We start from the raw sequence: 49,329 nt of genomic DNA, 5'->3' as shown, positions 1-49,329 counted from the left end.
TCAGCTTTGGCTTAGAAATATCAGCTTTGGCTTAGAAATATCAGCTTTGGCTTAGAAATATCAGCTTTGGCTTAGAAATCTCAGCTTTGGCTTAGAAATATCAGCTTTGGCTTAGAAATCTCAGCTTTGGCTTAGAAATCTCAGCTTTGGCTTAGAAATATCAGCTTTGGCTTAGAACAGCCCTGATAAATTCCTACTCTCAGCATTAGAAAAAGCAAGGAAGCGGCCGGATCATTCGGCTTCTTCCTTGCTTTTTAAGTTTTAGGCACTTTTACAGTTTGGGCATTTCCCATATATTTCAAATTTGTGATCTGCAACTTCATATTCTTGCAAATCCTCTGTCACAAAATTCATTGGGCATGCCTCGATCGCTTTCGTTCCCCCACAATCTAAGCAAATAAAATGATGATGATGATCATGTGAAGTACAAGTATAACGAAAATGCTTCTCACCGTCTAGATCTGTCGTCTCAAGAATACCAAGCTCATGAAACAATGATAAATTCCGATAAATCGTATCAAAGCTTAGTCCCGGAAACGAAGACTGCATAACCGTTAATACATCCTTGGCTGTTAAATAACGGTTATTTTCCGCAAACACTTCCAGCATTTGCTCCCTTTGGCCTGTCACCTTATAACCATTTTCCTTCACTGTTTGAATCGCTTCAGTAATATGCATTTTTTCACCTCAATTTACCGCGATTGAGCGATTGCTCCGAATTTTTTTATAAGTGATCACACCGATTAAGATGGCGATCGATAACATCACGATCGTTCCTCCAGGCGCAAGATCTAAATAATAAGCACTGATAAGCCCACCGATGACTGAGATTTCTCCAAAGAGAATCGAGAAGAAAATCGTTTGTTTAAATCCTTGCGCAATTCTCATGCTTGCTGCAACAGGAAGAGTCATCAAAGCTGATACTAATAAAATTCCTACAATTCTCATTGAAGCAGCAATGACCAAAGCAATCATTACCATGAATAGAAAATGAATGCTTTTTGCAGGGATGCCTGAAGCCTTTGCATGCTCCTCATCAAATGACAAAAGAAATAACTCTTTATAAAGAATCAAAACCGTGATAAAGACAAATAGACTAATCGCTAAAATGACATATAAATCTAATCTGCTAACCGCACTTACACTACCAAATAAATAATTTAATAAATCACTATTAAATCCATCCGCTAACGAAATAAAAATAACCCCTATTCCAATCCCTCCAGATAAAATGATTGGAATCGCCAGCTCTTGATAATGTTTATAAACAACCCTTAACCGCTCGATAAAAATCGAACCTAACACGGAGAACCCCATTCCAAAATATAGTGGATTCATCCCAGCGAATAAAAGTGTTTTTTTACTTAAAAATAAGCTTGCCGCAATGCCCGATAAAGTGACATGGCTTAATGCATCGGCAATGAGCGATAGCCTTCTCACAACGATAAATGTACCAAGCAATGGAGCAATAAACCCAATTAGAATACCGGTCATAAACGTATTGCGCAAAAATTCATATTGAAAGATAGCTGTGATCATAAAATTTATTTCCACCTTTAATGAGCATGTGACAATACATGAACATCATGATGATAGATCGATGATAATTGATCAGCATCAAGCTGCTCAAATTCATTTGTCTCACCATGAAAATGCAAATGCTTATTTAAACATGCAACATGTGTCACTTTATTTGTAATCGTCCCAATATCATGTGTAACTAAAAGCAATGTGATGCCAAGAGCCTTATTTAACACATCAAGCATATCATAAAATGCTTTTACATTTTTCGCATCGACACCAACGGTCGGTTCGTCAAGAATTAAAACATCTGGCTGAGAAACGATCGCCCGCGCGATAAATACGCGTTGTTGCTGACCGCCAGAAAGCTCGCCAATGTTTCGATTAATAAATGCTCCCATTCCAACCGAATCAATCGCGCTTAAAATTTCTTTTTTACGCGCCTTTCCAATAAAGCGAAACAGCCCTACTTTACCTGTTAACCCACTCGCAACAACTTCGTATACTGTTGCGGGAAAGCCACTATTAAACGAATTGGCCTTTTGCGAAACAAAACCAATTCGATTCCACTCTTTAAATTTCCCCTGTGGCTGACCAAATAAGGTTACTTCCCCTTCCTGGGGTTTTAACAAACCGAGAATTAATTTAAGCAACGTCGACTTTCCAGATCCATTCGGACCGACAAGCCCAAGAAAAGCCCCTTTTGGAACCGTTAGATTGATATGTTCAAGTACATTGTCACGATCATATCGAAAACTAACATCCCTCACTTCAATAATTGCATCATTCATAAAAAACATCCTTTGTTAAATACATTCAAAAGGTTCCAGTAAGATAACAACCAATTACTGGACTTTTTGAATATCCTTTATAATTAAGAATCATTACGATTTATAAAAATTATACAGTGACTGGGCAAATAAAACAAGTAAAAGTATTTGTCACATTTAAAGCTTTTCATACATACATTTTGTTGAGGAGTGATGCTACATGCAATTAATTAAAAACATGGTAAATTTAAAGGTAAATAGCATTACGGCAGAGGATTTATTAAAATATTCGGGGCAATTTAACATTAAAGTCACAAGGCCACAAGCGGAAAAAATCGCGGCGTACTTACGTGGAAAAAACTTCGATATTTTCGATGACAGAACTCGGTCACAAATCGTTAGAGAGGTCGCCAAAATCGCAGGACCGGAAACGGCAAAAGAAATCAATAAGCTCTTTTTACAATTTACTTCATAAGAACACCCATTTTTACCTGCTTTTGTTTTAAGAACATTGCACGACATTCCTAGGTTGCTGCGGCTTGGGAAATAATGAGAGCCATCTTTTCAATGGCTCTCACATTTATTTTTAATTCGTAACACCCTCAAGAATCTGATCTTTTAAGTTCTCATTGAACAATTTATTTCTAATCATTTCAATTTCATGCTTATATGGTGCTTTTTTATTTTTTTTATCCTCACCAACAAATGGTGTTTCAAGAATTTTTGGTACATCCATTAATTGAGGATGATGAACGATATAGCTTAAAGCGTCGAAGCCGATATGACCGTAGCCAATATTTTCATGGCGGTCTTTTCCAGCGCCGCGCTCGTTTTTACTATCGTTAATATGAAGCACTTTAAGGCGATCGATCCCGATGATACGATCAAATTGTTCAAGCACACCATCAAAATCTTCGACAATATTGTAGCCTGCATCATGTGTATGGCATGTATCAAAACAAATGGATAGCTTCTCATTATGTGTAACTCCGTCAATAATCGCTGCTAATTCTTCAAAGGAACGCCCACATTCCGAGCCCTTTCCAGCCATCGTTTCAAGCGCAATTTGAACATTTTGATCCGCCGTTAATACTTCATTTAATCCCTCAACAATTTTTTTAATTCCAGCCTCTGCCCCAGCACCAACATGTGCCCCTGGATGGAGGACAATTTGCTGTGAACCTAATGCTGCAGTTCTTTCAATCTCTGATTGTAAAAAATTCACACCCAATTCAAATGTAGCCGGATTTGTCGTGTTTCCTATATTAATAATATACGGTGCATGTACGATAAATTCAGCAATCCCATTTTCTTTCATATGGGCTAATCCGGCTTCAATGTTTAACTCCTCAATTGGCTTCCTACGCGTGTTTTGTGGAGCACCTGTGTATACCATAAAAGTGTTAGCTCCATATGAAAGAGCTTCTTCACTCGATGCTAAGAGCATTTTCTTTCCGCTCATTGAAACATGCGATCCAATTTTTAGCATGATCCATTCCCCTTTCGATCGTTATTTCTGTTGATTTGTTCGTTGATTAAGCCTGCGCTCACGTTTTTTGATTTGTTCAATTTGTTCCCGCATCTTCTTCTTATAGCCCGGCTTTACCCTCGTTGGCTTTTTCACATATGTTCTTGCGCGCATTTCAAGCTCATGATCTGTCTTGCGCCGTTTTTTACGACGGTTTCGATCGTTTGCTTCAACCCATTCTCCATTTTGTAAATCAAGGTTTGTAAATTCGATTCCGATTTTTTCTAAGCGAACGAGCGCATCTTCGTCTACCTGTTGATAAATCGTGACAGCAAGCCCTTTATTCCCAGCCCTTGCTGTTCGTCCTGTCCGATGAATATAAAAATCCAAATCCCGCGGCAATTCATAGTTGATTATATGACTAATGCCTTCGATATCAATCCCACGTGCAGCTAAATCAGTTGCGACAATGTATTGGTATTCTAAATCGCGAATTTGCTTCATTACACGTTTGCGCTCTCGCGGTGTTAAATCACCGTGAATTCTTGCAACCTTTAAACCTTTTTCAATCAAATCATCCGCGACTTGATCAGCCATTTGCTTCGTATTCACAAATACAATTGCTAAGTACGGATTATAGGTGACAAGCATTTCTTTTAAAAACGCTGTTTTCTCTCTGCCTCGCAGTGGAACGAGAATATGATCGATGTTTTCAGCCGTCATTTGCTGCGGCTGCACTTGTTCAAATAGCGGATTTTCCATATATTTCTTTAAAAACGGCTTTAGTTTTTCGGGAATGGTTGCTGAAAATACGAAGATTCGTAGTTCCTTCGGCATTTTCCCAGCAATTTGATCGACATCATGAAGAAAGCCCATATCAAGCATAAGATCCGCCTCATCGACAACGAGCATTGTTGCAGTATGAACAAAAAGGGCCTGTTCACGAATAAGATCATTAATTCTTCCTGGCGTACCAACGATAATATGTGGCTGCTGTCTTAATTTATCGATCGATTTTTGCTTATCTGTACCACCGATAAAACAACGCGCAGAAATAGTCTCCTGCTCCTCATGTTTAGTGATTTTCAATATTTCCTGATAGATTTGATTGGCAAGCTCTCTAGTAGGCGCAGTAATCACCGCTTGTACTTGTTGTACATCCGGGTTGATTGAATGCAAAATAGGAAGTAGAAAAGCATGCGTCTTCCCTGTCCCTGTTTGCGATTGTCCAATCGCACTTTCTCCCTTCAAAATTGCCGGGATCATCTTCTGTTGAATTTCAGTTGGTTCATGAAAACCTAGTTCTTCAATTGCTTTATTAATAAACGGCTTTAATTGAAAAGCTTGAAAAGTATGTTCAGCCATCACTTTCACTCCTTTAATAGGGAAACTCCCTCAGTCCTCTATTATAAACGATCTGGATTACATGTACAAACTTGCTTTCTTTTACCCCATACTTACGGCGTTTATCCTAAACTTTTCATTGGTCTTTTGCATATTGTAGCTATATAAAAGGTGAAAGGAGGAGATTGTATGCAAAGAAACCCTTTTGGGCCGAACCATGGGCGAATGATGAGGCCGCCACCAAGAATGTCAAGAGGCCCACAACTTTTTAGAAACGGGCCGCCACTTCAAAATGGGCAGGGCGGCGGACGGAATTTACTTTCTGCTTTGTTTCAACGCCAAGGTTCACAGGCAGGCAACATTGCTTCGGGATTTTCTCGAGCAACCGAGGGAACTTCCCTACTTCAAGGCTTAGCCAGCCCACAAAAAATCGGTTCTTTTCTAAACCAAACTCAGCAAGTAATTAAGACAGCCCAGCAGTTCGGGCCAATGGTTCAGCAATATGGTCCGCTAGTAAAAAACTTACCGGCAATGTGGAAAATTTATCGTGGCTTAAAAAATGTCGATACAGATCCTACTCCTGAAATTGATGATGTACAAAATGAACCGACACAGGATGCCGAAATCTCAAGTGAACAATCAGAAAACGAATCCGTTGCCAAACCTCGCCGAACAAGAAGCGGAGAGTCTGTTCCCAAACTATATATATCCTGACCGATTCCGTTCGAATTCTCGTATCTGTTTGGCTTTTCACTATAATTTATATATAATATAATTATGAGTTCAATAGATTGCAGGATTTTAAAGCCTTGCGTCAGGAGGATTTGAATGAAAATAATTAAGATTTCCCCTCGTGGCTATTGCTATGGAGTCGTTGATGCGATGGTTATAGCCCGAAATGCGGCACTAGATAAAACATTGCCTCGTCCCATTTATATTTTGGGAATGATTGTTCATAATAAACATGTTACAGATGCCTTTGCTGAAGATGGCATTATTACGTTAGATGGTCCAAACCGCAAAGAAATTCTCGAAAAGGTGAATTGCGGAACGGTCATTTTCACTGCTCATGGTGTTTCACCAGAAGTTCGGGAGCTCGCTAAGAAAAAAGGGCTAACGGCGATTGATGCAACATGTCCTGACGTTACGACGACGCATGATTTAATTCGTCAAAAAGAAAGAGAAGGATATGATGTAATCTATATTGGAAAAAAAGGACACCCGGAGCCTGAAGGGGCTGTTGGGGTTGCCCCACATATTGTTCATCTCATCGAAACGCTTGAAGATGTTGAGCTGCTTGATGTCAAGAATAATAAAATTATTGTCACGAATCAAACGACGATGAGCCAATGGGATGTCGAAACAATTATGAAGAAGGTACAGGAAAAGTATCCACAAGCTGAAAAGCATGAGGAAATATGCTTAGCCACTCAAGTTCGTCAAGAAGCAGTTGCAAATCAAGCAGGTGAGGCGGACGTACTTATCGTTGTTGGTGACCCAATGAGTAATAACTCCAATCGCTTAACCCAAGTATCAGAGGAAATTGCTCATACGACAGCATATCGTGTTGCCGACGTATCTGAAATTGATATTGAATGGATTAAAGGGGCCCAAACTGTTGCCGTCACGGCAGGTGCTTCAACACCAACACCGATTGTTCGTGAGGTAATCGCATTCCTTGAACAATTCGATCCACTTAACGAATCGACATGGGTACGCGAGAATAAAGTTCCGATGAGCAAAATATTACCGAAAGTAAGAAAACCAAAACTAGCGAAATAATAAAAAGGGGCTGTACAGAAAGCAGGTGAGAACTGGCTTTCTGTAATAGCCCTTTTTATGTATGGAGATATAAAGAAAGATATCATCAACAAAAAATTCGAACGATGTCACCGATCTGTTGCTTTCCGTTCCGGCGCGCGCTTTCCGCGGGCATGGCTTGAGTCTCCTCAGTCGCTGCGCGCCTTGCGGGGTCTCAAGGTTCATGTCATTCCCGCAGGAGTCGGCGGCTGCACTGCAAGCAACAACCAGCAAGCGGCTAGAGTGCTGGTATTCCCTTCAGGTCAAATTTAACTTTAATAAGCGACTTTTTCCCCTTAACTTATAAATAGATAAACGGATCTGTATTTGGTGCTGACGGGCTAATCGTAACATCGTAGCCTTTTTCCCCACATTTCGTTTGCAATATAGCACTTACGCCTTGCTTCATGATTTTTTCAACATGGTGGCCTGGGTCAACCATGTTCAATCCGGCATTAAGTGCATCGTGTGCAGTATGATAATAAATATCCCCTGTTACGTACACGTCTGCCCCTTTGAATTTTGCATGACCATAATATTTATTGCCATCCCCGCCGAGAACTGCGACTTTTTTCACTTTATCTTGCAAATTACCTATGACCCGGACCCCACCGGAATCTAAAGCCTCTTTGGCGAATAAAGCAAATGCTTCGAGCGTCATTTCTTGCTCTAATTCGCCGATTCTGCCGAGTCCGAGTTCTTCCCCCTTCATATCTAATGAATACAAATCATAAGCAGGCTCTTCATATGGGTGTGCCTTCAATATCGCCGCCACAACTTTTCTTTCCAAATGATCGGGATAAATCGTCTCTATTTTAACTTCACTTACTTCTTCCAGTTTACCCGCTTTACCAATATGAGGGTTTGTATTCTCACCAGGGAGAAAGCGTCCTACCCCATTTGTCGTAAACGAGCAATGGCTGTATTCGCCAATTGCACCTGCACCAGCCTCTCCTAACGCTTGTAGTATATCCTTTGCATTTGCTTCTGGGACATAGACAACTAGCTTCTTTAACTTTTCTTCATACGTCGGAACAAGAACAGATACATTGTTTAATTGTAAGGCATTTGCTAACATATCATTTACTCCGCCATTGGCGACATCCAAATTCGTATGGGCAGCATAGACGGCAATATCATGCTTAATAAGCATTTCAACGATTCTTCCCGCAAACTGATCTGTTGTAATCTTTTTTAACGGACGAAAAATAAGCGGATGATGGGCAATGATCAGATCGACATTTTTTTCTATTGCTTCGAGCACGACTTCCTCTGAAACATCTAAGGCGATTAATACATGTTCAACCGGTTTGTTCAATGTCCCAATTTGCAAGCCAATTGGATCACCGTCTAGTGCATATTTTTTAGGAGAAAACTCCTCAAACAATTGGATCACTTCGTATCCATTGATTTTCTTCATTTTAATGCCTCCCGAACAATAGAAATTTTTTCGATTAATTCTTTTTTTCGTTCTGCATTTTGGGGATTTTCTTCCGCCTTTTTTAAACTGTTCACAATGTTTTCCCACTGTGCTAGTTCACGACTCCATTTGTCGATGAACGCTTGATTTTTTTCTTTTAATAAAAAGGGCCCTAATAAAAGTTCTGTCATCATATTTGTATATGGCTTATGAGCATCCCCTTTATCAGCGACGACGATTTCATAATACTTACCGTCTTCTTTCAAGATTTCTTCTGCAACAAGTTGCCAATCATTGGCAAGCAGCCAGTTGCGAATTTGATGTGCAGCGATATTCGGCTGCAAAATAAGCCGTTTGACTCCGTAAAGCTTCTCTTTGCCAGCTTCTAATATATCTGTAATTAATGCGCCGCCCATGCCGGCAATGATGACACAATCGACTTCTCCAGGTTCAATTACAGCCAACCCATTCCCTTTACGAACGTCAATTTGTTTTGTTAATCCTGACAGCTCTACTTGCTTTTTCGCTGCCTGAAACGGTCCTTCCACAACTTCGCCAGCAATTGCAGAAGCAGCAATGCCCTGCTTCACGCTATTGCATGGCAAATACGCGTGATCTGAACCAATATCCGCAATACGCGATCCTTTCAGTATGTATGACACGACCGTTTCCAAGCGTTTTGATAATTTATCTACATTCACGTTTTTCACCTCATATACAAAGATAAAAAAGTTCTTTGCCAAATGCAAAGAACTTTTTATCTGGTTATTTCAGTTCAGCAATCCAAGCAGCCAATTCTTCTACATTATCTGCTGGAACTAAGTTTGGAGGCATTCCTCCGTCTGTACCATGGATCAGAATATCAGCGATTTCATCTGGGGAAAGACCTGTCCCATGAAGTGATGGTGCCGATCCACCTTCAAGATTTTCTCCGTGACACATCACACATGATTTGTTGGCAAATGCCTCCGGTTCAAATTCAACCATTTCTTCTTCAACGCCATCCCGTTCTTTAGCGAGCTGCTTTGAATCTCCAACTCCTTTGATCGACAGAAAAAAGATGAGACCAAGCCCTAAGACCATAATTAAAATATACGGAACGATTGGATTTCGGTTCATGACTTACCCTCCTTATGTAGTGACCATGTGTAAAAAGTAATTAATGCAAACATCTACATTTTACTCGAAAACAGTCAGAAGGGAAAGCCTTACACATGAAGATTCGCTTTTTTTTCGGTTTTTTGACATAAAGTGATCCTTCTTGAAAGCTTTTTCAAATTTTCAGGGAGGATCTAAAAAACAGTTATTGACAACCAATTTCCCGTGCGATTATCATTCGTTGCACTTCTGATGTTCCTTCGCCAATTTCAAGCAGCTTCGCATCGCGCATCATTCTTTCCACTTCGTATTCTTTCATATATCCATATCCGCCGTGAATTTGGACAGCTTCAGATGTGATTTCCATACAAACCTCTGATGCATATAATTTACAGATCGAAGCCGCTTTTGCATAAGGCTTCCCTTGATCCTTTAACCACGCCGCTTTGTATACCATTGTTCGTGCCAATTCAATTTTCATTGCCATATCAGCAAGCTTAAATTGTATCGCTTGAAATTGGGATAGGCGCTTTCCAAACTGTTGTCGTCCTCTTGCATAGCTGAGTGCCTTCTCAAACGCTCCTTGAGCGATTCCTACGGCCATGGCACCAATTCCAATCCTACCACCATCCAACGTCTGCAAAAACTGTTTAAAGCCCTCTCCTTCCCTTCCAAGCAAATGGTCTCTGCTCACTTTTACATTTTCCAAAACGAGCTCCGTCGTATTCGAGGCATGAAGGCCCATTTTTTCATATTTGTCGATGATTTGAAAACCTGCGGTCGTTGTTGGAACGATGATTGCGCTAATCTCCTTCTCCCCATTGCGATCACTTGTAATTGCTGTGAGTGCAAGAAACTTCGCATAAGAGGCATTCGTAATAAAACATTTATTGCCATTAATAATATAGTCATCTCCAGAAATGGTTGCGGTCGTTTTTGTTCCCCCCGCATCAGACCCGGCATTGGGCTCTGTCAATCCAAACGCTCCAAGACTTTCTCCCAAACAAATAGGTACTAAATATTGTTCTTTTTGAGCCTTCGTACCAAACAAATGAATTGGGGCGCCACCTAGTGAAATATGGGCAGAATACGTAATGCCCGTAGAGCCGCATACTTTGCTTAATTCCTCTGTTACAATTGCAAAACTTACCGTATCTGCGCCTGCCCCGCCATATTCTTCTGGAAACGGAAGGCCCATCATCCCTAACTCCCCAAGCTGCTTGCAAATATGAAGAGGGAAGGTGTGGTTGCGATCCCTCTCGATTGCACCAGGAGCAACCTCTTCCTTTGCAAACTCGCGAATCGTCTTTCGGATTAATTCTTGTTCACTCGTTAATGAAAAATCCATGCTCTAAACCTCCATTCATTTCATTGATTGGGATTGAGCAATCTGTTTGTACGCTTAATATAATGCAAACGGGAGCTTTTTTAGAATGAAAAATAATACAATTGCCGTACTCATGCCCCCAGCGATCATAAAAAATAAAACCTTTGAACGAATGCCACCAATGAGCCAAATAAGGCTATTTATAAGCAAGAGAATCGAAAGTGAGTTTGGGCTTCCCTCAAAAAAGAAATCGTTCAATTGGATGAGGAAAATTAATAATAAAAAAGCGGCTGTAACGTAAATAATAAACGGCTTTTGCTTCCTTCTGCGATAATAATAAAAGGAAATAAACAATATAATGACAAAAAAAGCCAATATAAGCGTTTGCATTGAAAAGGAAATACGAGTAAAATAAGTGATTACAAGCATGATTAAAATCATTGCTAAAAAAAGGCTGTTTGAAAGCGTTTCACTCGTTAACTTTTTCTTTGGCGATTTTAATTCTTCTTCATGGTCTCCACCGGAATATAAGGCAAGTAAATAATCACAATATTGATCAGGTAACATTTTATTTTGTTTCCAAAATTGTATTTCAGAAAGAATGATCTTTTTTCGTTTTGAGTCCATTAATGACACATCCTGTTACTATATATTCGAGTGATTGCTGTCTAAACCCTTTATTAATCAAAAAAAAGTTTACTTCCGTGCACAGAAGTAAACGAATGATACCATTTATTTTATTCGAGAAAGTCTTTAAGCCTTTTGCTTCTGCTTGGGTGGCGTAATTTTCTCAACGCTTTCGCTTCAATTTGGCGAATACGTTCTCTCGTAACACCGAAAACTTTCCCAACTTCTTCAAGCGTTCTTGTTCTGCCATCATCCAATCCAAAGCGGAGGCGCAATACGTTTTCTTCACGATCTGTTAATGTGTCAAGCACATCTTCAAGCTGCTCTTTTAATAACTCGTATGCCGCATGCTCTGACGGTGATGTCGCTTCTTGGTCTTCGATAAAATCTCCAAGATGAGAATCATCTTCTTCACCAATCGGCGTTTCTAATGAAACAGGCTCTTGAGCAATTTTTAAAATTTCTCGAACCTTTTCTGGAGTCAAATCCATTTCTTCAGAAATTTCTTCAGGTGTCGGTTCTCTACCAAGATCTTGCAATAACTGTCGTTGCACACGAATCAGTTTATTGATTGTCTCAACCATATGAACAGGGATACGAATCGTCCGAGCTTGGTCAGCAATCGCTCTTGTGATCGCTTGACGAATCCACCATGTTGCATACGTACTAAACTTAAATCCTTTTTCAAAGTCAAATTTTTCAACGGCTTTAATTAAGCCCATATTTCCTTCTTGGATTAAATCAAGGAATAGCATCCCTCTTCCAACATAGCGCTTTGCTATGCTGACGACGAGGCGAAGGTTCGCTTCAGCAAGTCGCTTTTTCGCTTCTTCATCTCCTTGCTCAATTCGCTTTGCAAGCGCAATTTCTTGCTCAGCCGTTAGCAAATCAACGCGGCCAATTTCCTTCAAATACATCCTAACAGGGTCGTTAATTTTCACACCTGGAGGAACACTTAAGTCATTAAGATCAAACTCTTCATCTTTCGGATTTTTTGGATCTTCCCCATCATCCGATTCTTCCATTACTTCAATCCCTTGATCAGCAAGCATTTCATAAAACTCATCCATTTGATCGGAATCCAAATCAAAGTGGGCTAGTTTCCCAGAAATGTGCTCATATGTTAAGGTACCCTGTTTTTTTCCTTGTTCGATCAGTTGCTCTTTTGCTTGATCTAGGGTAAGTTCGATTTCTACTTCATTGGAACGTGCTGATTTTTCAGCCATGCGTCCCCCTCCTTCCAGCATTTGCATACCAACATAAATTTGTTACAGTGACCTGCGAAGTTCAATAATTTCCTTGGCAATTTGTAACGCCTTCACATAATCATTTTTCCGCTCAGCCGCTTTTTGTTCTGCCTGCTTTTCTTTTATCATTAACAATTTAGGATGTTTCAACACATGCCCCACATAATCTCTTAGTTCTTGCTCATTAAATTCGATATCGGCTGAGAGCATATCGATTTCGGTAACGATCGCCCGCAGTCGTTTATCAGGTAAAAAATGAACAAACATACTTGGATCTGGACGATTGCCCTGTTCATAATATCCAAATAAATAAGTAAGAATGGCTTGATGCTCATCATAATAAAATGACGTATCTCCAAGCATTTCGATGACACGATAAGCAATTTCATCGTCATAAATCATCCTCGCAATTAATTGTCGCTCTGCGGCAAGATGTGCAGGTAGAAGCTGATTTGAGCGGGTCTGTGGTGCGGCTTGCACTGGCATCTGATCAACTTTTTGATCATTAGCCTCTTTTTTATTCACACGTTCAAATTGATTGAGCTGTGAATGAAGTGCATCGATTGACAAGGAAAACTCATCCGCTAATTGCCTTATATATAAATCCTTCTCAATAGGATTTGTAAGCTTACCTATTTCGATCAATATTTGTTCGATATATTTCAGCTTATCTCCTTCATTTTGAAGATTTTTTCCTAGGCGAAAATAATAAAGCTTATAGGCCATCCATGTAAGTCCATTCCCTATTATATCTGTACGGAATTTTTCTGCTCCGAAATTTCGAATATAGTCATCGGGATCTAGACCAGTTGGCATCATTGCAATCGTTACAGTGAAGCCTTGATCAACAAGCATTTGTCCGGCACGGAATGCAGCATCGGATCCTGCTGCATCTGCATCAAAACAAATGGTAATGGAATCGGTCAATCTGCGAAGCTGCCCAGCATGCTTGGCTGTCAATGCAGTCCCCATGACAGCAACACCATTTTTGATTCCCGCACTATCCGCTGATATTACATCAGCAAAGCCTTCAAACAAGACTGCGAAGTTTTGTTTACGTATGTGGCTCCTTGCTTCGTGTAAGTTATATAAAAGAGAGCTTTTGTTGAAGAGCGCTGTTTCAGAAGTGTTTAAATACTTTGGCTGATCTTCTTTCTCTATCGCACGGGCAGAAAAGGCAATAACCCTTCCTTTTGCATTATGAAGTGGAAACATAATCCGATTGCGAAAACGGTCAAAATAACTTTCGTCAGAATCACGTTTTCCGATTAGACCGGCCCTTTCCATCATTGACCGCGAAAACCCACGTTTTTCTAAAAACTTCACGGCAAAATCCCATTCTGGCAATGAATATCCGATCTGAAATTTTCGCAAACTGTCTTGCGAAAAGCCCCGATCAAGTAAATATTCCAATGCGGGAGCACCTTCGTTTGTGTTCAACAATAAATGATGATAAAACTTGGCCAAAAGCTCGTGTGCCTCAATCATTTTCCGTTCGTCAGGAGGTATTTGCGCATCTACGATTTGATCTTGCTGTGGGCCGATATCGAGCTCGACATTGCTTAATTCGGCAACTTTTCGAGCCGCTTCTTGAAATGAGACGCCATCAATCTCCATTAAAAACGTAAAAACATTTCCACCAGCCCCGCAGCCAAAACAATGATAGATCTGCTTATCCGTCGATACTGAAAATGATGGCGTGTTTTCGCCGTGGAAAGGGCATAATCCAAAATAATTGCGCCCTTGTTTTTTCAACTGAACATAATTGCTAATGACCTCGACAATATCGATCGACTGCCGAAGCTCGTTAATTTTTTCCTCAGGTATTCTTGCAGACACAAAAACATCCCCATTTATTAATATTGCTATTCGACAGAATTACTCAAACTCCTTCATTTTTCGACAATAATCTACGCAATGAAGCTTGGAATTGCCGGCGATCTTCCTTTCCGAATGGACTTGGCCCCTTCCCGTAATGACCGGCCTCTCGTGCTTTTGCCGCTAAAAAGCGAAAATCTAAAGCCATTTCAATGGTGTCTTCCTTGTATTCCGTTCCCCTTGGAGAAATGGCATAAACACCTTTAGGTAGGACAAGGCTAGCAAGCCCAATGTCTTGAGTAATCAACACATCTCCCCGTCTAATTTTATTTACAATATAAAGATCTACCGAATCTTTGCCCGCGTCTACAAAGCACCATTGGGGATTTGACTCTTCATTTTTTGGTTTATGGTCATACGAGGCAACAAAGCGAATATCCCAGTTATACTCGTTGGCAATCGCAGAAATCTCGGCTTTGACCGGGCAAGCATCTGCATCTACGTATATGATTGCTTTAGCTTGATTACCGTTACTTATTCTACATCCCTCCACAGATTCCTTCTTTTTATTAAAAATCAATAAGGAAAGATGAGATTATTTGTCGTTTTTCCTTATCTTGCACGCGTCTATCACAATAACTAGTTTATTCTCAAAGTCGCAACTCTAAACCTTTTATGTACTTTCAACACAATTTTTTATTATAGCTTATTTACACGATTTTGCCTATCAAAAGCTTTCGATCAATTACAGTTGGGAATAATCACTTCCAATTTTTTCAAAGTTCGCTCGAAACGCTCCCTTAAAAATCTGTGGCATCTGCCAAGGGTTAAGTTGAATCGGCAAGTAGTTTGAACTCCCCCTGATATGAATCGCAATACATTTTTTTAAAAAAATGTATTGCGATTTAAGTTAAACAAACAGTAATAACATTTTTACTCTATTTCTCGAAATTTTATTCATACAGCACAAATAAAAACTAGGAGCGGTATGCTTCCGTGATGATCTATACTTTTTTCTGCATATAATTGATGATCGTATTGGCTGTTTCTTCAACTGCTTTATTTGATACATCAATAACAGTACAGCCGAGTTTGTTTGCGATCCTATCGAAATATTTGATCTCCCGTTTAATTCTTTCTATGTTTGCGTAATTTGCCTTAGCATCTAAACCTAAAGAAAGCAATCGCTCCCGTCTAATATGATTCAATTTTTCCGGGCTAATTTTTAAGCCAATGCATCGCGATGGATCAACTTTAAACAATTCTTCAGGAGGGTCTACTTCAGGCACAACAGGAACATTGGCCACTTTATATCGCTTGAGAGCTAGATATTGAGATAATGGTGTTTTCGATGTACGTGAAACACCAATTAATATAATATCTGCTCGTAATAAGCCACGCGGATCCCTGCCATCGTCGTATTTTACTGCAAATTCAATGGCCTCCACACGCTTGAAGTAATTCTCATCTAATTTTCGAACAAGCCCTGGCTCATTCAATGGTGCACGTTCAAATGCCTTCTCGAATTTATCCATAATCGGACCCATAATATCAATTGAGGTCACCTGATTGGCAATAGACTGATCACGCAAATATACACGATTGTTTGGTTTTACCAATGTATAAACGATGATTGCCCGATCGTCTTTTGCCATCTCAATGATTTCATCCATATGTTCTTCTTCTTCCACATACGGATAAGTTTTGATAGTTGCATTGGAATTTCCAAACTGGCTAATGGCCGCTTTCGTTACAAGTTCAGCTGTTTCCCCAACTGAATCCGATACAACATATATAATTGGAACAGACATATACATCCCTCTCCCTGTTATACATTTGAACGATTTCGAGCTTGTTTGTACAAACAAGCTCGAATTTGTCTTATTTTACTTGAATTTCATTCATCGCAGCATAGCTTCCGATTAGATCAGCTAGTTGCTTCATTTGAGCCAGGCGATTGGCCTTTACGTTCGCTTGCTCCGCCATGACCATTGTATGATCAAAATAGTTAGAAATGGCCGGCTGTAATGAGGCTAATACAGCAAACTTCGCTTCTTGCCCTTCAGCTTCCTCATACGTATCAACAACTTGCACCCAACTGTCATACAGTTGTTGCTCATATTCATTTTCGAATAACTGTGGATCGATCTCCAAGTTTCCTTCCCACTTTTTAGCGATTGTCAATACACGGGAGAGTGATTCAATTGTCTCTTTGAATCCATCTTCTGTTTTCTTCGTTTGTAAAGCATTGGCACGATCAACAAGAACAGGAACGCTTAATAATTCTCCACCTAGAACAGCTTCGATAATGTCGTGACTAATTCCTTTTTCCTGAAGTAAATATTTTAGGCGCAGTTTGAAAAACTGTGTTAGTTGCTCAAATAATTGTTCGTTCGTTTCTAATTTTTGACCGATAATCTCGATCGCTTTTTCCAAAATTGTTCGCAATGGCAGGTCCCAATTCTTTTTCAAAAGAATTTGAATGATTCCCGCTGTTTGTCGCCTTAATGCATACGGGTCTTGAGAACCTGTCGGAATCAGTCCGATCGCGAACGATGCAACGATCGAATCTAGCTTATCAGCGACACTCACGATCGCAGCGATCGTTGTCGATGGTACATCATCATCAGCATGACGTGGTTGATAATGTTCATTCACTGATTTGGCGACATCCGTATGTTCGCCTTGTAGCAATGCATACTTCTCACCCATAATTCCTTGAAGCTCTGGGAATTCATCAACCATATTTGTAACAAGGTCAAATTTACTTATTTCTGCTGCTCGATCGACTAGTTGTTTGTCTTCCACAGAAAGGGTAAGTAATAACGAAAGTTCTTTCGCAATCAAGCGAATCCGATCAATTTTTTCCGATAATGTACCGATTTTCTCATGATAAACGATTGTTTCTAGTCGCTTTAACGCCTCTGGGATGAGTAGTTTTTTATCTTCTTCAAAAAAGAAATCCGCATCCGCCAATCTTGCGCGTAACACTTTCTCATTTCCTTTTATGACATTTTCAAGGTGACGCTCGTCCCCATTACGCACTCCAACAAAATATGGAAGCAGCTTACCATTTAAACTTTTTACTGGAAAATAACGTTGATGAGCTTTCATCGATGTAATTAACACTTCTTCAGGAAGCTCTAAGAAGTCTTCGTTAAATGCGCCGGCAAAAACAGTCGGATATTCAACTAGATTTGTCACTTCATCGATCAACTCTTCATCAATCGGAACGAACCAATCTTTTTCAGCACTTAATTTTTCAATTTGTTCTCTAATTGCTTGCATTCTTTCGGCTTGATTCACAATGACATGTTGGCCTAGCAATGCCTTTTCATAATCAGACGCAGCTGACAATAACACTTCCTCACCTAAGAAACGGTGACCGAATGTTTTTGCCCCTGCTTGAATATTTGCGACTGTAAAAGGAATTATTTCACTCCCAAATAATGCAACAATCCAGCGAATTGGACGAAGGAAACGTAAGTCTAGGCTTCCCCAACGCATATTGTTTGGAAAATGAAGGGATGTGATTAATTCGCTAAGCTCTGGTAATAATTCAACTGTTGACTTTCCTTTAATGAACTTTTTCACGTGCGCATATTCGATCCCTTTGATTTCCTTAAAGAAAATCTCATCCGGACTTACCGCTTGCCCACGGCAAAAACCAAGTGCAGCCTTTGACCAATTTCCTTCTTCATCTAGAGCAATCTTCTTCGCTGGTCCTTTAGCTTCTTCTTCCACATCACTTTGGAATTCTTCCACATTTTTAAGATGAATCGCCATTCTTCTAGGTGTAGAATAAACTCGTACCTCTTCATGGCTAATGCGATGGTCCTCGAGCCATGAAATCATTTTGCTTTTTAAATCATCTATTGCTCCGCTAATAAAGCGTGCTGGCATTTCTTCAATCCCAATTTCGAGAAGTAAATCACGTTTATTCATGGCTCTCTCCCTCCTTTTTCTGTCCATTTAAAATTGGAAAACCAAGCTTTTCTCTTTCCTCATAAAAAGTTTTCGCTACTTGTCTTGCCATATTCCGCATTTTTCCGATATAAGCCGTTCGCTCCGTAACGGAAATCGCTCCTTTTGCATCAAGAAGATTAAATACATGTGAACATTTTAAAATATAATCGTAGGCTGGATGAACAAGTCCTTCCTCCATTTGGCGTTTCGCTTCCGTTTCGTACGTAGTAAATAGATCGAACAACATCTTTTGATTCGATGTTTCAAATGCATATTTTGAATGCTCATATTCAGGCTGATAGAAAATATCCCTAATCGTAAAGCCTTCTGTCCATTCTAGATCGAAAACATTTTCTTTATTTTGGATATATGACGCAAGCCTTTCAATCCCATACGTTAATTCAACAGAGACAGGCTTACACTCTAAGCCACCGACTTGCTGAAAATAGGTAAATTGCGTTACTTCCATCCCGTCAAGCCATACTTCCCAGCCTAATCCTGCACAGCCAAGTGATGGATTTTCCCAATTATCCTCAACAAAGCGGATATCATGCTCCAAAGGATCAATACCAAGAACGCGTAATGAATCTAAATACATTTCTTGAATATTGTCTGGAGAAGGTTTCATAATCACCTGGAATTGATGATGCTGATACAATCGGTTCGGGTTTTCTCCATAACGGCCATCAGCTGGACGGCGTGATGGCTCAACATACGCCACATTCCACGGTTCTGGTCCGATTGCCCTTAAAAACGTGTACGGACTCATTGTACCCGCACCTTTTTCAACATCATACGCTTGCATAAGAATACAGCCATAATCTGACCAATGCTTTTGCAATGCAAGGATCATTTCTTGAATATTCACTCTAACTCATCCTTCCTTTTCAATTTCAATAAGTGTCTAGGCGTGATTCGTTCGCTTATTTTCATTTCAACATAAAAAACCCTCGTCTCTATGCTAATTCACCATAAGCATAGGGACGAGAGTTACCCGCGGTTCCACCCTATTTGCCGAGCATAAACACCCGACCAACTTTATTTATGCCACTCCAGATTGCCTTCCTTGAAGCTCCATCCCACCGGCTTTCACTATCCCGGGGTCGCTATATATGGGGGACAACAAGTACTTATTTCTTTCTTCGCAGCGTTATTTATTTTAACTCATATACATGAAAATAGCGGATATGACGCAATTTGTCAAGTTTTCGCCTTTAAAGTATTAAAAAAATCGAACAGTAATCCAATCGCAACTTACGTTAAAGCTTGTCTTTTAATCGGTCCATTTGATCTAAAAATCGCTTCGTTTTTAAATGGAGCCCCGAATATTCATCATAATATAAATCAATCGCGTGTTTTAATTCTTGTTTTGTTTCCGGCTTGACTGAAATCGAGCCAAGTCTTTGTATATCAAAAAAATAAAACAATCGCAATAATTTAATCGCATGTTGAGAAAGTGGCAGAAAATGTCTATCTCGTTCAAAACAACGGTGACAAATAAGCCCATTTTCCCGAATGGAAAAACCAAATTGGGCTTCCGTACTTCCGCAAAGGACACATGCTTTCATTTCCGGATATAGTCCAAAAACACTGAGCATCTTCATTTCGAAAATATGTGTAACGATATCCGGATCGTAGCCTTCATTAATATAATGGAGCGTTTGCGAAAGTAATTCGAAAAGAAATGGATTGCTTTCTTTTTCATTTGTCCCTTTATCAAGCAAATCTACGATATATGCTGCATAGGCCGTTTTAAAAATATCTTCTCTAATCGACCGTAAAGATGCAACCATCTCTGCCTGCTGCAACGTTCCTAATCCGCGACCGGATTGAATCAAATAATACCCGTATGTAAAGGGCTGGGAGACGCTCGCAAGCCGGCTGCTTGGCTTTTTTGCCCCGCGAGCCATTCCCGCAATCTTCCCAGCTTCTCTGCTATAAATAACGACAATTTTATTTGATTCACCATAATCTGTCGTTCTTATGACAATTCCCTCGTATTTTTGTAGCATGTCACAATCTCCCCCTTCCACAGCCATATACTGTACTCGCGGGGCAAAAAGCGTCACTAAGAAACCGGATGATCTACTTCATTGGCGTTTTCCATAAACGGCAGAATATTCATATGCTCTTCTTTTTCAAGTTCCTTTAGGAGCAAGTAAATATCCACATTACCTGTCTCTTTAAAAACTCTCCACGTGAATTCATACATGTTCATCCCGCCTTCCATATGTTTGAAGTGGTTTTCTCTTACATTTCTTATTTTTACCGCAAGCCTAGGGACAATACAGCGTAAAATTTGTTAATCCGACCAATAAACAATTCTAATATTCGTCTTCCTTAAACCCATAGTCTCGTAAATGGAACATTTTATTTCTCCAATCCTTCTGTACTTTCACCCATAGTTCTAAAAATACTTTCGAACCAAGCAAATGTTCAATATCTTCACGAGCTCGTTGACCAATTTCCTTTAACATTTTTCCTTGTTTCCCGATAACGATGCCTTTTTGTGAGTCACGTTCCACGATAATCGTGGCCATTACGTGAACGACCTCTCGCTCATCCTTCTTTTCCATCTTATCGATTAATACAGCGAGAGAATGGGGAACTTCCTCTCTCGTTAAATGAAGCGCTTTCTCCCTAATTAACTCCGACACAATAAATCTTTCTGGATGATCAGTAATTTGATCAGCCGGGTAATATTGTGGTCCTTCTGGTAATTGCAGTAAAATTTGTTCAAGCAAGCGTTCAACATTATTTCCCTCTAAGGCCGAAATAGGAATGATTTCTGCAAAAGGATATTTTTCCTTATATTCTTCAATAAGCAATAACAACTCATCGGGTCCGATTTGATCAATTTTATTAATGACTAGAAAAACAGGCGTCTTTACACCTTGCAGTTTTTCAATAATAAATTCATCACCACGACCAAAACCTTCTGCGGCATTGATCATGAAAAGAATGATGTCTACTTCTTTTAACGTATTCATCGCAATCTTCATCATAAAATCGCCAAGTCGATGTTTCGGCTTATGGATTCCAGGTGTATCAATGAAAACCATTTGTGCGTCATTTGTCGTTAATACGCCTTGTACTTTATTTCTCGTTGTTTGTGGTTTATCACTCATAATTGCAATTTTTTGCCCAATGACACGGTTGAGAAAGGTTGATTTTCCGACATTCGGCCTGCCAATAATAGAGATAAATCCTGATTTGTATGTTTTGCTGTCTATCTTATTCATGTAGATCCTCCGGTGAAAATGCAAATGGCAATAATTGTTCGACTGTTATTTCCTTCGTTTCCCCTTTTCCATTTGAAAGAACAACCTTCATATCCTTCGGGCAAAGCTCGGCAATCACTTGCCTGCAAGCCCCACATGGAGGAACCGGACGAAGCGTATCTGCCGTAACAGCGAGCATCGCAAATTCACTCTCTCCTTCAGACATCGCTTTAAATAGTGCAGTACGTTCAGCGCAATTCGTAACACTATAAGCTGCGTTCTCAATATTACAGCCGCGATACACTTGCCCCTTTTTCGTTAGCAAGGCGGCACCCACCGGAAAATTCGAATAGGGAACATAAGCTTTTTCTTTTGCCTTTTCAGCTTCTTGGATTAATTCCTCAACTTTCATTTTGTTACTCCTTATTTCTTATTTTTATTTTACTACATCTTCTTGAAAAAGTTATCAAATCTCGCAAAGTTTTTTGATAATTTCAACTTTAGCCCTATTTATTCTTTCGGCTGTGGGAATATTTTACCGTACTACGCGATTGTATTCAAATAAGCCGATTGTGAAAGGTTTGGCATTTTTCATTAATGCGGCAATGGGCTTCATTTGCTCGATTAGATATATAAACTAACGCTGACATTTGTCAGGTTATCAGATTTTATAAGCCATCACGGATTTTTCACCCCAGGCCCTTTTTTCAAATAAAAAATGCCGCACTAGGGCGGCATTACTTTAAAAATAAATCAATAAATTTTGGACCGAAGATGATTACACCAACGATCACAGCCATGGTTGCTGCTAATAAAACAGCAGCCGCTGCGATATCCTTCGCTTGCTTGGCTAATGGCTTGATTTCTGTTGTTGCTAAATCAACTGTGCGTTCGATTGCTGAATTGACTAATTCAAGCACAAGCACCGTAAAAATAGCGAGCACAATAAACAACCATTCAAACGCTGTAAGCTGAAACAAAATCGATAGGATGATCGTAGTAAATGCAGCGAGCAAATGAATCCGGATATTTTTCTCATGTTTTACTGCGTATCGCAGTCCTTCAAGGGCATACTGAAATGAGGCTTTCAATCTTCTTATCGAGAACACTTGGCTATCTTTCAAGACCAAATCCGTCCAACAGCGTTTTTTGCCTAGAAAACATCCGTTTCTCATCCTCCTCATTCATATGGTCATAGCCTAGTAAATGTAAAAATCCATGCACCACAAGGAATCCCATTTCTCGAATAAAAGAATGACCATATTCATCCGCTTGCTCTTTCGCCCTCTCAAGCGAAATAATGATATCACCGAGCATTCTTGGCATGTCGGGGGCGATGATTTCAATTTCCCCTTCGCCCATTTCCTCCATCGCAAATGAAATGACATCTGTTGATTGGTCTTTCCCACGATATGTCTTATTTATTTCTTGAATTTCCTCATTTGTCACGAATGTAAGAGAAAGCTCACTTCCATCCTCTACTTGCTCCTCTTTCGCAGCGTAATTTAAAAGTTTTTCAATCAGCTGCTGATGCTCTTCAGTTAATTCATTTGTTTCATCGATCATATCAATTTGTAGCGCCATTACTTACCACCTTTTTTTGTTTAAAATCTGGATATTCGATTCGCGAGTGAAATATTCCATTCAATGTCTCGCAAAAGGTTGCTTTTACAATTTCAATTTCTTTTAATGTAAGATCACATTCACTCAACTGTCCATCTGAAAGTCGGTCTTGAGCAATATTATGTACTAGAGAGTGAATTTCTTCCGAAGTCGGATGTGTCATTGAACGAACTGCCGCTTCCACACTATCGGCCATTCCAATGATTGCCGCTTCCTTTGTTTGCGGCTTTGGCCCAGGGTAACGATATTCCTTTTCATCGATATGCTCATTTTTTTCCTTCGCTTTATAATAGAAAAATTTTAAAAGTGTCGTCCCATGATGCTGTTCAGCAATATCAATAATTTCCTTTGGCATTTTATGTTTACGTAATTCTGCCGCTCCATCAACAGCATGCGCAATAATAATCTCTTTACTCGTTTCTGGCGGGAGTCGATCATGCGGGTTTTCGATATTCATTTGGTTTTCGATAAAGAAATGCGGACGCTTTGTCTTTCCGACATCATGGTAGTAACATCCCACACGTGCTAACAAACCGTTAGCTCCGATCGCATCACAGGCTGCTTCAGCCAAATTAGCAACCATAACACTGTGATGATACGTACCAGGGGCTTCGACCAAAATTTTCTTTAACAATGGATGGTTCGGACTTGATAATTCAATCAGGCGAATCGTTGATAGCATCCCGAAACCAGCTTCAAAAAATGGTAACAATCCGATCGTTAAAATCGCCGATAAAATTCCTGAAACGAGAGCATATAATACATAATAAGCATATTCAATCATCGTCACTTGCCCACTGCCAATCAATAATAAAAATACAATGATTAATACATTTGTAACGGCAACAAACAAGCCTGCCCGTAAAATATGTGTCCTTTCGTTCCGTCCGGATAAAAACAAAACACTGGCCAAGCCACTGAATAATATATATACAGCGATTTCCACATCAATTGTGCCCGAAATTCCATCATGAAAAACGATGCTTCCGCAGGCGGCTAATAAAATCGTCATAATCAAGGCAAAGCGTTCATTAATCAATATCTTCAACAGCATCGGCGTCATCGCCGCTGGAAATATATAACCGATCTCATTAATATCTAATTGCTCCATCAATCCTGTAATCTTCATTATGATTAATGAACAAAGGAAAATCAAACTGCTTAACAGTAAAAAGTTCTGTTTCTTATCTTCTTGTAATTGTAACCGTGAGAAGTGAATATATAGTGCCCCAATTGCAATAACAACAAAAACAGTTAACCCGATAAATGGCTTTGATGTCGGATTGCTTTTTAAGAGCCCTAACATTTCCAATTGCCGATAGATTTCCCGATCGATCAAATGTCCTTCTTGAACAATGACTTGCCCTTGAAGAATCTTTACTGGATCAACCTCTTCCATTGCTTGTTTCTTTCTTTCCTCCGTCAATACTGGATCATAAATATCATTTGCTACAATCGCATACTGTCCAAGCTCAACAGCGATTTCGTTTAAATAAGGCGCAAGCCCTGCCATGTGAATATTTTCACTCAGGAGCTCCTTCATCTTTGCGACCTGTTCTTCACGAATCTTGGTATTCATCACCCTTTCAACATTAACAATCACCGTTTCTTTCATCTTTTCACGCGTGCCTGCTTCTGTTTTAAGTAAAGATATGAGCTTTTCATCAGAAATAGAATTGGTAATATCCTCAGAAACGTTCTCGGTTAGTTTTGCCTTTAATGACTTTAGTTGTGATTGTAAAAGTAAATGCTCTTCCTCTTGATCTAATGAATCACCTTCTATTCGTGATTCTTGGCTTACTTCCTTTACAAAATCAAAAATGGATTGAACCAATAAAATTCTATTCTGTGCCATTTCTTTTTTAAATACATAAACGCGCGCAACATCATCCGCCGCTTTTTCCCGTTCCTCTGCTGTTTTCACTTCATCTTCAATTGTTTTTGGCGAGCGAATCGTTTTGTCGGAAATGGAAAACAACTCAATATCGAATGTCTCTGGTTTTACATTATGATAGAGAATTCCAAATAACGCCAATGCCAAAACACCATAAATGAGAGCAGTGAACACTTTATAACTTAAAAATGTCCGCAGTTTACTTATGTATTCTTGAAAGTTCATAGAAACCTCCATACCCACTTATAATTGTCTGATTATCATATTATATAAAATGATAGCAGTTTTCTTGTCGGATTACACTATATTTCGGAAACTTTAAAAGCGGATACATTTTTTTGAATAAAAAAAAGAAAAAACCTGAATCATCGTTCAGGTTTTCCTTCTTTTGTTTCATAGGCATTGATAATACGTGCAACGAGTGGATGGCGCACAACATCTCCTTGTGTTAGACGAATAAACGCAATCCCCGGCACATCATGTAGAATTCGCTCTGCTGCAACAAGACCTGACTGCGCTCCTTTAGGCAAGTCCACCTGTGTTGCGTCACCGGTAATAATCATTTTCGATCCAAAGCCAAGTCTCGTTAAAAACATCTTCATTTGTGCTTCCGTCGTATTTTGGGCTTCATCCAATATGACGAATGCATCATCCAATGTTCTTCCCCTCATATAAGCGAGCGGAGCAATTTCAATCGTTTCTCGATCAATCAGCCGTTGTGTATGCTCAACACCAAGTACATCATGGAGAGCATCGTATAGAGGGCGCAAATAAGGATCTACTTTTTCCTTTAAATCTCCTGGCAAAAATCCAAGACTTTCACCAGCTTCCACGGCGGGACGAGTCAAAATGATTTTATTGACTTGGTTGTTTTTTAACGCATTAACGGCCATAACAACTGCGAGATATGTTTTTCCCGTACCCGCCGGTCCAATGCCAAACACGAGATCACGCTTGCGGATCGCATCAATATATTGACGCTGTCCAAGTGTTTTTACCCGGATGGACTTCCCTTTCGTATTTCGAGCAATCTCCTCTTCAAATAATTCTGAGAAATATTCAATCCGATCTTGCTTTGCCATTTGGATTGCGTAAGAAACATCGCGAGGGGATATATGAATCCCTTTGCGGATGACGAGGAGTAATTGATGTAAAATTTCCTGAGCGAGTGCAACAGATCCCTCCTCACCAGAAATATTAATTGCTTCCCCTCTCGTCACAATCGCGACAGCAAACTCTTCTTCCATTTGTTTTAAATGAAGATCAGCATTTCCAAATAAAGCAAACGCTTCTTCAGTATTTTCTAATTCAATCTTTTTTGTAATCAATTCTTCTGACATGCGTTAGTCTCCTTGAATGAACGGTTTTTCTTCAGCAATATTTTCAATCACCTGAAAATTAATGGATAAATTAACTTTACCATTCTCTACATCTTCATGCAAAATAAATTCTTTTTCAATCCTGGCGTCTTCTGGAATTTTTGTTTTTACCGATTTTCTCGCTAACTCCTTTGCTGCTTCAATTGCTTCTTCTTTCGTTAATTTACGTACAATTTTCTCCTTCTCGCGAATCGTTAACTCTTGATAACTGATCGGCAGCTCCCATCCTAAAAAACGAATCGGCCGGATATCGATTTCCGTTCCATAATCTTGAAAATCATTTTTCTTCATTCCCCAAATAGGTAAATTGAACTTGTTTATTTTTATGGAATGCACGCGTTTTTCTTCACCGCTATATACTTGAAAAAGGGATTCTAATGGGTATTCATCGACCTTTGAATTGTACCAAGTGAGACCCCACACTTCCCCCTTTGCGGCAACAGCTTCTTCTTTTCCTTGACTACCAATTAAACCAGAAACGAGGAGTTCTCCTTTTTCTACGTATTGATGGACCTTAACAACCGGCTTTCCTTTCTCAACAAATAATTTCGAAATGACCGCTTTCTTCTTAGCGACAAGATGGCCTGGGCTTTTTAGTTCTACTTTTTCAGGCTCTGTTTTTTGAACCGCTTGAAAATGATAGGTTGTCCCTTTTAACTCCACACCAATCCATGTCAAATTATCGATCGTCTCAGTAAGATGTTGTTGAATCGACTCCGGATCTGCAATTGCGAAATGCAATCTCCCAATGGTGACACCAATCTTATCAAGCTCTTTACGAATTTTATGTTCCGTTGCCGGATCTGCACCTGTAATATGAATTCCCCAAGTGACGTTAGATAAAAAAAGGATTACAAATAGAAATAACATGATTCCAATAGCAAAACCGCTATTTTTTAACACCCTTTTCCATAAAAAAGGGAGACCTTCGCCTCTTGGGAGGGTAACTTCACAATCCGTTTCGCGAGCAATATGTCTTAATGTATGTAAGTTAGATAGCTCGATGTAAAATACAATTTCATGTTTATTTAATCTTCTAATCTTCCACATCGCGAGCTTAGCACGTGTAAGTTGATTAAGAAATCTTTCAAGACCAGGCCCTTTTACTCTTACATATACTCTGCCAGATATGAACGTCAACCATTGGTTTTTCAATTACGCCATCTCCTATTCATTTAAATAATGAATTTCTTCAATTTTCCCTTCCAATAAAAGTTCTTCTGGCAAAATCGTTTTAATGACAAACGACCTCCCTCTCACTAATAATTGCCCTTGCGTAAGGAGAAGCCTTAATTCGCTATCCGTAAATACAAGCAAACCTCGATGATTTTCTATATATATATGAAGCTGCCCAACCATTGTCACTCTTGGCAAATCCATCATGACATCAGCAGGAAGTTCCATTTTATTTGTCATCCATTTACGTAGTCTGTGAGTCCATTTTTTGGCCATGAAAAAGAACCCCCTTTCCTCTCATATGTATGAGTGGAAAGGGGGTTTCATCACATTTTTTTGTTTAATCATTTACGCTCTGGTGAATATTTATTCGAACTCGTGCCCACAGGACGCGGCGAACTTAGGTTGCCTACCTAAGCTCCACAAAATTCTGTAATGTTGAATTGGGAATTTGAACTCCCTCTGAATCAATGCTAATTCGGGTTATACATTCCTTTGCGGTCGATATCGTTTAACCGCGCGTGGCGGCCCTAATACCTCTGCCATGATGATACCATTTACAATATCATTTTGTTGAAGTGGCAAGGATGATCGTTTGACAGCATCCGGCTTCGATGTGGGGAGTGCATTTTGAGTTGCCTCCCTTTTTTCAGAAACGATGATCTGCTCTCGAACCTCTTCTCGCTCCGCCTTTTTAACTTCCTTTACTGCTGGAGCCGGCTTCGTAAACAGCATTTCAGCTGCTTCCCGCAAATTTCTCGCTTTGCTAAGATCAATATCATGTTCAACTAACTCTTTACGTGGCTCTACGAATGGTTTAGCTTGCTGAGCCACAGGTTTTCTTTGATCAGATTGCTGTTGCTTTGATTTTTTCATCGCGTTAAAGGCCATGCTAATGATACCAAAAATGGCCAAAAGAATAAGTTGTTCCAAGGAGCTACCTCCTTCCAAATCGCTTCATAACGATTTATTCTAGATTATCTTCATTTGCTGGCTTCGTCGTCATTCGACTGATCGAGTCACGCATATCTGAATCAGCATTAATGTTTTTCAAAGAATAATAGTCCATAACACCTAAATTTCCTGATTTTAACGCATCGGCCATTGCGAGTGGAATTTCTGCTTCGGCTTCAACAACCTTCGCTCTCATTTCTTCTACTCTCGCCTTCATCTCTTGCTCATTAGCAACAGCCATGGCTCTTCTTTCTTCCGCTTTCGCTTGGGCAATCTTCTTATCAGCCTCTGCCTGGTCTGTTTGTAATTGCGCACCGATGTTTTTCCCGATATCAACGTCCGCAATATCGATCGAAAGAATTTCAAATGCCGTACCAGCATCTAATCCCTTTGAAAGGACCGTACGTGAAATCGAGTCTGGATTTTCAAGCACTCGTTCATGTGTATCACTCGAACCGATTGTTGAAATAACCCCTTCACCGACACGAGCAATGACCGTATCTTCACCGGCACCACCGACGAGGCGATCAATGTTTGCTCGCACCGTAATTCTTGCCTTCGCTTTCACTTCAATCCCGTTCATTGCCACACCAGCGATAAACGGTGTTTCAATTACTTTAGGGTTTACACTCATTTGTACCGCTTCAAGTACGTCACGACCAGCAAGATCGATCGCTGCCGCACGCTCAAATACTAGGTCAATATTAGCACGTTGAGCGGCAATTAACGCATTGACAACCCGGTCAACATTACCGCCTGCAAGATAATGGCTCTCCAGTTGGTTTGTTGTAACTTTTAAACCCGCTTTATGTGCTTTAATAAGTGGGTTAATAACGCGGTTTGGAATAACCCTTCTTAATCTCATCCCAATTAAAGTAAAAATACCAACGCGAACACCAGCAGAAATGGCTGAAATCCACAGGCCAATTGGAACAAATGTGAACAATACCGCAAGCACAATGATTCCAATGGCAATTGCTACTAATAAAAAGATCGTTTCATATCCTAGTGCTACTTCCATCCTTTATTTCCTCCTTCAACTAAGGCTAATCTATTATATTTTTCGCACAACGATGCGAGAGCCTTCCACTTTAATCACTTTTACTTTTGTATCTTTCTCAATAAATCCACCATCCGCTACAACATCAAGGCGCTCATCATCGACCTCAACTGTTCCGGCAGGGCGAAGCGCGGTGACGGTAATCCCTTCGCGCCCAATCAGCTCAAGACGATTCACATTCGATACGTAGCCACTCTCCGTATCTGTCGCATCAGTAAGAATCAATCGTTTAAATATATTCATACGTTTATCAAACACCTTTACCATGATAATAATTGCAAGTGCCGCTAAAAACAGCGCAATGATGATGGAAATCCCATAGTAAGTAACATTTCCACCAGCCATTATAATACTGCCGATGATTGACACAGTACCGAGAAGTCCAGCAATTCCTCCCGGCAGGTAAAACTCTGCGACAATTAATATAATTCCTAATATGAATAAGATCATTGATTCATACCCTGCAAGCCCAGCTGCATAGTGTCCATAAAAGAACAATAATAACGCACTAATTCCCATTCCTCCCGGCAAGCCAAATCCCGGTGAATATAATTCTAACACAAGCCCTAGACTTGCGATTGATAGAAGAATTGGAACGACAACAGGGTTTGTAATAAATCTGGCAAATGACTCAGCAAAGGTTGATTTCACCGTTTGCACGTTCGCATCGGCATCGCCTAGCTTTTGCAGCAGTTCTTCTATATTATTAACCGTACCTTCAGAATAGCCAACTTTGAACGCATTGTCTGCTCCTAGCGTTAAAAGCTTACCCTCTTTTTTCAAATCTGGCAAATCGATCTCACCGCTTGCCATTGCTTTTGCGATTTCCGGATCACGCCCGCTTTGCTTTGCGGCCCCTTCCATTGCAGACAGCCACATGCTTTCGGCTTTCTCGCCAGCCGTATTTCCACTTTGATCAATGATCGCAGATGCTCCCATAACCGCACCTGGCGTCATATAAATTTCATCTGTATATAAAGCGATATAAGAGCCAGCAGAAATTGCCCATGAATTGACGAATGTTACAGTTTTAATCTTCGTTTTTGCGATCCGGTTGCCGATATCTCGCGCCGCATCGACTGCCCCACCAGGTGTGTTCATATCAAAAATAATCAAGTCAGCACCATTTTCCTCAGCAGTGCTAATCGCTCGGTCTAAGTAAGCACTTAATCCTTTTTCGACATCATCCTTAATCGGAATCACGTAGACATTCGCTTCTTTTCCTTTTGCCTGAACAGGCAAAAATGATAATACACTAGCCAGCACGATACAGATGAGCATGAAAAACCTCTTCACCTTGATTCCCTCCCCTCACTGAAGCATATATACCTGTATTACGTTTACAAGTTGTAAAAGTTTCATTTTTATTACAATCTTTTCACCTGAAATATCTATATAAGTTGAATTTAATAATATACTTACGAAATGAGAGAAAAATACTGTTGATTTACGTTCAAGGCTTATGACCAACATCCTGTTGCCACATGTTGTCGCGACTTTAGGCTTCGTTCCTTAAAATACGTCCTGCCGCTCCCGCTAATCCTCTAGGACATTAAATAGGCTTCCCTAAAGGTACACCGCATGAAGGAAATGCATTGTGTTTTCAAGGAGTCGCCACCTTTCACACAAATCAACTAAGTATACCTCTTATCAAATGTTATTTACTTAAATAGATGTAAAATCTTCATTCAACTTATCTATATTTATTATAGCTGAAATTCTATGCAAAAACTTGCTTTTTTCCTTAATGAAATATGTCAAAGAGCCGGCAAGCGTTAGCTTACCGGCTCTGTTAACTGCGAATTATGATATATGTTTACAACATATAATATTTACAAAGCTAAGTTTCATTGACTGTTTCCAAGAGAATGTATCTCCATTCACATATTCAAATCCACGGAGGGTATTACATACTGCTTTTTTTGCGAGAAAGGACTGTCAACTCTTCTTTGTTTCGATTATGATGATCCGCCAACACCAGTGGCCGATCGCTATTTGTAGCATTCAATGACGATTAGCCTATCTTTCTAGTTCATCGCTTGCTTCAATCATATCCGGAATCGTTCGAGAAGACACATTCTTGCACCCTCTATTAGAACTTACGCTTTCTTGCAGCTTCAGATTTCTTTTTACGTTTCACACTTGGTTTTTCATAAAACTCGCGCTTTCTAACTTCTTGTATTGTTCCACTTTTTGAAACATTACGTTTGAAGCGACGAAGAGCATCTTCAAGTGATTCGTTTTTACGAACAACTGTTCTTGACATATCTCTTTCCCTCCCTCCGAACATAGCAATAACATGTTCATACATGGAAACCCATGTACTTTGCAATTATAATATAACCCTTTTCAGAGGTCAACAATCTTTATCCTTTTAGACGTTTTTTTGTTATTTTTGCATGTCCATCTCAATTTGTTCATAAGATGATTTGAGGTGAAAGACATGCTCTATTTATGTTTTTTTATTGTTCTAGCTCTCTGTTTCTTACTTGGGATGACATGGTTAAGGGTTGGTTTGTTCAATGTATCGGGCGGAGCGGTGGAAGGGTTGCTCCGAAAAATGACAAATACGCCGATTAGCGGTTTTATCGCTGGAATTGTCATGACTGCCGTCTTACAGAGCAGTTCAGCTGTTACCGTCATCGCTGTCGGGCTCGTATCTGCTCGAATTCTCGCTTTTCCGCAAACAATTGGAATCATTTTAGGAACAAATATTGGGACAACCATCACGCTGGAGTTTTTCACTTTTGATTTGACGAAAATTATTATTCCTTTTTTAGCAATCGGACTTTTCTTCATGTTATTTAAACATGCAAAATGGAGAAGCACTGGGTTTATTTTTGTTGGAATCGGCATGATTTTTGCCGCAATGAATGGATTTGAGTGGTTATCTAGTCCGCTTGCTCAAGTTAGTTACGTACAACATTTAATTTATTTGATGAGGGATTATGTTATCATCGCATTTTTAACTGGGACACTTCTAACGGCCCTTATTCAATCGAGTACCGTCATGACAGGAATTGCGATGAGTTTTCTTGCGACAGGAATTTTTCCGCTTGAAACGGGGATCGCCATCATGCTCGGTGCTAATATTGGTACGTGTGCTACCGGACTGCTTGCAGCGATTGGAGCGGGGCATGAAGCCCGGCTCACAGCCTTTGCCCACATGTGGCTGAATATTGCCGGCGCCCTTATATTTTTACCGTTAAGTCATATTTTAGCTGATGCAAGCCGACTGATGACAGATACACCTGAGTCACAGCTTGCCCATGCAAGTGTCGTATTTAATGTTCTATGCTCTTTAGTCGTATTGCCATTTGCTAATCAATTTGGCCGGTTAATTAGCAAGATTCACGGGGGCAAGAGAACTTAATAGTCACTCTTTCCCATTAATCCTTGGACAATCGCAACACCCGAGCTTGCACCGATTCTTGTCGCACCCGCTTCAATCATTTTTTCAACGTCAGCTAAGCTGCGAACGCCACCAGATGCTTTTACACCAAGATCTTGTCCGACCGCTTTACGCATAAGAGCGACATCTTCTACCGTTGCTCCACCTGTTGAAAACCCAGTTGACGTTTTGACAAAATCGGCGCCAGCTTCTTTAGCAATCGCGCATGCCTTCTCTTTTTCTGCGTCTGTTAACAAGCACGTTTCAATAATGACCTTTACAAGTGCACGGCCTTTCGCAGCCTCACAAACAGCAGTAATATCTCGCTTTACAAGCTCATCATCTCCGCCTTTTAATGCGCCGATATTAATTACCATATCGATTTCATCTGCACCATTTTCAAGCGCATTCTTTGTTTCAAAAGCTTTCGTTTCTGGAGTACTCGCTCCTAATGGAAAACCAACGACAGTACATACTTTGACACCTGTTCCCTCTAATAAGTTTGCAGCCTCAGCCACCCATGTCGGGTTTACACATACAGAGGCAAAATGATATTCCTTCGCTTCTTTACATAATATATTTATGTTATCCTTCGTTGCATCCGCTTTTAACAATGTATGGTCGATCATTCGAGCAATTTGTTCCGACATGTAGATTTCCTCCCTTATTTCAGCTAGTGCATTCATGTTATTTTAGCATGATCTTACAGAAAATAAACGGCAAATGCTTTTTGAAGAATCGATGATATAGTTTAATCTAAAAAGTTTATAGAAACGATGAAAAGGAAGAAGGTGAAGAAAAACGTTTTTTCTTCACCTTCACTTGCCTTTTATATTATTTTTAAAGTGTTTTTTGAGTCCCATTCTTAATTGAGCTCAACTTGATTTGATTCCATCGTCTCTTAAATCATCATTGATGTTTTAACAGGCTCTTCATCTAACACACGGACAAATTGCCCTTCATTGTACGGATAGCCTGCTTTTGTTAATTTCACTTTTACAATTTTCCCAACCATGTCCTCTGTCGCTGGGAAGACTACTTTCAAATAGTTATCTGAATAACCTTCATAAAGTCCGCTATTCGGATCATCTTTAAACACTTCTTCCGGAATGACTTCAAGCACTTCATTTTCAAAGCGAGACGCATACTCTTTTGCCAGTTGATCAGATAGCGCAATAAGGCGATGTACGCGTTCATTTTTAATTTCTTCATCAATTTGATCAGTCATTCTAGCAGCTGGCGTTCCTGTTCTCTTCGAATATGGGAAGACATGCAGCTCAGAAAATTGATGTTTTTTCACAAAATTGTATGTTTCCATAAATTCTTCTTCCGTTTCACCTGGGAAGCCAACAATTACGTCGGAAGTAACAGCTAAGCCTGGCAATGCTTTCTTTAGCAACTTAAGCCTTTCTGCAAAAAATTCCATCGTATATTTTCGGCGCATTCTTTTTAGCACCGTATTTGAGCCAGATTGCAGTGGAATATGCAAATGTCTCACAACGAGCTTTGATTTATCAATGACATCAATTACTTCATCTGTTAACTGACTTGCTTCAATCGAGGAGATACGAATTCGTTTTAATCCGTGTACTTGTGCCTCAAGATCACGCAATAATGCCGCTAAATTATAATCTTTCATATCTTCCCCATAGCCGCCTGTATGGATCCCTGTAAGAACAATTTCTTTATACCCAGCATCAACAAGTTGTTGTGCTTGACGAATAACTTCTTTCGGATCTCTTGAACGCATTAAGCCACGCGCCCAAGGGATGATACAAAACGTACAGAAATTATTACAGCCTTCTTGAATTTTTAAAGAAGCGCGTGTCCTGTCTGTAAATGCAGGAACATCTAATTCTTCATAGACACGATTTTTCATAATGTTTCCGACCGCGTTAATCGGCTGGCGTTCCTCTTTGTATTGCTCAATATACTCAAGCATTTTCACGCGATCTTGGGTTCCAACGACAACATCAACTCCAGGAATGGCCATAATTTCTGCCGGAGATGTTTGCGCATAGCAGCCTGTTACACAAATCACCGCATCCGGATTGTTCCGAACCGCGCGCCGAATGACTTGACGACTTTTTTTATCGCCGGTATTTGTCACCGTACACGTATTAATAACATAAACATCAGCTGTTGATTCAAACTCAACACGCTCATACCCATTGCTTTTAAATAATTGCCAAATAGCTTCTGTTTCATAATGGTTTACTTTACAACCCAATGTATGAAATGCAACTAGAGACATAAAATCACCTCATTAATTCAAATTGATAGGAAATCGCCGACAAAGCATATAATGGCGCTGTTTCCGTTCGTAAAATCCTTGGTCCTAATCCGCATCGTTCAAATCCAGATGCAGTTAATTGCTCGATTTCTCGATCCGAAAGCCCGCCTTCCGGCCCAAAGATAAGAAGAAGCCGATCATCCTCTTGCGCTTCGTTTAACAGTCGAGCAAACGTACTGCGCTCCCCTTGCTTCGCATCTTCTTCATAAGCAATGATTTTAAACTGATAATCTTTGCTTAATGCAAGCAATTCATTCAATGTCATTGGAGAATGAACAGCAGGCAATACTTGTCGATGGGACTGTTCCGCTGCTTCTTTTGCGATTTTATTCCATCGTTCGACTTTTTTCGCTGCCTTTTTCTTCTCCCATTTTACTATGGAGCGATCCGCATTGAAAGGGACAAATTCGGAAGCACCAAGCTCCGTCCCTTTTTGAATGATCCATTCCAATTTATCCCCTTTGGGCAGTCCGCTCGCAATCGTTACATGGAGGGGGAGTTCGCTCTTTTGATCCTCCCAGGCAATGATGCTCACTTCAACGATTTGATCGGTAATTTGGTCAATTTTCACTTTAGCCGTTTGTTGATCGGGAAAAACAACTAAAAAGACATCGCCGATTTTCATCCGCATTACTCGAACAATATGATGGTAGTCGTCTCCATCGATAACGAACGGCGAATGTCCGTCAGAAGGCTGTTGAATAAAATAACGTTGCATATTCTACCTCACCCGTTCTTTCTTGCGATAAATGCAACCCAATCTTCCATCGTCAATGTTTCCTCTATCGAAAAACCGGATGCAATTAATGCTTCTCTTACTTCATCTTTTTTCTGTTGGATAATGCCAGATGTAATAAAATAGCCATTCTCCTTCACGACGTTTGCGGCGTCATCCGTAAAACGTAAAATCACCTCTGCTAAAATATTAGCAACGACGACATCCACTTGTTTGGATACACCTTGCAGTAGGTTGCCTTGTTGTACATGAACAACATTTCCTACCTTGTTTAAGTTGATATTATCCATCGCTGATTTGACTGCTACTTCATCTAGATCAAGTGCATCGACGTGCTTTGCGCCTAATAATGCCGCGGCAATGCTTAAAACACCGGAGCCTGTGCCAACATCAATAACTTCATCATTCGATTTGACCGTTCTTTCCAAAGCTTGAATACACATGACGGTTGTCGGATGTGTTCCTGTTCCAAACGCCATCCCAGGATCTAGCTCGATGACCTTTTCATTTGCTACTGTCTCATATTGTTCCCATGTTGGAACAATCGTAAAAGTTTCGGATATTTTCACAGGATGATAATACTTCTTCCAAGCGTTTGCCCAGTCTTCATCGTTCACTTCTACCATCGTTACGACATTTCGTCCAATATCAATATTGAAATTGGTTAAATCTGTAATCTCCTGTTTCATTGTTTCGACCGTTTCATTAATAAAGCTATTTGCTGGCAAATAAGCTTTAATGATCACTCCATCAGTCGGATAGTCATCAGGATTTAAATCAAATATTTCTCCAAACCAATCTTCACGTTCTTTCGTTAGCTCTGTCGGATCTTCAATGACAACCCCACTTGCTCCCGTTTCATGAAGGATATTAGAAATTGGTTCTATCGCTTCGTTTGTCGTATGGATACTAATTTCAAACCATTTCATTGGCACCGGCTCCATTCCAATTAATCACCTTTAAACGTACGTTTTACCTTTTCAAAAAAGCTTTCATTATGTTCATCTGGCGTCTGACCGCTCACATCAGCAAAATGACGCAATGCTTCCTTTTGTTGCTCTGTTAACTTCGTTGGCGTGATGATTTTCACCAATACATGCTGATCGCCAATGCCATGCCCTCTCACATTGTGGACGCCTTTTCCACGCAGACGGAATCTTGTACCTGTTTGCGTCCCCGCCGGAACTTTTAATTTTACGTTTCCATGAAGGGTCGGGACTTCGATTTCATCTCCAAGTGCAGCTTGAACGAAAGTAATTGGCATTTCAAAATAAATGTCGTCGCCATCTCGCTCAAAATATTCATGTGGCTTCACATGGAAAACGACATAAAGATCTCCTGGAGGTCCACCGTTAATGCCGGCCTCACCTTGTCCTGACATTCTCATTTGCTGACCATCATCGACACCTTTAGGAATTTTCACGTTCAGCTTTTTGCGTTTTTGAACTCTTCCATCACCACCACAAGTATGGCATTTTTCTTTAATAAATTTCCCTGTTCCTTGACAGTGTTGACATGCACGGCGGTTCACCATGCGGCCGAATGGAGTATTTTGTTCAACACTCACTTCCCCGCTTCCATGACAGTGTGAACATGTTTCCGGTTTTGTCCCTGGCTTCGCACCGTTTCCGTGACATGTACTACATGTTTCCTCACGGGGAATTTCGATGATCGTCTCTTTTCCAAAAGCCGCTTCTTCAAACGTAATTGTCATCGTATATTGAAGATCGGAACCTTGTCTTGGCGCATTTGGATCTCTGCGACCGCCACCGCCAAAGAATGTGCTGAAAATGTCTTCAAAGCCACCAAAACCGCCAAAATCAGATCCTCCAAAGCCACCCCCGCCACCGAATCCTTGTGGACCCGCATGACCAAACTGGTCGTATTGAGCACGTTTTTGCTCATCGCTTAACACTTCATACGCTTCAGTTACTTCCTTAAATTTATCTTCCGCATCAGCCTCTTTATTAAGATCTGGATGATACTTTTTTGATAAACGCCGATACGCTTTCCTTATTTCATCTTGAGAAGCATTTTTCTCAATCCCTAACACTTCATAATAATCTCTTTTGCTCATGTATACACACTCCCGAAACTTTTCACATAACCTTTATTTTAACATTTGTGGCCATTGATTGGAAGAATATTTGGTTCGTTTGAATTACATGAGAAAAGCCAAAGCCAATCGGTCGGCTTTGACTTTTCAAATACAAGTTTATTTCTTCTCTTTGTCGTCTTCCACTTCTTCAAACTCTGCATCAACGACATTGTCATCATCATTGCTCGTTTGACCAGCTTCTCCGCCTTCTTGCGCTTGTGCTTGCTTCGCAGCCTCTTCATATAACTTCATAGAAAGATTTTGCACGATTTCTTGAAGGGCATCTTTCTTTTCACGAATAGCATCTAACTCATTTTTCTCGATCGCCGCTTTCAATGCATCTTTTGCTTCTTCAGCTTTTTTCACTTCGTCTGCATCAACTTTTCCTTCGAGATCCTTCAACGTTTTTTCCGTTGTGAATACGAGTTGATCTGCTTCGTTACGAAGCTCTACTTCTTCTTGACGCTTTTTATCTGCTTCCGCATTTTCTTCCGCTTCTTTGACCATGCGCTCTACTTCATCTTCAGATAATCCTGATGAAGATTTGATCGTAATCGCTTGTTCTTTCCCTGTGCCAAGATCTTTCGCACTAACGTTTACAATCCCATTTTTGTCGATATCGAATTTAACTTCGATTTGTGGTACCCCTCTTGGTGCTGGCGGAATATCTGTCAATTGGAAACGTCCAAGTGTTTTATTATCCGTAGCCATCGGTCTTTCCCCTTGAAGAACATGAATATCAACAGCTGTTTGACTATCAGCAGCTGTAGAGAATACTTGAGCTTTTGATGTTGGAATTGTCGTATTGCGATCGATCAATTTCGTAAATACGCCGCCCATTGTTTCAATTCCAAGTGAAAGTGGTGTAACGTCTAAAAGAACAACATCCTTCACATCTCCCGTTAATACTCCACCTTGAATCGACGCACCCATCGCTACTACTTCATCTGGATTCACTCCGCGATGAGGCTCTTTGCCTGTTTCTTTGCGAATCGCATCTTGAACAGCAGGAATACGTGTTGAACCACCAACAAGAATAACTTTATCAATCTCAGATGCTGATTTACCTGCATCTTGTAATGCTTGACGAGTTGGTCCCATTGTTCTTTCAACAAGATCCGCTGATAATTCGTCAAATTTCGCGCGAGTTAGCGTTAATTCCATATGCAATGGACCAGCTTCACCCGCTGTAATAAATGGAAGTGAAATTTGTGTTGATGTTACGCCTGAAAGATCTTTTTTCGCTTTTTCCGCTGCATCTTTCAAACGTTGCAACGCCATTTTATCTTGTGAAAGGTCGATGCCGTTCTCTTTTCTGAACTCAGCAACAAGGTGGTCAATAACAACTTGGTCAAAATCATCCCCACCTAGACGGTTATCACCTGCTGTTGCAAGTACTTCAAATACGCCGTCACCTAGTTCCATGACTGAAACGTCAAACGTTCCTCCACCAAGGTCATATACTAAGATTGTTTGATCTTCATCTGTTTTATCAAGACCATAAGCAAGTGCAGCAGCTGTCGGCTCGTTAATGATCCGCTCTACTTCTAGACCTGCAATAATTCCAGCATCTCTTGTCGCTTGACGCTCAGCATCGTTAAAATACGCTGGAACTGTGATCACAGCTTTTTCAACTTTCTCACCAAGATAGTCTTCTGCGTATGATTTTAAATATTGTAAAATAATTGCAGATAGTTCTTGTGGAGTATACTCTTTTCCTTCAATTTCTTGCGAAAAGTCTGTTCCCATATGACGCTTAATTGACATGACCGTATTTGGGTTTGTAATCGCTTGACGTTTCGCGACCTCACCAATTTGGCGCTCACCATTTTTAAATGCGATAACTGAAGGAGTCGTTCGGTTTCCTTCCGGGTTTGGAATTACTACCGGCTCTCCACCTTCTAGTACCGCAACACATGAATTTGTTGTCCCTAAGTCGATTCCAATAATTTTACTCAAGTCTGTAACCTCCTATTAAAATATGTAAGACTTATTTATTTACTTTTACCATTGACGGTCGAATGACGCGATCTTTTAATTGGTATCCTTTTTGGAATTCCTCAACGACAATATTAGATCCATATTGTTCGTCTTCTGATTGCATCACAGCTTGGTGCAAATGAGGGTCAAACTCGTTTCCAACAGCTTCGATTTGCTTCGCTCCCTCTTTATCAAGCGCTTCAATAATGCCACGATAAACCATATCGACACCGGCTAGCAACGCTTTTGCTTGCTCATGTTCCGGTTCCATTTGCATCGCACGCTCAAAATTGTCAATGTGAGGGAGTAAGTCCGTAATCAAGCTCTCTGCTCTATATTTTTCGCTCGCCTCCCGATCAAGCTGGGTGCGTCGGCGGAAATTTTCAAAATCGGCATACAAGCGCAAGTAGCGGTTTTCAGCTTCTTCAAGCTTTGTTTCTAGTTCGGCGATTTTTTCAGCCTTTTCATCAACAATTTCCACTGCTGCTTCTTCATTCGTTTCCTCATCTTGAAGCTTTTCTTCGTTTTCATTTTGAGCAACTGTCGCCTCTTCGACCACTTCTTGTTCTTGTTCGTTTACTACTGTTTCATCTTTCATAATGACACTTCACCTCCTTAAAATGAACGCACTTCAATCAGCGGGAAGGCCCCACTGATTGGGTGCATCTTTATTGGTATAGCTTCGTAAAGGCGATACTCATATCTCTGCTTAATATGTCTAACAGGCTAATGACCCTAGAATATTCCATTCTCGTTGGCCCTAAAATTGCAATCGTTCCGACCGGTTCTTCTCCAATTGAATACGTGGCCGTAATAAGACTGCAATCTTCCATTTTCTCGTGATTATTTTCCCTGCCAATTTTCACATGAATCCCTTGTTGTGTATGCTTAAACAACTCATAAATTCCTTTTTCTTGCTCTATCATAGCCAATAATGAACGAAATTTATCAATGTTATGGAATTCTGGCTGATTCAGCATATTCATCTTGCCAGCGAAAAAAAGCTTTTCTGCGCTAGGAACATCGACGGTTTCTGTAATGACTCGTAATAAATCATCATATTCTTGAATATTCCGGCGCAGGATTTCTGCAACTTCCCTCACAATTTTTTCTCTTAAATGAGAAATGGGCACTCCGCTAAGCTTCTCATTTAAAATATTGACAAGTTTCTCTATATCTTCAGGTGCAATATTTTCCGGAAGAGTAAAAATGCGATTTTCCACATGTCCTGTATCCGTAATAATAATTGCAACGGCTGTTTCTTGATTGAGCGGAACAATTTGCAGTTTTTTTAACTTATTTTCTTTCACAGCCGGACCAAGTAATATCGCAGTATAATTCGTAAGCTCAGATAAAATTTGCGCTGATTTTTGAACGATATTTTCCAACTCATAAATTCGTTCAGAGAAAAGCGAATGGATTTTCTTAATATCATCTGTACGAAGTGCTTGCGGGGACAATAAATGATCCACATAATAGCGATACCCCTTTTCAGATGGTATTCGTCCAGATGAAGAATGTGTTTTTTCAATAAATCCATACTCTTCTAAATCAGCCATTTCATTTCTAATTGTCGCTGAGCTAAGCAAAATTTCTTTTTTCTGTGATAAGCTTTTTGAGCCGATCGGCTGGGCAGATACGATAAAGTCATCAATAATCACTTGCAATATAAGAAGCTGACGATCAGTTAACAACATTTATCACCTCTGTTAGCACTCTATCTACTCGAGTGCTAAATCTATAATAAAAGTAACAAAATGATTGCTCGCTGTCAACGATTTTACTTTTGATGAAAGAGAAACAATAATCATAAAAGAAACGCTTGAAAAACTTCATTTCCGAGAAAGCGCCCTTCCGTTGTTAAGCGTACATGGTCATCCTCAATCATTAATAACCCTCTGTTTGTCATTTCATCAATCGGCGCTTGGAAAACATCAAAAAGATTTTCGTGAAACTTCTCGTAGAAGTGGCTGATTTGCACTCCGTTCGTTTTTCTTAACCCAAGAAACATTTCTTCTTCCATCATTTCCTGTTTCGTTACAATATTTTCTTCAAAGATAGGCAAATTTCCATTGCGTAACGGCTCCATATATTTTTTTAGCGGCCCTGAATTGGAATATCTTTTTCCTTGAATATACCCATGTGCCCCAGCGCCAAAGCCATAATATGATTCATTATTCCAGTAGACGAGATTATGCTCGCTCTCAAATCCAGGTTTGGCGAAATTGCTAATCTCGTATTGACTTAGTCCTTTTTTCTCCATTTCCTCCATGAGCATGTGGAACATCTTCGTCTCGACATCCGCACCTGGCAGTATTAATTTCCCTTTTCTCATTAAATTATAAAAGACTGTTTTAGGTTCAACAATTAATGAGTAGCCTGAATAATGTGGAAGGTCCATTGCTAATGCTTCCACTAAAGTGGATTGAAAATCTTCCAATGTTTGTCCTGGCAATGCATAGATGAGATCAATGCTTATATTGGAAAATCCAAGTTTTTGAGCCGCATCAATGCTTTTATATACGTCTTTCACCCTATGGGAACGTCCAATTTTCGCTAGCAATTCGTCATTGAATGATTGAACACCGAAGCTTAGGCGATTCACCCCATACTCAGAAAGAATCTTCAGCTTTTCGATTGATAAATCTCCAGGATTGGCTTCAAATGTAAATTCTCCTTCATGAAATGGAAGCTCGGCTCTTATCCCTTTACAAAGCATTTCCAACTGCTGTTCATTTAAGGCCGTCGGGGTTCCACCACCGACAAATATCGTCCGGAGTGTTTCGGTCGGATACGATTGCAATGTGATCGCGAATTCTTTAATAAGCATTTCAATATATTCATCGACAGGCTGCCCTTGTAAAAAGACTTTATTAAAATCACAGTAATGACAAATATGCTCACAAAAAGGAATATGGATGTATGCGGATTTCATTTTTTTCACAACCTTACATATAGTGCGTGAGAATGGGAAAAAAGCTTTTTATCAAATCAAAATACGAACGATATAAACTGCCAATAGCTCGCTCCGTAAATATACTTCGCTTTCCGCGGGCGGCTGTTGAGCCTCGGGCCAACAGGATGTTGGTCACGAAGCCGTTGCCACACGATGTGGCGACTTTAGGTTTCGTACCTTAAACGAGCACTGCGGGGTCTCAACGATACCTTTCTTCCCACAGGAATCTACGTATATTTCCTACGCTAAAGTATTGCTTTGTTCGCTTACGAATTTGATCACGTTAGTTATTTCCCAATCTCATCCTTTTAAAGCAAATGGGGAAGTGCAGCATGCATATGCTTTACCTCCCCCTTTGCTACCTAATCTTTATTATGATTCGTCTCTTTTCAACACTGCCATAAAGGCTTCCTGCGGAACTTCAACCGAACCAACTTGCTTCATGCGTTTCTTACCTTCTTTTTGTTTCTCTAATAATTTCCGTTTCCTTGATATGTCTCCGCCATAACATTTTGCTAGGACGTTTTTACCCATTGACTTGATCGTCGACCGTGCTACAATCTTTTGACCGATTGCCGCTTGAACCGGCACTTCAAATTGTTGGCGCGGAATAAGCTCTTTCAACTTCTCAACGATCACTTTTCCTCGATCATAGGCAAAATCTTTATGGACGATAAAGCTCAGTGCATCGACCTTTTCGCCATTTAATAAAATATCCATTTTCACTAACTTGGATGGCTTATAGCCGATCATTTCATAATCAAATGAGGCATAGCCTTTCGTGTTCGATTTTAATTGATCGAAAAAGTCATAGACGATTTCCGCAAGTGGAATTTCATAAACAACGTTCACGCGAATATCATCCAAATATTGCATATCAACAAAATTTCCGCGCTTGTTTTGAGCTAATTCCATCACTGCTCCAACATAATCATTCGGAACCATCATCGATGCTTTTACATATGGCTCCTCGACGTGATCGATTTTTTGTGGATCAGGCATATCTGACGGATTATCCACTTTTAATTCCGTTCCGTCTGTCATGTACACTTGGTAAATAACACTTGGTGCCGTTGTAATGAGATCAATATTAAATTCGCGCTCAATTCTTTCTTGAATAATTTCCATATGCAGTAGCCCTAAAAATCCGCAGCGGAAACCAAAGCCTAATGCTTGTGATGTTTCCGGCTCATATTGTAACGCGGAGTCATTTAGTTCAAGCTTTTCAAGTGCTTCCCGCAAATCATTGAATCTAGCGGAATCGATCGGATACATTCCACAAAACACCATTGGGTTCATTCTTCGATATCCCGGTAATGGTTTTGATGCTGGATTATCAGCACTTGTGATCGTATCACCGACTTGTGTTTCACCAACTTTTTTAATTGACGCGGTTAAGAAACCAACATCACCGACGGTTAATTCATTGACAAGCGTCGGCTTCGGATTATGAATACCAACCTCGATTACTTCGAATTCTTTGCCAGTCGCCATCATCTTAATTTTATCTCCTGGCTTTACCGTACCTTCTACAACACGAATCGAAGCAATGACACCTCGGTAGGCATCATAAAGAGAGTCAAAAATAAGAGCTTGTAACGGACCGCTCGGATCTCCTTGTGGAGCTGGAACCTTTTCAACAATTTGCTCTAAAATATCTTCAATTCCAATTCCCGCTTTTGCCGAAGCGAGCACAGCTTCAGATGCATCGAGACCGATCACATCTTCTACTTCTTTTTTCACCCGTTCCGGATCAGCCGCCGGCAAATCAATTTTATTAATGACTGGAAGAATTTCCAAATCATTATCGAGCGCTAAATAAACATTGGCTAATGTTTGCGCTTCGATCCCTTGTGCAGCATCGACAACGAGGATCGCTCCTTCACAAGCCGCAAGACTTCGCGATACTTCATATGTGAAATCGACATGCCCTGGTGTGTCAATTAAATGAAAAATATACTCTTCCCCATCTTTGGCACGATATTTTAATTGTACAGCGTTTAATTTAATTGTAATTCCGCGCTCACGCTCTAGGTCCATCGAATCTAGCAATTGGCTTTGCATCTCACGAGAAGTGAGAGCTTTCGTACTTTCCAATATTCTGTCTGCTAATGTCGACTTCCCATGGTCGATATGAGCAATGATTGAAAAATTGCGGATTTTCTCTTGTCTTTTTAATCGTTCTTCATGATTCATCTTTTTCACTCCTGTTAATCGGCGCATGTATGCTAGGGTAAATTATATCAGCCAATGATTCAATGAGCAATGAATTTCAATTTACCCGTTTTCATAAGTAGTGAATGTCTTTTCATCACACAGGTATTTTCAGAATGAAAATCGTTTGATTGATTTTATGATGCTTACTTTCGGCATTTTTAAAAAGGTTGCGTGGTGGGATGCGGGTGTTAATTTCCGTTGCAAACACACGTTTCCTTACCCCTAGTCAAGAATCTTTTTAAAGGTTTGTTCAAAAGGTCGCAAAAACTAATTTTCTTGAAAGTCCTCTTCTATTTTACTCATTCTACTTTGAAGTTGGATGTTGATTTGCACTCCAGGCACTTCGCTTTCCGCGGGGCGAGCGGTAAGCCGCTTCAGGCGCTACACGCCCGCTTGGAGTGGAAATCAACAGTATGTCGGAAGTTCTCTCTTTAGGAGGATCTTTTTTGCCCAAAACAATGAAAAACGCACCCAAGTGGATGCGCAATTTTTTATTGTTTAGATAAAGTGAGTGAACAAAGAAATTGTTTTTTGGGCGAATGACGTAACAAAAACGGCCAAGCCTTTGCCAATTTCCGATAAAACATTTTTACCCGGAGCTTCCGTTTTTTTCTCTACATTGGGCATGTTCATATCTGCTGTTTCCTCATGAACTTTGACTTGCATTCGTTCCAATTCCTCTTTAGAGACGGGGGAAGGAAATGATTGTTTTTGTTCATGTCCAAGCTCCTCACTCGTTTTATTTACGCCAATATATACCCCCGCATAGAAAACAATGACAAGCACAAGACATTTTACGATAAAATTTCTCATTTCTTTTCCTCCCTTCTATTAAATTTATATGAAACATGAAAATAAATAGAACGAATTTTATCTAGTTTTAAAACCAGTATCTGTTTGATCAACGGCAGAATGAAGAGCAGCATTTAATCCAGCAGCTAATAGATTTGCCATATCTTCAATAAACACATCTACTTCTTTGGGAGTCACCATCAAATTATGGCCAAGTGGGGCAAGGACTTCATGAATCAAGCGCCTTTTTTCTTCCTCATCTAATGTGCCAACCATTCCCATAAATGTTTTTCTTTCACGTTCTTCTGGTAGATCCTCTTCCGTAAGCTTGCGTTTTTCTCCAAATGTTAACCCAGCAGGTGCCAATGATCTTGATGGTCTGCCAGATTCAGCTAATTCTTTACCAAAATGTTTTAAGATAAAATCAATCGTATCGCTCGTAATCGAGACCGCATCGACAACCGTTGGTACACCGATCGATATAACGGGAACCCCGAGCGTCTCCTTGCTTAATTCTTTGCGCTTATTCCCAACCCCTGAGCCTGGATGAATACCTGTATCTGAAATTTGAATCGTTGCATTCACTCGTTCGATTGATCGTGAAGCGAGAGCATCGATTGCAATAATAAAATCCGGCTTCGATTTTTCCGCAACGCCGAAAATAATATCGCTCGTTTCGATCCCTGTTAGCCCCATTACCCCCGGAGATAAAGCACTGACAGGGCGATAGCCCGGGTCAACATGGTCAGGCTCCAATTCGAATAAATGTCGCGTAATGATTAAATTCTCACAAACGAGAGGTCCGAGTGAATCTGGTGTTACATTCCAATTTCCTAGTCCTACAACCAAACAGCTCGCGTTTTTGTTTATATGTAGCATTTGAAGAAAGGCGCTGAATTCTGCTGCAAACACTTCCTGAACTTTTTGTTGCAAAACACTGTCTTGCGTGCGAATTCCCTGAACTTCAAGTGTTAAATAATGGCCTGCTTTTTTCCCTAATCTTTCAGCACCCTCTTGAGTAATTTCAGTCGATAAAATTTTCACATCGTCAATCATTTTCTCTTTTATTATGACGCCTTCAATTGTTCTCGTTTCTTTCTGTTTTTCAGTCGTTTGATCGAGGGCAATTTCAAACGCTTCCGTTGCCAAATCCGTCCTTACTCCATACCGACTTAAATCAAGTTCTTTCGATTCCATCTACCCTACTCCTTCCAAATAAAAACTATTCTTTACCGTCAAGCTTTTCCTTTCCAAGTTATTTTCATGCAGAAATGAATTATCATTGCTTTTCCACTTATCGTTTGATAAAATATTTCTTGTTCTTATTGTGAATGAATTGGTGAACGTCGAGAGATATAGAACCTCGATTATTGTCAGGAGGTGAATGGAATGCCAAATATTAAATCTGCAATTAAACGCGTAAAAATTAACGAAGCAAAAAATGCTCAAAACTCAGCTGTTAAATCTGCAATGCGTACTGCGATCAAAAAGTTCGAAGTAGCTGTTGATGCAAAAGAAGAAAACGTAAAAGATTTGTTCAAAGTTGCTGTTAAAAACTTGGACAAAGCTGCAAGCAAAGGCTTAATCCACAAAAATACAGCAAATCGTCAAAAAGCACGCTTAGCAAAAAAACTAAGTACAATTGGTGCATAACAAAAATCCGGTTCATATATCTGAACCGGATTTTTGTTTTTCTCAATCGTATAGGAGTTTTGCCACATTATTTTGCCCTTTTATTACGTTTTTATCCCCTTAAATTTTTAAGCTTCCCAATTTAAATAAAAATAGTTCAAGAGAAATCTCTCTTGCTGATCCGCCAGATTTCAACTGGTAGTCGCTATCTGCAAGCAATGACATAATCGCCGTTAGTTCTTCTTCAGAAAAAAAGCGCGCCTGTCCTGATGCCAACTTTACTCGATACGGATGAACTTTAAGCGATGAAGCGATTTGTTGTTGCCCATACCCTCTTTTTAACAATTCCTTCGTTTGATAAATAAGACGAAATTGTCCAGCAAGCAAAGCTAAAATTTTAATTGGTTCCTCATTTTGCTTTCTTAAATCATAATAAATCCGAAACGCCTCATCCATTTTGCGCTGAACAACTTTTTCAACAAGTGCAAAAATATTTTGCTCGATTGATCTTGATGTAAGCTTTTCAACCATCTCCGCGTCAATTTTTTTCAAGTCACCTGCATAAAGAACAAGTTTTTCCAATTCCGTATGTAATTTCATTAATTCGGAACCACCTAAAGCAAGCAATAGCTCAATTGCCACATCATCCATTTCTACTTCATAGGCAACTGTTTGTTCCCTCACCCATGCTTTCAGTTCAGGTTCATTTAATTTTTTTGCTTCAATGACCTCTGCATTTTTTTTAAGCAGCTTCGTAAGTTTTTTTCTCTCATCCAGCTTCTCATACGCCCCAGCCAAAACGACGATTGAATATGGTGCAGGTTGTTCGATATACGCTTCGAAACGCTTTAGCTGATGTTCGATTTTCTCTTTTGGCTTTTCAGCAGTTAAAAAAATTGGATTTTGTAAGATAATCAACTTTGTATCGCCTGTAAACGGAAAGGTCTCCGCATCTTCAATCGCTTGCTCAATCGGCGTTTCTTCCAAATCATACACCGACAAATTAAAATCCATGTCTGCTTCCGTTAACACATTTGCCATTAATTTTTGTTTTGTTTCATTGATTATATAGTGTTCCGTTCCATATAATAAATATAATGGCGAAAATTGCTTTTGTTCAATTTTTTTCCATGCCTTCATTAAATATAATCCTTCCTCTACTTGTACATATGTATATGGTAATCCAATGAAGAGCTTTTTGACAAGAGATAATGGGACAAACATTTTATAAACATTTGTCCCCAATCTATATTGAACACTTCAGATAAAGGCCTAGGATTCTTTAGCTGAAGCGAGACTTGGATTTGAAAAGGCTAATGAAATCTTTCTTAATGATAGTGTGACCTTCATGATTAAAAATATGGGTGTCAAGTCTTGTCAGTAGAGGTAATGGGAACAGTGGATTTTTCTACAAGTTTCGTTTATACTAAGGTGGTATATAGGAGGGGTAGCCATGAACGAATTTGAACAAAATCCCCAATCGAAGCGCAATGATGCGATCGATTCAGGAATTGGCTTCGT

Annotated in this window: 49 protein-coding genes (1 of these 49 cut by a window edge); 6 read left to right on the top strand and 43 right to left on the bottom strand. The window is 39.9% G+C overall.

Annotated features, from left to right (window positions below):
- Window positions 1-261: 261 nt before the first annotated feature.
- From KHA95_RS13635 to KHA95_RS13625, 3 genes are read right to left on the bottom strand one after another with little or no spacing between them, the layout of a single operon-like run.
- Window positions 262-678, bottom strand: coding sequence for a Fur family transcriptional regulator (locus tag KHA95_RS13635; protein ID WP_213138052.1), 417 nt, complete (start codon window positions 676-678; stop codon window positions 262-264).
- A 9-nt stretch (window positions 679-687) separates the two neighbouring features.
- A complete protein-coding gene (locus KHA95_RS13630; protein ID WP_213138051.1) occupies window positions 688-1,539 on the bottom strand; it encodes a metal ABC transporter permease in 852 nt (283 codons plus the stop codon).
- A gap of 17 nt (window positions 1,540-1,556) precedes the next feature.
- The gene (locus KHA95_RS13625) at window positions 1,557-2,312 is read right to left on the bottom strand and encodes a metal ABC transporter ATP-binding protein (protein ID WP_213138050.1); all 756 of its coding nucleotides are present in this window, start codon (window positions 2,310-2,312) and stop codon (window positions 1,557-1,559) included.
- Window positions 2,313-2,511: 199 nt separating this feature from the next.
- Here KHA95_RS13625 and KHA95_RS13620 point away from each other — a divergent pair, with 199 nt between their 5' ends.
- Window positions 2,512-2,766, top strand: coding sequence for a DUF2624 domain-containing protein (locus KHA95_RS13620; protein WP_213138049.1), 255 nt, complete (start codon window positions 2,512-2,514; stop codon window positions 2,764-2,766).
- 111 nt (window positions 2,767-2,877) lie between these two features.
- Here the strand turns inward: KHA95_RS13620 and KHA95_RS13615 are convergent, their stop codons facing one another.
- Both KHA95_RS13615 and KHA95_RS13610 read right to left on the bottom strand, forming a co-directional pair.
- Window positions 2,878-3,780: a deoxyribonuclease IV gene (locus tag KHA95_RS13615; RefSeq protein ID WP_213138048.1), complete on the bottom strand. Its 903-nt coding sequence runs from the start codon at window positions 3,778-3,780 to the stop codon at window positions 2,878-2,880.
- Between the two features lie 21 nt (window positions 3,781-3,801).
- Entirely contained in the window at window positions 3,802-5,124 is a 1,323-nt protein-coding gene (locus tag KHA95_RS13610; RefSeq protein ID WP_213138047.1) for a DEAD/DEAH box helicase, read from the bottom strand.
- A gap of 168 nt (window positions 5,125-5,292) precedes the next feature.
- On the opposite strand from KHA95_RS13610, the gene vrrA reads away from it, so the two are divergent.
- Together vrrA and KHA95_RS13600 are read left to right on the top strand one after the other, a co-directional pair.
- Window positions 5,293-5,817 carry a VrrA/YqfQ family protein gene (vrrA, locus tag KHA95_RS13605; protein ID WP_213138046.1) on the top strand — a complete coding sequence of 175 codons (525 nt, stop codon included), beginning with the start codon at window positions 5,293-5,295 and terminating at the stop codon, window positions 5,815-5,817.
- A gap of 114 nt (window positions 5,818-5,931) precedes the next feature.
- Window positions 5,932-6,885: a 4-hydroxy-3-methylbut-2-enyl diphosphate reductase gene (locus tag KHA95_RS13600; protein ID WP_213138045.1), complete on the top strand. Its 954-nt coding sequence runs from the start codon at window positions 5,932-5,934 to the stop codon at window positions 6,883-6,885.
- A gap of 319 nt (window positions 6,886-7,204) precedes the next feature.
- On the opposite strand, the gene KHA95_RS13595 is transcribed toward KHA95_RS13600, so the two are convergent.
- From KHA95_RS13595 to rpsU, 25 genes are all read right to left on the bottom strand, one after another.
- Window positions 7,205-8,323 (bottom strand): Nif3-like dinuclear metal center hexameric protein, encoded by a 1,119-nt coding sequence (locus tag KHA95_RS13595; RefSeq protein ID WP_213138044.1) that lies wholly within the window; start codon window positions 8,321-8,323, stop codon window positions 7,205-7,207.
- Complete coding sequence (locus tag KHA95_RS13590; protein WP_213138043.1) at window positions 8,320-9,024, bottom strand: tRNA (adenine(22)-N(1))-methyltransferase; 705 nt, start codon at window positions 9,022-9,024, stop codon at window positions 8,320-8,322. The genes KHA95_RS13595 and KHA95_RS13590 overlap by 4 nt, the downstream gene beginning before the upstream one ends.
- A 64-nt stretch (window positions 9,025-9,088) precedes the next feature.
- The gene (gene cccA / locus KHA95_RS13585; protein ID WP_213138042.1) at window positions 9,089-9,442 is read right to left on the bottom strand and encodes a cytochrome c550; all 354 of its coding nucleotides are present in this window, start codon (window positions 9,440-9,442) and stop codon (window positions 9,089-9,091) included.
- 184 nt (window positions 9,443-9,626) lie between these two features.
- Window positions 9,627-10,769, bottom strand: coding sequence for an acyl-CoA dehydrogenase family protein (locus KHA95_RS13580; RefSeq protein WP_213138041.1), 1,143 nt, complete (start codon window positions 10,767-10,769; stop codon window positions 9,627-9,629).
- A gap of 54 nt (window positions 10,770-10,823) precedes the next feature.
- Window positions 10,824-11,375, bottom strand: a complete 552-nt coding sequence (locus KHA95_RS13575; RefSeq protein WP_213138040.1) for a hypothetical protein — start codon at window positions 11,373-11,375, stop codon at window positions 10,824-10,826.
- 110 nt (window positions 11,376-11,485) lie between these two features.
- The gene (rpoD, locus tag KHA95_RS13570) at window positions 11,486-12,601 is read right to left on the bottom strand and encodes an RNA polymerase sigma factor RpoD (protein WP_213138039.1); all 1,116 of its coding nucleotides are present in this window, start codon (window positions 12,599-12,601) and stop codon (window positions 11,486-11,488) included.
- A 42-nt stretch (window positions 12,602-12,643) separates the two neighbouring features.
- Window positions 12,644-14,461, bottom strand: coding sequence for a DNA primase (gene dnaG / locus KHA95_RS13565; protein ID WP_213138038.1), 1,818 nt, complete (start codon window positions 14,459-14,461; stop codon window positions 12,644-12,646).
- 43 nt (window positions 14,462-14,504) lie between these two features.
- Window positions 14,505-14,993: a YaiI/YqxD family protein gene (locus tag KHA95_RS13560; protein WP_349305479.1), complete on the bottom strand. Its 489-nt coding sequence runs from the start codon at window positions 14,991-14,993 to the stop codon at window positions 14,505-14,507.
- Window positions 14,994-15,444: 451 nt separating this feature from the next.
- A complete protein-coding gene (locus tag KHA95_RS13555) occupies window positions 15,445-16,251 on the bottom strand; it encodes a pyruvate, water dikinase regulatory protein (RefSeq protein ID WP_213138037.1) in 807 nt (268 codons plus the stop codon).
- A gap of 70 nt (window positions 16,252-16,321) precedes the next feature.
- Window positions 16,322-18,385 carry a glycine--tRNA ligase subunit beta gene (gene glyS, locus KHA95_RS13550; RefSeq protein WP_213138036.1) on the bottom strand — a complete coding sequence of 688 codons (2,064 nt, stop codon included), beginning with the start codon at window positions 18,383-18,385 and terminating at the stop codon, window positions 16,322-16,324.
- Window positions 18,378-19,274 carry a glycine--tRNA ligase subunit alpha gene (gene glyQ / locus KHA95_RS13545; RefSeq protein WP_213138035.1) on the bottom strand — a complete coding sequence of 299 codons (897 nt, stop codon included), beginning with the start codon at window positions 19,272-19,274 and terminating at the stop codon, window positions 18,378-18,380. The genes glyS and glyQ overlap by 8 nt, the downstream gene beginning before the upstream one ends.
- Before the next feature lie 391 nt (window positions 19,275-19,665).
- Complete coding sequence (gene recO / locus KHA95_RS13540; protein ID WP_213138034.1) at window positions 19,666-20,418, bottom strand: DNA repair protein RecO; 753 nt, start codon at window positions 20,416-20,418, stop codon at window positions 19,666-19,668.
- Window positions 20,419-20,474: 56 nt separating this feature from the next.
- The gene (locus KHA95_RS13535) at window positions 20,475-20,618 is read right to left on the bottom strand and encodes a YqzL family protein (RefSeq protein WP_213138033.1); all 144 of its coding nucleotides are present in this window, start codon (window positions 20,616-20,618) and stop codon (window positions 20,475-20,477) included.
- Between the two features lie 112 nt (window positions 20,619-20,730).
- Window positions 20,731-21,648, bottom strand: coding sequence for a GTPase Era (gene era / locus KHA95_RS13530; protein ID WP_249316864.1), 918 nt, complete (start codon window positions 21,646-21,648; stop codon window positions 20,731-20,733).
- Window positions 21,641-22,039: a cytidine deaminase gene (locus KHA95_RS13525; RefSeq protein ID WP_213138032.1), complete on the bottom strand. Its 399-nt coding sequence runs from the start codon at window positions 22,037-22,039 to the stop codon at window positions 21,641-21,643. The genes era and KHA95_RS13525 overlap by 8 nt, the downstream gene beginning before the upstream one ends.
- A 325-nt stretch (window positions 22,040-22,364) precedes the next feature.
- Window positions 22,365-22,751, bottom strand: coding sequence for a diacylglycerol kinase (locus tag KHA95_RS13520; RefSeq protein ID WP_249316863.1), 387 nt, complete (start codon window positions 22,749-22,751; stop codon window positions 22,365-22,367).
- The gene (ybeY, locus tag KHA95_RS13515) at window positions 22,741-23,211 is read right to left on the bottom strand and encodes an rRNA maturation RNase YbeY (protein ID WP_213138030.1); all 471 of its coding nucleotides are present in this window, start codon (window positions 23,209-23,211) and stop codon (window positions 22,741-22,743) included. The genes KHA95_RS13520 and ybeY overlap by 11 nt, the downstream gene beginning before the upstream one ends.
- Entirely contained in the window at window positions 23,195-25,369 is a 2,175-nt protein-coding gene (locus tag KHA95_RS13510) for an HD family phosphohydrolase (RefSeq protein ID WP_213138029.1), read from the bottom strand. The genes ybeY and KHA95_RS13510 overlap by 17 nt, the downstream gene beginning before the upstream one ends.
- Window positions 25,370-25,509: 140 nt before the next feature.
- Window positions 25,510-26,484: a PhoH family protein gene (locus tag KHA95_RS13505; RefSeq protein WP_213138028.1), complete on the bottom strand. Its 975-nt coding sequence runs from the start codon at window positions 26,482-26,484 to the stop codon at window positions 25,510-25,512.
- A gap of 3 nt (window positions 26,485-26,487) precedes the next feature.
- Window positions 26,488-27,678, bottom strand: a complete 1,191-nt coding sequence (yqfD, locus tag KHA95_RS13500; protein ID WP_213138027.1) for a sporulation protein YqfD — start codon at window positions 27,676-27,678, stop codon at window positions 26,488-26,490.
- A 12-nt stretch (window positions 27,679-27,690) separates the two neighbouring features.
- Window positions 27,691-27,975 carry a sporulation protein YqfC gene (gene yqfC / locus KHA95_RS13495; protein WP_213138026.1) on the bottom strand — a complete coding sequence of 95 codons (285 nt, stop codon included), beginning with the start codon at window positions 27,973-27,975 and terminating at the stop codon, window positions 27,691-27,693.
- Window positions 27,976-28,182: 207 nt separating this feature from the next.
- On the bottom strand, window positions 28,183-28,632 hold the full coding sequence (locus KHA95_RS13490; RefSeq protein WP_213138025.1) for a hypothetical protein: 450 nt from the start codon (window positions 28,630-28,632) through the stop codon (window positions 28,183-28,185).
- A 34-nt stretch (window positions 28,633-28,666) separates the two neighbouring features.
- Complete coding sequence (gene floA / locus KHA95_RS13485) at window positions 28,667-29,674, bottom strand: flotillin-like protein FloA (protein WP_213138024.1); 1,008 nt, start codon at window positions 29,672-29,674, stop codon at window positions 28,667-28,669.
- A 33-nt stretch (window positions 29,675-29,707) separates the two neighbouring features.
- Complete coding sequence (locus KHA95_RS13480; protein WP_481748446.1) at window positions 29,708-31,015, bottom strand: NfeD family protein; 1,308 nt, start codon at window positions 31,013-31,015, stop codon at window positions 29,708-29,710.
- A 790-nt stretch (window positions 31,016-31,805) separates the two neighbouring features.
- Entirely contained in the window at window positions 31,806-31,979 is a 174-nt protein-coding gene (gene rpsU / locus KHA95_RS13475) for a 30S ribosomal protein S21 (RefSeq protein ID WP_213138023.1), read from the bottom strand.
- A 177-nt stretch (window positions 31,980-32,156) separates the two neighbouring features.
- Between rpsU and KHA95_RS13470 the strand changes: the two genes are divergently transcribed.
- Entirely contained in the window at window positions 32,157-33,086 is a 930-nt protein-coding gene (locus tag KHA95_RS13470) for a Na/Pi symporter (RefSeq protein ID WP_213138022.1), read from the top strand.
- On the opposite strand, the gene deoC is transcribed toward KHA95_RS13470, so the two are convergent.
- The 12 genes from deoC to gpr form a co-directional block, all read right to left on the bottom strand.
- The gene (gene deoC / locus KHA95_RS13465; RefSeq protein WP_213138021.1) at window positions 33,083-33,754 is read right to left on the bottom strand and encodes a deoxyribose-phosphate aldolase; all 672 of its coding nucleotides are present in this window, start codon (window positions 33,752-33,754) and stop codon (window positions 33,083-33,085) included. The two genes, KHA95_RS13470 and deoC, sit on opposite strands and share 4 nt — an antisense overlap.
- A gap of 251 nt (window positions 33,755-34,005) precedes the next feature.
- On the bottom strand, window positions 34,006-35,358 hold the full coding sequence (gene mtaB / locus KHA95_RS13460; RefSeq protein ID WP_213138020.1) for a tRNA (N(6)-L-threonylcarbamoyladenosine(37)-C(2))-methylthiotransferase MtaB: 1,353 nt from the start codon (window positions 35,356-35,358) through the stop codon (window positions 34,006-34,008).
- Window positions 35,359-35,362: 4 nt separating this feature from the next.
- Window positions 35,363-36,115 carry a 16S rRNA (uracil(1498)-N(3))-methyltransferase gene (locus KHA95_RS13455; RefSeq protein ID WP_213138019.1) on the bottom strand — a complete coding sequence of 251 codons (753 nt, stop codon included), beginning with the start codon at window positions 36,113-36,115 and terminating at the stop codon, window positions 35,363-35,365.
- Window positions 36,116-36,123: 8 nt separating this feature from the next.
- Window positions 36,124-37,062, bottom strand: coding sequence for a 50S ribosomal protein L11 methyltransferase (prmA, locus tag KHA95_RS13450; RefSeq protein WP_213138018.1), 939 nt, complete (start codon window positions 37,060-37,062; stop codon window positions 36,124-36,126).
- A 20-nt stretch (window positions 37,063-37,082) separates the two neighbouring features.
- Entirely contained in the window at window positions 37,083-38,210 is a 1,128-nt protein-coding gene (gene dnaJ, locus KHA95_RS13445) for a molecular chaperone DnaJ (RefSeq protein WP_213138017.1), read from the bottom strand.
- A 138-nt stretch (window positions 38,211-38,348) separates the two neighbouring features.
- Window positions 38,349-40,190 (bottom strand): molecular chaperone DnaK, encoded by a 1,842-nt coding sequence (gene dnaK / locus KHA95_RS13440; protein ID WP_213138016.1) that lies wholly within the window; start codon window positions 40,188-40,190, stop codon window positions 38,349-38,351.
- Window positions 40,191-40,221: 31 nt separating this feature from the next.
- Complete coding sequence (gene grpE / locus KHA95_RS13435) at window positions 40,222-40,809, bottom strand: nucleotide exchange factor GrpE (RefSeq protein WP_213138015.1); 588 nt, start codon at window positions 40,807-40,809, stop codon at window positions 40,222-40,224.
- 70 nt (window positions 40,810-40,879) lie between these two features.
- On the bottom strand, window positions 40,880-41,905 hold the full coding sequence (gene hrcA / locus KHA95_RS13430) for a heat-inducible transcriptional repressor HrcA (RefSeq protein WP_213138090.1): 1,026 nt from the start codon (window positions 41,903-41,905) through the stop codon (window positions 40,880-40,882).
- 113 nt (window positions 41,906-42,018) lie between these two features.
- Window positions 42,019-43,146 carry a radical SAM family heme chaperone HemW gene (gene hemW / locus KHA95_RS13425; protein ID WP_213138014.1) on the bottom strand — a complete coding sequence of 376 codons (1,128 nt, stop codon included), beginning with the start codon at window positions 43,144-43,146 and terminating at the stop codon, window positions 42,019-42,021.
- 393 nt (window positions 43,147-43,539) lie between these two features.
- Window positions 43,540-45,363 carry a translation elongation factor 4 gene (lepA, locus tag KHA95_RS13420; RefSeq protein ID WP_213138013.1) on the bottom strand — a complete coding sequence of 608 codons (1,824 nt, stop codon included), beginning with the start codon at window positions 45,361-45,363 and terminating at the stop codon, window positions 43,540-43,542.
- A gap of 519 nt (window positions 45,364-45,882) precedes the next feature.
- Window positions 45,883-46,197, bottom strand: a complete 315-nt coding sequence (locus KHA95_RS13415) for a DUF3679 domain-containing protein (RefSeq protein ID WP_213138012.1) — start codon at window positions 46,195-46,197, stop codon at window positions 45,883-45,885.
- A gap of 57 nt (window positions 46,198-46,254) precedes the next feature.
- Window positions 46,255-47,373 carry a GPR endopeptidase gene (gpr, locus tag KHA95_RS13410; RefSeq protein WP_213138011.1) on the bottom strand — a complete coding sequence of 373 codons (1,119 nt, stop codon included), beginning with the start codon at window positions 47,371-47,373 and terminating at the stop codon, window positions 46,255-46,257.
- 192 nt (window positions 47,374-47,565) lie between these two features.
- Here gpr and rpsT point away from each other — a divergent pair, with 192 nt between their 5' ends.
- A complete protein-coding gene (rpsT, locus tag KHA95_RS13405; protein WP_213138010.1) occupies window positions 47,566-47,829 on the top strand; it encodes a 30S ribosomal protein S20 in 264 nt (87 codons plus the stop codon).
- 99 nt (window positions 47,830-47,928) lie between these two features.
- Here rpsT and holA read toward each other — a convergent pair whose 3' ends face one another.
- Window positions 47,929-48,948 carry a DNA polymerase III subunit delta gene (gene holA, locus KHA95_RS13400; RefSeq protein WP_213138009.1) on the bottom strand — a complete coding sequence of 340 codons (1,020 nt, stop codon included), beginning with the start codon at window positions 48,946-48,948 and terminating at the stop codon, window positions 47,929-47,931.
- 313 nt (window positions 48,949-49,261) lie between these two features.
- Between holA and KHA95_RS13395 the strand changes: the two genes are divergently transcribed.
- On the top strand, window positions 49,262-49,329 hold the 5' portion of the coding sequence (locus tag KHA95_RS13395) for a YqzM family protein (protein ID WP_213138008.1). It continues 67 nt past the right edge of the window; the window shows 68 of its 135 coding nt (coding positions 1-68); the start codon lies at window positions 49,262-49,264; its stop codon lies off the right edge, out of view.

This window comes from Bacillus sp. FJAT-50079 (assembly GCF_018343515.1).
In the GTDB taxonomy this organism is placed as follows: domain Bacteria; phylum Bacillota; class Bacilli; order Bacillales; family Bacillaceae_C; genus Lederbergia.
This window is presented reverse-complemented; position numbering and strand designations above follow the sequence as displayed.

Bases quoted from the DNA above. Each gene is read 5' to 3' on its own strand.
- KHA95_RS13575 (WP_213138040.1), bottom strand. From the start codon at position 11,375: ATGGACTCAAAACGAAAAAAGATCATTCTTTCTGAAATACAATTTTGG.
- dnaJ (WP_213138017.1), bottom strand. From the start codon at position 38,210: ATGAGCAAAAGAGATTATTATGAAGTGTTAGGGATTGAGAAAAATGCT.
- KHA95_RS13625 (WP_213138050.1), bottom strand. From the start codon at position 2,312: ATGAATGATGCAATTATTGAAGTGAGGGATGTTAGTTTTCGATATGAT.
- KHA95_RS13470 (WP_213138022.1), top strand. From the start codon at position 32,157: ATGCTCTATTTATGTTTTTTTATTGTTCTAGCTCTCTGTTTCTTACTT.
- KHA95_RS13600 (WP_213138045.1), top strand. From the start codon at position 5,932: ATGAAAATAATTAAGATTTCCCCTCGTGGCTATTGCTATGGAGTCGTT.
- grpE (WP_213138015.1), bottom strand. From the start codon at position 40,809: ATGAAAGATGAAACAGTAGTAAACGAACAAGAACAAGAAGTGGTCGAA.
- era (WP_249316864.1), bottom strand. From the start codon at position 21,648: ATGAATAAGATAGACAGCAAAACATACAAATCAGGATTTATCTCTATT.
- deoC (WP_213138021.1), bottom strand. From the start codon at position 33,754: ATGTCGGAACAAATTGCTCGAATGATCGACCATACATTGTTAAAAGCG.
- KHA95_RS13525 (WP_213138032.1), bottom strand. From the start codon at position 22,039: ATGAAAGTTGAGGAATTAATCCAAGAAGCTGAAAAGGCAAAAGAAAAA.
- hemW (WP_213138014.1), bottom strand. From the start codon at position 43,146: ATGAAATCCGCATACATCCATATTCCTTTTTGTGAGCATATTTGTCAT.
- yqfC (WP_213138026.1), bottom strand. From the start codon at position 27,975: ATGGCCAAAAAATGGACTCACAGACTACGTAAATGGATGACAAATAAA.
- rpsU (WP_213138023.1), bottom strand. From the start codon at position 31,979: ATGTCAAGAACAGTTGTTCGTAAAAACGAATCACTTGAAGATGCTCTT.
- lepA (WP_213138013.1), bottom strand. From the start codon at position 45,363: ATGAATCATGAAGAACGATTAAAAAGACAAGAGAAAATCCGCAATTTT.
- ybeY (WP_213138030.1), bottom strand. From the start codon at position 23,211: ATGGCGCTACAAATTGATATGATCGATGAAACAAATGAATTAACTGAA.
- KHA95_RS13595 (WP_213138044.1), bottom strand. From the start codon at position 8,323: ATGAAGAAAATCAATGGATACGAAGTGATCCAATTGTTTGAGGAGTTT.
- KHA95_RS13610 (WP_213138047.1), bottom strand. From the start codon at position 5,124: ATGGCTGAACATACTTTTCAAGCTTTTCAATTAAAGCCGTTTATTAAT.
- rpoD (WP_213138039.1), bottom strand. From the start codon at position 12,601: ATGGCTGAAAAATCAGCACGTTCCAATGAAGTAGAAATCGAACTTACC.
- KHA95_RS13555 (WP_213138037.1), bottom strand. From the start codon at position 16,251: ATGTCTGTTCCAATTATATATGTTGTATCGGATTCAGTTGGGGAAACA.
- KHA95_RS13615 (WP_213138048.1), bottom strand. From the start codon at position 3,780: ATGCTAAAAATTGGATCGCATGTTTCAATGAGCGGAAAGAAAATGCTC.
- KHA95_RS13505 (WP_213138028.1), bottom strand. From the start codon at position 26,484: ATGTCAGAAGAATTGATTACAAAAAAGATTGAATTAGAAAATACTGAA.
- cccA (WP_213138042.1), bottom strand. From the start codon at position 9,442: ATGAACCGAAATCCAATCGTTCCGTATATTTTAATTATGGTCTTAGGG.
- mtaB (WP_213138020.1), bottom strand. From the start codon at position 35,358: ATGTCTCTAGTTGCATTTCATACATTGGGTTGTAAAGTAAACCATTAT.
- KHA95_RS13580 (WP_213138041.1), bottom strand. From the start codon at position 10,769: ATGGATTTTTCATTAACGAGTGAACAAGAATTAATCCGAAAGACGATT.
- KHA95_RS13630 (WP_213138051.1), bottom strand. From the start codon at position 1,539: ATGATCACAGCTATCTTTCAATATGAATTTTTGCGCAATACGTTTATG.
- KHA95_RS13620 (WP_213138049.1), top strand. From the start codon at position 2,512: ATGCAATTAATTAAAAACATGGTAAATTTAAAGGTAAATAGCATTACG.
- rpsT (WP_213138010.1), top strand. From the start codon at position 47,566: ATGCCAAATATTAAATCTGCAATTAAACGCGTAAAAATTAACGAAGCA.
- KHA95_RS13415 (WP_213138012.1), bottom strand. From the start codon at position 46,197: ATGAGAAATTTTATCGTAAAATGTCTTGTGCTTGTCATTGTTTTCTAT.
- KHA95_RS13635 (WP_213138052.1), bottom strand. From the start codon at position 678: ATGCATATTACTGAAGCGATTCAAACAGTGAAGGAAAATGGTTATAAG.
- recO (WP_213138034.1), bottom strand. From the start codon at position 20,418: ATGCTACAAAAATACGAGGGAATTGTCATAAGAACGACAGATTATGGT.
- KHA95_RS13535 (WP_213138033.1), bottom strand. From the start codon at position 20,618: ATGTATGAATTCACGTGGAGAGTTTTTAAAGAGACAGGTAATGTGGAT.
- prmA (WP_213138018.1), bottom strand. From the start codon at position 37,062: ATGAAATGGTTTGAAATTAGTATCCATACGACAAACGAAGCGATAGAA.
- holA (WP_213138009.1), bottom strand. From the start codon at position 48,948: ATGAAGGCATGGAAAAAAATTGAACAAAAGCAATTTTCGCCATTATAT.
- gpr (WP_213138011.1), bottom strand. From the start codon at position 47,373: ATGGAATCGAAAGAACTTGATTTAAGTCGGTATGGAGTAAGGACGGAT.
- vrrA (WP_213138046.1), top strand. From the start codon at position 5,293: ATGCAAAGAAACCCTTTTGGGCCGAACCATGGGCGAATGATGAGGCCG.
- glyS (WP_213138036.1), bottom strand. From the start codon at position 18,385: ATGAATAAACGTGATTTACTTCTCGAAATTGGGATTGAAGAAATGCCA.
- floA (WP_213138024.1), bottom strand. From the start codon at position 29,674: ATGGAAGTAGCACTAGGATATGAAACGATCTTTTTATTAGTAGCAATT.
- KHA95_RS13510 (WP_213138029.1), bottom strand. From the start codon at position 25,369: ATGAACTTTCAAGAATACATAAGTAAACTGCGGACATTTTTAAGTTAT.
- KHA95_RS13455 (WP_213138019.1), bottom strand. From the start codon at position 36,115: ATGCAACGTTATTTTATTCAACAGCCTTCTGACGGACATTCGCCGTTC.